Genomic DNA, 53,856 nt, shown 5'->3' on the forward strand with positions numbered 1-53,856 from the left:
CGCGGGCCGCCCCGCTTGGTCCCCTGCCCCCACGACCAACCACCGCCCGGGGGGGGGGGGGGGGGGGGGGGGGCGGGCCCCCCCCCCCCCCACGCTGCTCGGGGCTGCTACGGCTTGCGTGAGGCGGCCGCGGTCTCCAGCTCGCTGCCGACCTTCACCTTCACGCTCCACCGGGCCTCCCGCTGGACCTCGTCGCCCGTTTTGGGGTTGCGGAAGGTGCGCGCAGGCAGCAGGTGCGGCTTAATGCTGAGAAGCCCGGTGATCCGCACCTCCCGGCCGGCGGCGGCCTGCTGGGTGATGACGCCGACGAGGGCGGCGACCGCGTCGGCGGCCATCTCCCGGTTGCCGATCAGCTCGCCGATGGCGGCGATCAGCTCGGTCTTGCCCATGGGCTTGTTCGTGGTGGTGGCCATGTGTGATCCCTTCACGTTGTTGATCGGAATGTACGCTAGCGATTTCGCTAGCAACTAGCGCCAGACCTCAGCCCAGCGTTCGGCTGAGTCGAGCGCGGCGCGATGCCTGGCGGGTACGGGGGCGACGGGGTGGCCAAGGTGGTCGGCGCCCATCGCGGCGCGGTTCAGGGCCGCGGCCTGGCCGCTGGTCAGCCTGCGCTCTTGGCCGTAGCGGTCGGTCAGCCGCGCCAAGACGGTGTCCTCGAAGGGCAGCTGGTCTGTGGCCCGGTTGACGCCGGTGGCGTACGTGAACGCCGTGTCGTCGTCGATCACCGAGATCGGCCGCATGTCACCGACCAGGTCCTTGACGACGTGCCACCACAGGCCGTGGCTGTCCCACCGATTGCTGCCGTCCTGCTCGTCGGGCTGGTTGACCACGACGAGGACGGGGTTGAACTGGGCAACGGTGAGCCCGATGTCGCGCGCCATCCAGGAGTGGCGGCGGATCAGCTCAGGCGTCGACGGGCCGTAGCCCGCCGAGGGGGTGCAGCGGTGGACGGTGATGCCGTAGTCGGTGGTGATGGCGACGTGGGAGGTCGGCAGACCGAGGTGCATGCCGATCACGTGGCCTCTCACGGCCGCTCCTGAGCGGCGAACAGGCGCTCGGCGAAGTCGGGCAGGTCACCCCACGGCGTGCCGCGGTGGTTGGCCTGGTGCAGGCGTTTGAGCAGCCAGCGCGCGCCGGGCGTGAACATGTGCCTGACACGGTTGGGTGCGTTCTGGATGTCGCAGCCGGACGGCAGGTCCTCGACGGTGAGGCCCCGCGTCTGCAGCAGGGCGACCGCGATGCAGGCGTGCGGCTCCTGCTGCCTGCGGTGGGGGGAGGCGCCGGTGCGGCCGGGATGCTCGGCGGCGATCCCGACGAGGGCCCGGATCAGCATGCCGTGGCTGATGGGGTTGTTCCTGCGTCGCCGGCGTCGCGCCGGTGGAGGGCTGTCAGGCGGCGTGGAGTCGGGCATGAGGGGTTCTTCCTTCGAGGGCGGGGATGAGGGGCGAGGCTGTGGGTGAGGGGGCGGGGGTGGCGGGCACGGACGCGTGCGCGGGAGGGAGAGCGGGCAGGTCGTATCCGCGGCCGCCGGGCGCCCTGTGGGGCAGCGGCATGCGGTCGGCGCGGTCAGCGCGGATGGTCAGGATCGGACCGCCGCGGGCGAACCAGCCTGCCGGGTAGGCGGCTGTGACCTGTCTGATCCACTGCTTGGCAGGCCCTGACTTCGGGCGGGGGTGCACGGCGGGCAGCGCCCGCCACCCGGGGTGGGTGTGATCGTGGGCGGCCTCGACGGCCAGGAGCACGTGCCCGAATTCCCGCTCGCTCTCCCAAGTGCAGCCCAGGCACGCTCCGAGGAAGCGGCGCGGGGAGACGCCGGACTGGAACAGCACGGTCGGCAGGTGCTCCTCGGCGCGGATCAGCGGCGCGTGGGCTTGGCCGAGCACGTTGCCGGGATGGGTGATGTAGATGGCCCACACCCCGGTGGGCCGGTGGGTGAGGGAGCGGTAGTGCAGGTGGCGGGCGACTGCGCCGCGCGGCTCGTGGTCGTGGTCGGTCATGCCGGGCCGTCCGGCACGCTGTGCTGGCGGTCCTGCGTGGCGGTCGCCCATGGGTCGTCGGGGAAGGGCGGCTCGTCGGCGAACAGGCCGCCGTGGTCGGCGTTCTCCTCGGCCGGTGGCGGCGTGTACCGGTCGTCAGGGAAGGACTGACAGGCCGGGATGCAGGCGACCCCGGCCGGGTTGCCGCAGTCCATCAGGCACTCGTACGGGTACAGCGTCTGCGAGCAGATCCAGGAGACGGCCTCATCCGCGTGGTGGGTGACGCGGGACGGGCCGGCGTCGCGTCCGGGCAACGGCGGCGGCGCGATCACGTACGCGGGCCCCAGCGGCGTGGTCTCGATGGTGACGTGCGTGATGGGCCCCGAGTGGAACTCTCTCGCACGGCCTGACCGCACGTCGACCGTGCCGTCGGTGTGGAGACGGGTGAACAGCTCCTGCTGGTCCAGGAGGAGGCGGAGGGCGGTGGCTGCCTCCAGCGGAGTCTTGGTCATCGAGGTCCTTCCGAGGGGCTGGTCAAGAGGTGGCTGTTGGCGTCCAGCCAGTCCGTGGCGCGGAAGCGCTGCGCGGTGCTGGGGATGATGGCGACGAGGTAGGCCAGGACGCCTCCGGAGATCGCGCCGAGGAGGGGCGGCAGCATGTGGCGGACGAGTGTCCGGTCAGGGTTCACGCCGAGGATGCGGTCTTCCATGAGGGTGTAGCGGTCCATGACCACGAGCCCGGCCCGGCCGCCCGCATGCGCGAGTCTTGGGCAGGCCAGCAGGGAGAAGACCGCGCAGTCGAGGTGCAGGCCCGGTTCGACGCTGTAGGGCATGTCGCGCGTGCCGACCATGGCCATGGCGCCGGTGATCGCTGTGCCGCAGGTTCCGCACAGGCGGTCACGCATGGCTTCGCGCTGCCGGACGACACAGTTGACGCCGAGGGTGGCTCGTCCCTGGCCGGCGGCGCAGTCGCAGGCCAGCATCCGGCCGAACTGCTCGTCAACGGCGACGGTCTCGGTGCGGCTGTTCCACTCGGCGACCCACGGGACAGGGAATCCGCGATCTTGGGGCAGTGCCGCGATCTGCGGCGGCATGGGAGGCAGGTTGCGCTCCATTGGTCTCCTCGAAGGGTGAGGGGGCATGCGGCGGCGGGTCGGCCGCCGCACGCCGGTGGTTGGTCAGAGGGGTGAGGGCAGCCCGAGCCGGGCGATGATCTTCAGGTTGTCGGGGTCGGGCCTGCCGGGGGTGACGAGCCGGATGTGCGGGCTGCGCGGGTAGGTGAGCGACACGCCGGTCATGACAGACCCGCCGGGGAGCGCGATGGTGTCCATGCGGTAGTCCGCCATCGGGAACCGCACTGCATACCAGGGGTCGGCCGGTTGGCCAGCTCGCAGCGCCATCGGGAGCGGATCCCAGGTGGCGCAGTGGCAGCGCGGGTCACCGCACCGATCCCGATCGGAGCGTGCCACGGTCCGGTACTGGTCCAGGCGGCCCGACAGCATCGGGCACACCTGGACGCTGTAGTCGGCGCACCATCGGTGCTGGGCGGGCTCGTTGACCAGGCCGCGGTCGAAGTCCGCCGGGCGGGCCATCACCACGGCGGTGCCGCGTGGACTGCTGATTTCCTTGCCGCAGAGCTGGCACTGCTGGCCCGCGAGGAAGTCGCCCACGATGCTGTGGTCGACCTCGCCGAGGATCGGTGTGCCGTCGAGGTGGCGCAGGGTGATCTTCGGGACGATGACGCCTCGCCACAGCGGTTCGTCGGCGAGCTGCGGGGGACGGGCCACGTTCACGCCTCCTCCCCCGCGGCCTTGACGAGCGCGGCCTGGGCGGCGGCGGCTTCCTCCTGCTCGGCCAGCTCGGCGGCGAGCTGGCCGACCTGCTCACGCAGCCGCTCCGCGCGCCGGTCGTGGCCGGCCTTGCGGGAAGGGGCGTGGTGGCGGTCGTGCGCGGCGCGCAGCTCGTCCAGGCCGGGCTGCCCCAGCCAGTGCTGGGTGAGCTTGAAGATGATGCGGCGGGTGGCCTGCTCGGTCTTCTCGGGCACCCTGTTGGAGGAGTAGCGTCCGGGGCGGCCGACCCACGGGCCCGACTTGCCGTCCTTGGTGATGTCGTCGGCGTTGTAAGTGCCGTCACCCGCCAGGGTGATGCCGTTGATGGTGGGGGCGCCGGGTCTTGTCAGGCTGCCGTCGCGGTAGTGGTAGTCCTCGCCGTCGCGGGCGTCGCCGTATTGGACGCGCAGGGCGTTGCGGCGGCGGCCTCCCCCGTGGGCGGCGCGGTCGTATTCGAGGCTGTCGGGGCCGATCCAGAACACGCCGACGCGGATGACGGCGTACCGGGTGCGGCCGTGGTCGTCGTGGGAGACGTGGACCCGCAGCGCCTTCGTCCCCTTGCCGCCGGGGCGGGGGACGCTGATAACGAAGCTGTTGGTGCCCTCGACGTGGTCGCCATCGCGGTAGGGGTCGGCGCCGAGCTGGCTGAGGACTTCCTCGATGTCGAGGCCGCCGGCCTCCTTCAGCTGGGTGGCCGCCTCGATGAGGACGTCGCTGCGCGAGGGGATGCGGCCGGACTCGGGCAGGTAGACGGGGCAGGTGGGCGGGCAGTCCTTCGGTCCTTCGGTGCGGCACAGGATGCAGGTGACGCCGTCCTTGGGGACGGTCTGGGAGACGTCGTAGACGGCCGTGCCGACCATCGCGCCACGGCGGCGGCGGGTCACCTCCTCGGTCTCGCCGGTGTCCGGGTTCTCCCGCTGCTCGCGGCGGGTGCCCTTGTAGAGGGATTCGACCCAGAGCGGGACGGCGCCCTCGCGGAGCTGGCGGCCTTCGCCGCCCCACCACTTCTCGCCCTGCACGCGGGTCGCGCCCGGGTCCTGCGCCCACAGCCGCATGCTGTTTGCGAAGGTGTGCCGGTTGTAGTGCGGGAATTGGGCGGCGTACAGCCGGAACTCGTCCAGGACGGCCGGGTTGTCGCGGATCTCGGCGGCGGTCACCTGGCAGGAGGCGGCGGCCCAGGAGTTGCCCATGAGCTGCTGGGCGCGCCAGGCCGCCCACTCCTCGTCGGTCATCTCGGCGGAGCGGCCGGTCTTGGGCCGTTCGATCGGAGGAAGGATCATGCGTGGTGCCTTTCGTGCTGTGTTTCGGGGCGGGGCGAGCCGGCCCAGTGACGCTGGTCCAGCTCGCCCCATGGCGTGCTAGCGGTGTCGCTAGCGGAAAAGAGCGATCACGTCGGGGTGGCGTGTGATCACCCGGTGGTCCAGGCAGCACTCGTCGTGCCGCTGGATGCGCTCGCGCGTCCGTACTGCGCTGCGCCAGGTGGTGCACGGCAGCTCCACGTGGCTGCCGTCGCAGACGACGTGCCACCAGTTGGGGAGCGGCCGTCCAGCGGGGTCGGCGCTGGACAGCCCGCCACGGCGCAGCTCGACCACGACGACGTCGCTGCCCATGACCGCGGCGAGAGTCTCGGGGCGACTGTCGAACAGGCCGGGCAGAGGGGTGACCTCCAGATCGTCGCCGGTCGGCCCGTATGGGCGGACGTCGGCGAGGCGGTAGCCGGTGATCTTCGACCCGGTGCTCACGGCGTCGCCTGTCCGAGCAGGGTCTCGGGGCAGCCGCTCTCGCGTGCGCTGGCCTCGCACAGCCCGTACCGCCAGTCGGGGTTGTGGCTGATGAGCGCCACGACGGACATGTCGGGGCAATTCGGGGAGCAGCCGCACGCCCAGTCCTTCTCACGGGGCAGGATGAGCGGCCCCCATGACCACGACTGATCAGCCGCGGGCGGGTGTCTCTCGGGCGAGGATTCGAGGAGGCTCATGCGGCAGTCGCCTTCCTGAGGTTCTTCTTGCAGACGGGCCCGATCGCCTCGGCGATCGAGTTCGCGGCGGTGAGCTTTCTGCCGCACATGCAGCAGAAGTGGTGCCTCTCGCCGAAGGCGACGGCGTCCTCCAGGGTGATGTGGAGGTCGGGCGTTAGCCGGTCGATCGTGGTGGGGGTGACCGGGCGGCGGTGCAGCTTGCCGTTGCGGACTTCGAGCCGCTTGACGTCCTGCTTGCCGCTGTAGCGGCGGCTGTCCTTGACCGCGTATAGGCGGCCGTCGAGCTTGTAGACGCCCGGGGGGAGCGTCGTGGACGCGATGGTCACAGAAGGTGCCCTTTTCGTGGAGGGCGCGGACCGTTGTGCGGGCCGCGCGGTGCCAGGTGTCAGGCCGCCGGGGCGGCGGCGAGGTGGGTCTTGTAGGTGTCGAGCGCGTCGACGATGGGCCAGGGGGCGTCGATGCCGCGCCAGTTCGGGTGCCGTCGGAAGGTGGTCACCCACCGCTCGAACGGCTCGGGCGCGTAGTGGCCGTCCGTCATCGACAGCCCGTAGGCGATATGGCCCCGGTAGGCGTGCCGCTCGAACGCGTCCGGGTCGAACGTGATGGCCAGGCGCTCGTGGGTGCCGTCGAGCCGGATCAGCGTGACGGGCCGGTGCTGGGCGGCGGCCAGGTCGAGCGCCGCGGCCTCGGTGTAGTAGAGGTGCGCGCCGCGCGGGTCGGTGCGTATCTCCTCGATGACGAACTGGCCGGCGCCTGCGGCGATGGTGCGGACGATCGTGGACATGCTGGTCTCCCTGTTCTCTGCGTTGGTGTCGGGCGACCGGGGTCAGCGGGGCTGGAGGGAGAGCGTGCAGGCGTTGACGGCCTCGACGCTGACGCCGGGCGGGAGCTCGCACGCCGGGATCTCCCAGCCCGATTCAGGAAAGGTGCCGCCTTCGGGCACGTAGAAAGCCCACTCGTGCGGGCCGTCCCAGAAGATCGACCACTGGCGGCCGTCCCACCATTCCTCCATCAGCTTCGGCTCGTCGGCGGCCACTCCGAACTGTCGGGCGATCGCGGCCACCACCTGCTCGGCCTGGGCGCGAGAGACGGTCGTCGGTCCCGCTGTGCCCTCCTGGCGGTCGAGTAGCGCGCGGCCGAGAGTGCAGTCGCGGATGCGGGCGTCAGCGATTGCCTCCGCCGCTTGTGCGGGCCCCCAGCCCTGGGTGCCCAGGAGCGCGATCAGCGCGGCGTGCAGATGGTCGGCCACGGTGTCGCCGCCGCCACTGATGCGAGGGTCGGAATGTGTGTCGGCGCGCCGCAGGAGGGTGAGAAGCCCCTCGCCGAGTTCGACGGGGGTGGCGGTCGTTGTCATGACGGCTCCGTTCGGGCTGCTTCGGTTTCGGATGGCGAGGGCCCGCCTCCTCGGGGTGAAGGAGGCGAGCGGTGTGGTCAGGGGTTGGTCAGGGAGCGACGGGCCATGCCGGAGACATGGCTAGCTCTTCAGCTAGCGCCTAATGGCTGGTGTTCGCGCACGTCGGCAGGCCGTCCGCGGTGCGGCAGACCGCACGGTCGTCGCAGGTACGGCACGTGGCCCGCTGGCGGAGGAGGTCGAGCGCGGTGCCGATCGCGTCGCACGCCAGAGCGAACAGCCGCTGTTTGCAGGCGATGTCGGCGGCGCCGAGCTCGGTCCGCTCGAACGCCAGCCTCTCGTCCACGGCGGCCCGGGCGGCACCGACCAGCAGCAGTTCGATCGTCAGGTGGTCGATGCCGCACACGTTGGGATTCTCGGCGTGGGCGGCAGTGAACGTGGCGATGAGGAGCGCATCGCGGATCGACCCGGTCGTATTCAGGCGCTCGCGGCCGGCGAGGTAGTACGACAGCGGGTTCCCGTCCCGGTAGGTGACGGCGGGCGGCACAGCGTCGGCGTCGGAGGGGACGACCTCGTGTACGTCTTCACCGGCGCTGTCGTCGCCGGTGACCTTCCAACCGTGGCGGTCCAGCAGCTCGTCCAGGTTCGGGGCGTCGTCGTCGAGCTGCACGCCGGTGTCGATGACGGCGACGATGCGCGGGAGCGCCACGAGCATGGTCGTCCCGTCCTCCTCGATGTGCTCCTGGGCTTCGGCCACGACGACCAGGTGGTTCGCGGGCAGGGGGGCGCCGTCGAGGTCCCGCTCGAAGGTGGAGTCGTCGATGGCGATCGCCTGGTAGCAGGTGCTCATGTGGTCCTCTTTTCGGGATGCGGTATCGCTAGTGGGTAGGGGGCGTAGCCAGCTCGTAGGAGCGGGCGATGATGCAGGCTGCGGTTTGCGAGATGCCGAAGTCGTGCGGCAGCAAGACCCAGCCGTCTTCGATCAGATACTGATGCTCGGCCTCCAAGAAGTCCTCGAAGCTCTGATCCGAGGCCGGGCCGTCGTCGCCTTCGTGCAGCTCGTTCTCGCCGTAGTGGTCGAGGGCGTCAGGGGCGAAGAAGTCCTTGTCGGCCTGGTCGCCGCTGAAGTGCAGCATCCAGACATCGCCTCTGGGAGTGATGTCGCCCATGTAGTTCGTCTGGCCGGGCAGGTGGATGGTGAGGTGGTAGACCTCGATGCCGACCGCGAGCTGGGGTGCGTTGCGGGTGTAGAGCCGAGTGATCATTGCCGCTCCCTGGGAGGCGTTTTCCCTGGTCAGTGTGGGTTTTGGTTGGTGCGGGTGATCAGATTTGCAGACTCAGCGCGAGAGTGCAATGAGTCTGAGAGACATTACGGAACTTCACCGCAGAAACGCGTCTAACGCACGCGGAGCGCGTGCGACGCACCCCCCGATATCGGGGGTCGATCTTGGGGACATGCGCTCAGCGACGCACACAGGAGCGCGGAGGGGGTATCGGGAGGGGATCGGTCGGAGTCTCCCCCCGGTGATGGAGAGGGTGTTTCTGGCGCCCGCTCAGGCGGCGCGCTCGCGCGCCCTCTGTCGCTGCCCGGAAATGAGGGCGACCAGTTCCTCCACACTCGGGCCGCCGGGCGCAAATGCAGCCCGTGCGGCCTCCTCAGAGGACAGGGAATCTCGGCGCGCCCTCGCTTCGGCCAGGACGCGGCCAGCAGCGGCGAGCGCTTCGGCGCGGGTTCTCATGATCATTACCGTTCTGTGTGAGCCACACGATCGACACAAAACTACACAAGACCGTGTGGTGCAGGGCTGCCGGGGGCGCGTGCGGCTCCCCCGGTCCTTGTCTGCCTGCTGCTCTACCCTTGCCTTCAAAACAGGCGTGAGAGGGGTTTGCGTGAAGCCTGACGGCGATGGTTCACTCGTTTCATCCCTCGATGCGGTCCTGGAGCGCATCACCTTCGCCAGTGAGGAGACGGGGTACACGATCGCGCGGGTGGCCACCGAGCGGTCGGGGGCGGAGTTGCTGACGGTGGTGGGGCCGTTGCTGGGGGCGCAGGTCGGGGAGTCGTTGCGGTTGCGGGGGCGGTGGACGTCGCATCCGCGCTACGGCAGGCAGTTCGAGGTGTGGTCCTACACCACGGTGTTGCCGGCCACGGTTCAGGGCATCCGGCGTTATCTGGGGTCGGGGCTGATCAAGGGGATCGGTCCGAAGATGGCCGAGCGGATCGTCGATCATTTCGGTACGGGGACGCTGGAGGTGATCGAGCAGGAGCCGCAGCGGCTGGTGGAGGTTCCGGGGCTGGGGCCCAAGCGGACGAAGATGATCGCGGCGGCGTGGGAGGAGCAGAAGATCATCAAGGAGGTGATGATCTTTCTGCAGGGGGTCGGGGTGTCCACGTCGATCGCGGTGCGGATCTTCAAGCAGTACGGGGAGTCGTCGATCTCGGTGGTGCGCGGGCAGCCGTACCGGCTGGCCGATGAGGTGTGGGGCATCGGGTTCAAGACGGCCGACACCATCGCCCAGGCGGTGGGGATCCCCCATGACAGTCCGGAGCGGGTGAAGGCGGGGCTGCGGTACACGTTGTCGCAGGCGGCCGACGACGGCCACTGTTATCTGCCGGCGCCGAACCTGGTGGCCGACGCGGTCAAGATCCTCGACGTGCCGGCCGAGCTGGCCACGCGGTGCATGGAGGAGCTGGCGGCCGAGGAGGGGGTGGTGCGTGAGCAGGTGCCCGCCGGGGACAACAGCGTGCCGGCGGTGTATCTGCCGCCCTTCCACCGGGCCGAGCTGTCGCTGGCCGGCGGGTTGTTGTCGTTGCTGAACAGCGGTCATGACCGGTTGCGGTCTTTCGCCGACGTCGACTGGGAGCGGGCCGAGTCGTGGCTGGCGGCCCAGACGGGCGCCGAGCTGGCGCCGGAGCAGCGTCAGGCGGTACGGCTGGCGCTGACGTGCAAGGTGGCGGTGCTGACGGGCGGGCCGGGGTGCGGCAAGAGTTTCACCGTGCGGTCGATCGTGACGCTGGCCAGGGCCAAGCGGGCCAAGGTGATCCTGGCCGCGCCGACCGGGCGGGCGGCCAAGAGGTTGTCGGAGCTGACCGGGCACGAGGCCACCACGGTGCACCGGTTGTTGCAGCTGAGGCCGGGCGGGGAGGCCACCTTCGACCGTGACAACCCGCTGGACGCCGATCTGGTGGTGGTGGACGAGGCGTCGATGCTGGATCTGCTGCTGGCCAACAAGCTGTTGAAGGCGGTGGCGCCGGGCACGCATCTGCTGCTGGTGGGCGACGTGGACCAGCTTCCCTCGGTGGGGGCCGGGGAGGTGCTGAAGGATCTGCTGGCCGCCGTGGACGTGCCGCGGGTGCGGCTGACGCAGATCTTCCGTCAGGCGCAGGAGTCGGGGGTGGTGACCAACGCGCACCGGGTCAACACGGGCCACCATCCGGTGCTGGCCGGCATGTCGGACTTCTTTCTGTTCCCGTGCGAGGAGCCGGAGGAGATCGCGGCGATGACGGTGGACGTCGTCGCGCGGCGTATCCCGGCCAGGTTCGGGCTGGACGCCCGGCGTGAGGTGCAGGTGCTGGCGCCGATGCACCGCGGCGCGGCCGGGGCCGGGGCGCTCAACATCGCGTTGCAGGAGGCGCTGACGCCGGCCCGGGAGGGCATGCCCGAACGCCGTTACGGCGGGCGGGTGTTCCGGGTGGGCGACAAGGTCACCCAGTTGCGCAACAACTACGACAAGGGTGCGGCGGGGGTGTTCAACGGCACGGTGGGGATCGTCACCGGGATCCGTCCCGACGACCACAGCCTGACCGTGCGCACCGACGAGGACGAGGAGGTCGACTACGCCTTCGACGAGCTGGACGAGCTGGCCCACGCCTATGCCGTCTCCATCCACCGCAGTCAGGGCAGTGAGTATCCGGCGGTGGTGATCCCGCTGGCCACCAGCGCGTGGATGATGCTGCAGCGCAATCTGCTCTACACCGCGATCACGCGGGCCAAGAGGCTGGTGGTGATCGTGGGGTCGCGGCGGGCGCTGGCCCAGGCCGTACGGACCAAGGGCGCCGGTCGGCGGCACACGAGCCTGACCCACCGCCTGGAGCGGCGCTGAACCCTCGCGGGGCAGGAGCGTTGATCGTCGCGTTGACGCAGGTTGACCTGGGGTTGACAGCAATTAGTGATGCAAATGTGACCGAACTCTCCTAAATGCTTCTGCGTCATACATGCAGGAGCATTAAAGTCTTTGGGGTGGGTTTGCCGCCCTGGGGGAGAGGACAGTCTTGAACGTTGCGCCCGCATGGACGAAGTCTGCCGCCGGCCTCGCGCTGCTGGCGGTGGCGGCCCTGACGGCATCCTGCTCGAGCGGGAACGCCGCCTCGCGCGGGCCGGAGGCGCCCGACGCCACCACGGTGGCCACCCCGCAGGCGCCCACCGTCACCATCAGCCCCGCCGAAGGCAGCGCCAAGGTCAGCCCCGACAAGAAGGTCGTGGTCACCGCCGCCGGCGGCGCGCTGGAGGAGGTGACCGTCGACGGCGGCGGCCACACGGTCGAGGGCAGGTTCAACGCCGACAAGACCAAATGGGTCTCCCGGACGCCGCTGAGGCCCTCCACCAACTACAACGTCTCGGCCAAGGCCGGGACCACCGCCGCCACCAGCACCTTCACCACGGTCAAGCCCGAGCGGGAGCTGCAGGTCGCCGACGTCACGCCCAACGCCAAGGGCGAGACCGTCGGCGTCGGCGCCCCGATCATCGTCACCTTCAACCAGCCCGTCACCGGTAAGGCGGCCGTCGAGCGCGCCCTGGAGGTGGAGGCCGAGAAGCCCGTCACCGGCGCCTGGCGGTGGATCAACGACACCACCGTCATCTACCGCACCGCCAAGTACTGGCCCGCCCACCAGAAGGTCACCTTCAACGCCCGCATCACCGGCGTCAAGGCCGGCAAGGGCCTGTACGGCGTGAAGGACTACTCCGCCAGCCTCAAGATCGGCGCCAAGGTCATCAGCAAGGTCAACACCAAGACCCACATGATGTACGTCTACAAGGACAACAAGCGCGTGCAGACCATGCGCATCAGCGCCGGCATGGCCACCACCCGCGAGTACACCACGACCTCCGGCGTGCACTTGACGATGGAACGCGGCAACCCCGTGCGCATGATCTCCCCCGGCCGCAAGAAGGGCGACCCCGGCTACTACGACGTGATGATCGACCACGCCGTGCGCATCTCCAACTCCGGCGAGTACGTCCACGCCAAGGACAACGTCTGGGCCCAGGGCGTGCGCAACGTCAGCCACGGCTGCATCAACTCCCGCCCCGACCAGGCCAAGTGGTTCTACGACAACTTCCAGCGCGGCGACGTCGTGGAGATCACCGGCACCAACCGTGAGCTGGAGTGGAACAACGGCTGGGGCTACTGGCAGCTGCCCTTCTCGCAGTGGAAGAAGGGCAGCGCCCTGCACGCCAAGTCCTGACCGCTCCCCCGCTCCCCCGCTCCCCCTTCCTTTTTCGGGCCGGCTTCCAGCCGCTCACCGCCGCCGGCAGGCGCTGCGGTGAGCGGCCTTTTTTGACGGCCCCGACCGCTGTCGCCAACCGTCCTCGACGGCCCCTCGCCCTCGCCATCAGCGAAAACGCCTCGACGTGTACGAAGGGTTGCCATACGATTACCCAACGTGGGCATTCGTCAGGAACCCTCGAAGGAGAACACGTTGAAGAAGATCCTTCTCGTCCCCGCGATCACCGCCGGGTTCGTCCTCGCCTCGGCCGGCGCCGCTTACGCCTCCCAGTACGTCGCCTACGAAGGCCCCGGCTTCACCGGCCGCTCGGTCGTCCTGGACGCCTGCGGCGTGTCCAACATCCCCTACCACGGCTCCTACAAGTGGTACGGCGACGGCCAGAGCGGCCGCATGTACAACCAGCCCAACGCCTCCGGCGTGATGCACTTCGAACTGGCCTCCAACCGCAACGCCGAGCAGCGCACCCCCGTCGGCTGGAAGAGCATCTTCATCGTGTGCTGACCCGCCGCCCCTGACCGGCCGTCCCCGGGGCACAGGGGGCGGCCGGTTTCGGCATGCGCGCGTACGGGCGGCCCTGGGAGGCACACTTGCCAGTACGACCATCGGCACGCGCGGGGGGCGAGATGGGCAGGAGCGCGAGCACCACGGTCTTGGCGCTGATGTCGCTCTTGGTTTTGGCGGTGTTGTCCGGCTGCGCGGTGCCTCTTTGCCGGGCGCAGGCGAACGGTCGCCTTCTGCCGGCCGTCAGGCATCCTCACCGCCCTCCGCAGCCGCGCCCCCGCCGGGATCGTCCCAGGGGGCGACTCCCCCGCGGACGCAAGGCCCGGCGCAGGACCCCGCGCAGAACCCCGCGCTGGGCCGGGCTCAGGGCCGGACTCCCGGACAGGCGCAGGGAGACGGGCAGCGGCAGGACCTTGGGCAGGACCTTGGGCAGGACCTTGGGCAGGACCTTGGGCACGGCCTCGGGCGGGACCAGGGACAGGGGCGGATGCGCGGGCAGGGGCGGGGTGCGGCGAGCAGTGGATGTGCCGCCACGGCTCGTCGGCTCGCCTCCGGTCCCCACCAGCTGACCGTCGCCGGCCTGACCCGCCGCTACCTGCTGGCCGTCCCCGACGGCCCCGGCCCGCACCCCGTGCTGCTCAACCTGCACGGCCTCGGCTCCAACGCCGCCGAACAGGCCGCCTACAGCCGCCTGTCCCAGGTCGGCCCGAGCCGCGGCTACATCGTCATCACCCCCCAATCGGCGCCCGGACGGCTGGCCTGGACCCTGCCGCACACCGCCGGCCCCGACGACACCGCCTACCTGGCCGCCCTGCTCGACGAGGTCGAACGCCACCAGTGCGCCCAGCCCGGACGCGAGTTCGCCGCCGGCCTGTCCTACGGCGCCGGCCTGGCCGCCTCGCTCGTCTGCGCCCTGGACGGACGCCTGAGCGGCGTGGCCGCCGTGGCCGGCATCCCCATCGCCCAGCCCTGCGCCCACCCCGTCCCGACCACGATCGTCGCCTTCCACGGCACCGCCGACCGCCTGGTCCCCTACGACGGCGGCCACCCCGAGCCCGGCGGCGACCTGCGGCATCTGGCCGCGCTCATCGTGCTGCCCCCGGTCGAGCAGACCATGGACGCCTGGGCCGCCGCCCAGCGCTGCTCCTCCCCCGCCACCAGCCATCCCCTGCGCCGCGTCCGGCTGCGCCTGTGGACGTCCTGCCCGCGGGGAGCCACGCTGCGCCTGTACACGGTGGACGGTGGCGGCCACACCTGGCCCGGCCCCATCGAGGTGCCCCGGCTCGGCGACACCGCCCGCGACCTGGACGCCAGCCGCCTCATCCTCGACGCCTTCGACCGCGCCCCCACCCGCTGACGGGCCCCGGGCGTGATGGGGGGAAGGGCGGCGGACGCGGAAAGGCGGCGGTGAGCCTCCCGGTGCGGGGTCACGGGTTGTGGAAGGCGACTTCGGGGTTGTCCGGGGTGGGCCCGTCGAGCAGGGGTCGTCTGATCTTCTTGAGGTGCTGGTCGAAGAAGGCGGCGACGTAGGCGGGGGTGAGCGTCAGGCCGCGTTCGGCGGCGATGATGCCGGGAGCCGGCGGGGCGATCCTGCTCTGCGGTATGGCCAGGTCGGTGAAGCTGCTGTGCTGGGCCTGGGCGACGGTGAGCCAGCGCTTCCAGCCGCGCAGGGTCGGCCAGGCGCTGTCCCAGGTGTCGTCCTTGCCGGGGCTGTGGTCGCTCTGGCTGCCCATCAGCAGGAAGGGGCGATCGCCCAGGCCGGTGGCGGGGAGGGTGGCGCTGATGGTGCCGTCGAGGTTGATCCCGGCCTTGATCCGCTTGTCGGTCGCCATGGTGGCGGAGGCGGCCTCGCCGCCGAGTGAGTGGCCGGCCATGCCGACGCGTTCGGCGTCGATCAGGTCGGCGCGTTTCCAGGCCGGGTGGCGGCCGGTCAGCCGGTCCAGGACGAAGGAGACGTCCCCGGCGCGGTTCCTGGCGATGGCGGCCTTGCCGCCCTCGGGGGGTTTGGGCTGGTCGCACAGGGGTGCGCAGGTGAGCAGGCCGACGCCGGGGAAGACGGTCCCCGACGATTCGTAGGCGTGGTCGAGCGAGGCGACGACGTAGCCGCGGCTGGCCAGGTCCTCGGCCAGGGAGGTGAGGCTGGCCCGCGGCAGGCCGAGGCCGGGTGAGAGGACCACCAGCGGGCGGCGGCCGTGCCTGGGGGGCGTGCCGGTGCGGGCGTAGGTGCGGATGCCGCTGACGATCTCGGCGGGCAGCTCGGCGCCGGGGGCCTTGCGCCGCAGCAAGGACGCGGCCTCCTCCACCGTCATGAAGGGGGCCGGGGCGCCGGTGGCCGAGCGGGCGGGGTAGTACATCGAGACCATCAGCCGGCGCGGGCCCGATTGCGGCACCCACGGGTCCTTACGGCTGGTGTCGATGAGGTACAGGACGTCGCGGCCGACCGGATCGGGGCCGGTGGGGCGCGGCAGTTCCAGCCGGGCAACGGCCGGGGACGCGGCGGCGACGGGCGTGGCCGTGACGGTCGGCGGGGTGGTCGGCGCGGTGGTCGGCGCGGTGGTCGGCGCGGCGCAGGCCGTGACGGCCAGGGCCAGGCTGGCTGCCAGCGGCCGGAACATCAGGGAGTTCATCGGATTCCTCTCAAAAGCGGTCAGACGTCGCGCCGGTGCACGACGAACATGGCCAGGACGGCGGCGGCCAGCGGCCAGGCCGCGAACACGGCCCAGGAGCCGGCCACCGTGGGCAGGGCGGGATCGTCGCGGAGCTGGGGCAGCCCCAGGCAGGTCCGCCAGACGTAGAAGGGGACGAGGGCGTAGAGGTCGTTGAGCCACTGGTGGACGGTCGGCCGGAAGAACGTCGGCACGATGACCAGCACCGCGCAGACGCACACGACGGCGGCCGCGGTGTGCCGCAGCAGCGCGCCGATTCCCATGCCGACCAGCCCTGACACCGGGGCCAGGAGCGCGTTGGCGGCCAGCACGCGCAGCACGCCGGGATCGCCGGGCCAGGCGGCGACGCCGCGGCCGGACAGGATGGCCTGGCTGACGCCGAAGGTGGCGGCCGAGACGAGCACGCCGGTGGCCAGCAGCACGCCGCCGACGACGGCGAGCTTGGCGGCCACGACGCGGTGACGGGCCGGGACGGCGGTCAGGGTGGTGCGGATGAGGCCGGTGGCGTACTCGCCGACGATCGTCAGCGCGCCCAGGCCGCCCGCCCCGATCATGAGCATGGTGGCCGACAGTCCGCTGAACGCCTCGTTCAAGGGGCTGAACGTGGCCTTCTGCATCGGCGGGAAGGTCGGCCACTCGCGGTAGGCGTTCAGGCTGCTCTGGACGGCGAAGGCGACGATGGCCAGCGGGCCGAGGCCGAGCAGCCAGCGGGTGGAGCGCAACGACCAGAGTTTGATCCACTCGGCGGCCAGCAGGTCACGCATGCGGGCGGCCGTCATCGCCGGTCACCTTCCAAGGCGCGGTAGTCGGCGCGGTAGTCGGCGCGGTCGGCGGTCAGCTCCATGAACGCCTGCTCCAGCGAGGCCCGGCGCGGGGCGAGTTCCCGCAGCACGATGCGCCGCTCGAAGGCGAGCTCGCCGATGCGGGCGGCGCTCAGCCCGGTGACGGTCAGGGCGCCGTCGTCGTCCTGATGCACGCGGGCGCCTGCCTGGGTCAGGACGGCGGCCAGTTCGGCGGGGTCGCCGCAGCGTACGGTCACCGACGAGCCGGTGCCGCGGGCGGCGAACTCGGCCAAGCTCTCCTCGGCGATCAACTCGCCCCGGCCGATGACGACGAGCCGGTCGGCGGTGTGCTCCATCTCGCTCATCAGGTGGCTGGAGACCAGCACGGTGCGTCCTTCGGCGGCCAGGCGGCGGAACAGGCCGCGCACCCAGCGCACGCCCTCGGGGTCCAGGCCGTTGACCGGCTCGTCGAACAGCAGCACCGGCGGGTCGCCCAGCAAGGCGGCGGCGATGCCGAGCCGCTGGCGCATGCCCAGGGAGAAACCGCCCACCCGGCGGCGGGCCACGCCCTCCAGACCCACCTCCCGCAGCACCTCGCCCACCCGGCGGCGCGGCAGGCCGTTGCCGCGGGCCAGCGCCGCAAGGTGCGCCGCCGCGGTGCGCCCGCCGTGCACGTCGCCGGCGTCCAGGAGCGCGCCGGCGTGCCGCAGGCCGGCGCGGTGACGGGCGAAGGGGCGGCCGTCGATGGTGGCGGTGCCGCTGGTGGGCCTGTTGAGCCCGAGGATCATCCGCATCGTGGTGCTCTTGCCGGCGCCGTTCGGGCCGAGGAACCCGGTGACGCAGCCCGGCCGCACGGTGAAGGTCAGCGCGTTGACGGCCGTCACCGCGCCGTAACGCTTGGTCAGTCGGTTGACTTCGATCACGTGGTCAACGGTGTCGCAGGCCGGGCGGGCGGGACATCTGGCCGCGGGCCGGTTCGCGTACCGGCGGGGTGGCCCGCGGGCATAGGCCGGCAGGCCGATGCCCGCGGCGGGGACCGGTGACTACGATCGGCCGGGTGCGCGAACCAACGCCCAGGCCACCCTTGACGCAGCGGCTGCCGCACGGCGTGCGGACGGCGCTGTCGTGGTGCGCCGTGGTGGCCTGCCTGCCGCTGCTGTACGTCGTGACGCTGGCCGACGGCGAGAGCCCGCTGCCGGTGGGCGGGGCGCACCTTGGGTTCGCCACCGCGATGGCGGTCCCGATGGTGTGGGCCCGGCGGCGGCCGTGCGCGGTGCTGGCGGTGCTGCTGGCCGAACTGGTCGTGGCGGTGGCCTGGGCGCAGCCCGCCGAGCGGATCTGGCCGCTGCTGGCGGCGGCCGACCTGCTGGTGTGTCTTGTCACGGCCACGCGTACGCGCCGGACCGGGCTGGTGGCGGCGGCCGCCACGCTGCTCGTTCAGCAGGCGGTCTGGCACGGGACGCTGCTGGCGCAGGGGCTGCGCGTCGCCGCGCCGGGCTTCCTCGCGCTGGCGCTGCTGCTCGTGCTGGGGGTCGTGGTCGCCTGGACGGCGGGCACGACGCTTCGGCAACGACGCGAGTACGGGCAGGCGCTGCGTGCGCAGGCCGAGCTTCAGGCGGTCACGGCCGACCGGCTGCGCATCGCGCGCGAACTGCACGACATGGTCGCCCACAGCATCGGCGTCATCGCCATCCAGGCCGGCGCGGGCGCCCGGGTGATCGACAGCCGGCCGGAGCAGGCGCGCCAGGCGCTCGGCGCGATCGAGGCCGCCGGCCGGCAGACGCTGCAAGGGCTGCGGCACATGCTCGGCGTGCTCCGCGAGCCCCCGGCCGCCGGAGAGCCGGAAACGGGGTCGGGGTCGCCGGTGGGGCTGGCGGGGCTGGCGGACCTCGACCGGCTCGCCGCGACGACCACGGCCGCCGGCCTGCACGTGGACGTGCGCCGCCGGGGCACGCCACGCGAGCTGCCCCCGGCCGTCGACCGGTGCGCCTTCCGCATCGTCCAGGAGTCGCTGACCAACGTCGTCCGCCACGCCGGCGCCCGCCACTGCCAGGTCGTCCTCGACTACGCGCCCGGCGAGCTGCGGGTCGACATCACCGACGACGGGCACGGCACCGCAACCGGCCCCGCCGCGACCGGCCCCGCCACCGTCACGGGATCGCCCGGCAGCGGGTACGGGATCGCCGGCATGCGCGAGCGAGCCGCCCTGCTCGACGGCCGTCTCAGCGCCGGGCCGCGCCCGCAGGGCGGCTTCCGCGTCACCGCCGCCCTGCCGCTGCCACCCCCCGCCCCGGTGGGCGAGAGCGGCCGCGGCACGCACGGGGAGGCACGGTGACCGTCCGCGTCCTGCTCGCCGACGACCAGCCGCTGATCCGCGCCGGGCTGCGCATGGTCATCGACGGCACCGCCGGCGTCGTCGTCGCCGGGAGGCCGGGACGGGAGCCCAAGCCGTCCAGCTCACCCGGCAGCTGCGCCCCGACGTCGTCGTGATGGACATCCGCATGCCCGGCATGGACGGCATCGAGGCCACCCAGACCATCACCGCCGAATCCCCCGGCACCCGCGTGATCATGCTCACCACGTTCGACGACGACGCCAACGTCCACGCCGCGCTGCGGGCCGGAGCCAGCGGGTTCCTGGTCAAGGACATGGCGCTGGAGGACATCCTGTCCGCCGTCCACGTGGTCGCGGCCGGCGACGCGCTGATCGCGCCCAGCGTCACCCGCCGCCTCATCGCCGAGTTCGCCGGCCGCCCCGAACCCCGCCCGCTGCCGCGCGAGCCGCTGGGCGTCACCGCGCGCGAACGCGAGGTGCTGACCCTGGCCGGGCGCGGCCTGTCCAACGCCGAGATCGCCGCCCGGCTGCACATCAGCCCCGGCACCGCCAAGGCCCACATCGCCAGCCTGCTCACCAAACTCGGCGCCCGCGACCGGGTCCAGCTCGTCATCGCCGCCTACGACGCCGGCCTGGTCTCCCCGCAGCACCACGATCGATGAGGGCCCGGCCACCCGGCGCCGCTAGTCTTGTCGCCCATGAGTCAGGTGGGACAGGTGACGGCCCGCGCGCTGCTGCGCAGGCTGGCCGTCGAACAGGCCGAGTGCAGGGTGCCGTCGCTGACGGCGGCGATCGTCCGCGACGGGCGGACGGTGTGGTTCGGCGGCCGCGGCCGCGTCGGCGACGGCCCGCCGACCCCGGCCACCCAGTACCGGCTGGGGTCGATCACCAAGTCGATCGTGGCCGTGGCCGTCATGCGGCTGCGCGACGAGGGCAGGATCGCGCTGACCGACCCGCTGGAGCGCCACCTGCCCGGCACCGCCGCCGGGCAGGCCACCATCGCCCAGCTGCTGTCCCACACCTCCGGCCTGACCGCCGAACCGCCGACCGACTGGTGGGAGCGCACCCCCGGCCTGGAGCTGCCCGACCTGCTCAAGCGGGTGGGCCCCGGCCAGGTCAGGCACCGGCCCGGCCGCCTCTACCACTACTCCAACGTCGGGTTCGCGCTGCTGGGCGAGCTGGTGGCCCGGCTGCGCGGCACCGGCTGGCAGCAGGCCGTGCGGCAGGAGGTGCTGGCGCCGCTGGAGATGAACGCCACCACCGCCCGTCCCCGCGCCCCGCACGCCACCGGCTACGCCGTCCACCCGTGGGCCGACACGGTGCTGACCGAGCCCGAGCACGACGCCGTGGCCATGGGGCCGGCCGGGCAGCTGTGGTCCACCCCGCACGACCTGGCCCGCTGGGCCGCCTTCGTCGGCGGCGACACCGGCGGCGTGCTGTCGCCCGACACCCTGGCCGAGATGCGCGAACCGGCCGGCGTCGCCGACGGCGACTCCTGGACCGCCGGCTACGGGCTCGGCCTGCAACTGGCCCGCGTCGGCGGGCGCCGCCTGGCCGGGCACACCGGGTCCATGCCCGGCTTCCTGGCCACCGTGTGGGCCGACCCGGCCGAACGCGTCGGCGTGCTGTTCATGGCCAACACCACCAGCGGCATGACCGGCTCCCTGCCCACCGACCTGCTCGACATCCTCGACGAGCACGAGCCGCGCCTGCCCGAGGAATGGCAGCCCGCCCCCGCCGACCCCGACCTGCTGGCGCTGACCGGGCTGTGGCACTGGGGGCCCAAGCCGTACGCGCTGCGGCTGCTGCCCGACCGCGGGCTGTCGCTGGCGCCCGTCGACGGCAGCGGGCGCGCCTCCCGGTTCGTGCCCCAGGACGACGGCACCTGGCTCGGGCTGGACGGCTACTACGCCGGCGAGACGCTGCGCGTGGCCGCCGACCACCTCGACCTCAACACGTTCGTCTTCACCCGCGAGCCCTACGACCCGGCCGCGCCGGTGCCGGGCGGGGTGACCGGCTGGCACTGACCCGTCCCCTGCCGGGCCCCACCGGCCCGCATCCGGAGCGTCAGGCAGGAGGGCCGGTCAGGGCCCTTGCCAAGGTGGCGGCCGGGCCGGGCGGCAGCGCGCCGTGCACCAGCTCCACGCGGTGCACCAGGCGCGGCGCCACCAGCGGCACCCCCCGCCCGGCCGAGGCCGGCAGCAGCGTCAGCCCGTGCCCGGCGGCCACCAGGTTGAGCACGGTGTGCACGTCGTCGCCCTGGTAGACCAGCGCGGCGGCGAACCCGTCACCGGCCAGGTCACGCAGGCGCGGCAACGGGCACAGCGGCGTCTGCAGCCAGCGGGCGTCGACGAGGTCGGCCAGCCGCAACGCCCGGCGTCCCGCCAGCGGATGCCCCGGCGGCAACGCCACCACCAGGTCCTCCTCGCTGACGCCCACCGTGGTCATCGGGCCCGACTCCGGCAGGCGCAGCGGGTCGCTGGGCGCGGCGATGCCGTCGGCCAGCCCCAGCTCGGCCTCGCCCTCGGCCAGCAGCTCGGCCAGCCGGTCCCGGTCGCAGGTGCGTACCTCGACCCGTAGCCGCGGCTGGGCGGCGCGCGCCTCGGCCAGCCGTCCGGCCAGCACGGCGTTGACCGCCAGCGGGGTCGCGGCCAGCCGCAGCCGGTGGGCCGGCTGGGCCGCCGCGCGCAGCACGTCGGCGCGCGCCGCCCGCAGGCGCAGCAGCAGCGGCCCCGCGTGCTCCAGCAGCCGTTCCCCGGCCGGGGTCGGCTCCACCGGGCGGCGGCCGAGCAGCGGCAGCCCCAGGTCGGCCTCCAACGCCGCGACCTGCTGGGAGATCGCCGACTGGGTGTAGCCGAGCTCGTGGGCGGCGGCCGAGAAGGAGCGCAGGCGGGCCACCGTCACGAACGTGCGCAACAGATTCGGGTCCATCAGTAATGCTTATAGCAGGTGCAGACATCATCGTTGGCGCTTAAGTGCGGGTGGAGGTCACGATGGAGGCATGAGAATCGCCCTGGTCGCGGACCGTTCACCCAGCGTCCGGTCCCACGCCCGAGTCCCCCGCCTGATCGAGGCGCTGCGCGAACGCGACGGCATCGCCCTGGACCCCTACTGGATCCCCACCACCGAGGCCGACGACCTCGACGGCTTCGACGGCATCTGGATCATGCCCGGCAGCCCGTACGCCAGCGAGGCCGGCGCCGTCAACGCCGCCCGCACCGCCCGCGAGCGGCGCATCCCGTTCCTGGGCACCTGCGGCGGCTTCCAGCACATGCTGCTGGAGTACGGCCGCAACGTGTGCGGGCTGGACGTCGACCACGCCGAGAACACCCCCGGCGCCGAGGCGTTCCTGCTGGAGCCGCTGTCGTGCTCGCTGGCCGGGCACGAGGGGCTGGTGCGCCTGACCCCCGGCTCGCGGATCGAGCAGATCATGGGGACCACGTCCATCGTCGAGGCCTACAGCTGCTCCTACGGCCTCAACGACGCCTACCGCGGGACGCTGGCCGCACACGGGCTCGTCTTCTCCGGCCACGCCGAGGACGGCATGGTGCGGGTGGCCGAGCTGCCCGGCCACCCGTTCTTCGTCGGCACGCTGTTCCAGCCGGAGCTGGCCGGCGACGGGCGGCGTCCGCACCCGCTGATCGCCGCGTTCGCCGCCGCCGTGCAGCGCCACGCCCAGCCCGCCGCCGCGGCGCGCTGAAGGCCGGCACGTACGGGCACGTACGGGCACGTACGGGCGCTGTGGGTCAGCGCGTACCGGCCGGTGCCGGCAGCCGGCCCGTGCGGCGGGCCAGCAGCGCCAGGAGGGCGGCCATCACCAGGCCGAGCACGGTGAGCGAGATCCGGTCGGCGGGCGTCTGGCCGTTGGCGAGCACGCCGAAGGCGGTGTGCCCGACCAGCGCGCCGCCCGCCAGCGCCAGGCTGTGCCGGTCGCCCCAGCCGCCGCGCGCCGCCCACCGCCGTACCAGCAGCGCGGCCACCACGGCCAGCAGCGCCGCGGCCGCCATCGGCGCCGCCACCCAGCCGCCCTGGGTGAAGGCCGGATGCCGGGCCCCGCCGAAGGGGAACAGCAGCGCCAGATACCCGAACGCGACGCCCCCGGCCCCCACCGCCACCAGCGCCGCAGCGGGCACGCCCGCCGACCCGCCCGCCGACCCGCCCGCCGGGGTGCCCGACGGCGGCGGGACGACCCGCAACGCCAGGACGGCCAGCGCCGCCACCGCCAGCAGCAACCCCGCCTGCACCGGCCACGGCGCCAGGTAGCCGGGGTCCATGAAGGCCGCCGTCCAGCGCAGCAGCAGCACGCCCAGCACGAACACCACGCCCGCCACCACCAGCCCGGCCCGCCCCAGGTAGGGGCGGTGACGCAGCGCCGGGAACAGCAGGTCGGCCAGCAGGATCGGCAGCGCCACGCTGAACACCGCGTGGTAGGGGAGGTTCAGCTCGGTGTAGGCGCTGTTGAGGCCCAGGACGCGCGGCGCCCACCCCGCCGCGCCGTACAGGGTGGGGCTGGTCAGCGCCTGCAGCGCCAGCCCCTCCTCCACGATCCCGTACGCCGCCCCCAGCAGCAGCACCGACCCCCACCCGCGACCGGCACGGCGTACCAGCTCGCGGATCAGGACGGTGCCCGCGCCGTAGATCGGCGTCCACACCAGCAGCAGCCACGCCTGGCGCAGCGGCGGATTGCCCAGAGTCAGCTCGGCGACGACCGGGGTGAGCCCGGCCAGGACGAGCGCGGCCCACCGGCCGCGTGCCTGAAGGGAGACCATGCCCCCACGTTCCCCTCCCGCGCGGGGGCGGCGCTGCTGCCTTGCGGCCGGTCCGTGGCCACCGCGGTCGTGCCCCGGTCACGACTTTGGTTGCCACGGCCGTTGACCACGGTTGCCGCCCGGCACAGCGCACGCGGGCTACGATCGGCCATGGTGTTCGGGGCGAACAGCCCGCAGACGGGCGACGAGAAACAGCGTGGGCGGTCGCGGCGGGGGCGGGCCGCGGTTGCCGGAGGGGTCGTGCTCGCCCTGGCCGGCGCCGTCTCGGTGGTGTGGGGAGACCTGGCGCCCGGCACACCCCGCTGGTACCTGTGGGCCGACGTGATCGGCGGCGCGGGGGCGTGCGCGGCGCTGTGGTGGTGCCGACGCCGTCCGGTGGCCGCCGGGCTGGCCGCCGTCGCGCTGGCGATCCCGGCCGCCGCCGCCTCGGTCGCCGCCGGGATCGCCACGCTGGTCGTCGCGCTCTACCGGCGTCCGCCCGCGGCCGTGGCCGTCGGGGCGGCGTGGGTGGCCGCCTCGCTGGCCAGGTTCGCCCTGCGGCCGCCGGGGCTGGCGCCGTACCCGGTGTGGGCGCTGGTCGCGGTGCTGTTCGGCGGGGCGGTCACCGGCTGGGGCATCCTGGCCAGGACCCGCCGTCAACTGCTGGCCTCGCTGGCCGAACGCGCCCGCCGCGCCGAGGCCGACCAGCGACAACGCGCCGAGGAAGCCCGCCGCGCCGAACGCCTGGACATCGCCCGCGAGATGCACGACGTGCTGGCCCACCGGCTGTCGCTGCTGGCCGTGCACGCCGGCGCGCTGCGCTTCAACGCCGCCGCCACGCCCGCCGAGGTCGCCGAGGCGGCCGAGGTCATCCGCGCCAGCGCCCACCAGGCGCTGCAGGAGCTGCGCGGCGTCATCGGCGTGCTGCGCCGGCACCCCGGCGACCAGCCCGCCTCGGCCGAGCGGCCCTCCGCCGAGCCGCCGCCGGCCGGGCTGGAGCCGCTGGTGACGGAGTCGCGGCGGGCCGGGATGCGCATCGACCTGCGTGAACACGGCATCCGCTTCGCCGACCTGCCCGAGCCGACCCGGCGCACCGCCTACCGCGTCGTCCAGGAGGGCCTGACCAACGCCCGCAAGCACGCCCCCGGCCGGACCGTCACCGTCGAGGTGCGCGGCACGGCCGGCCGGGAGCTGACCGTCGAGGTGCGCAACCCGCCGCCCGCCGGGCCGCGGGCGGACCTGGCCGCCACCGGCGCCGGAGCCGGGCTGGCCGGCCTGGAGGAACGCGTCACCCTGGCGGGCGGCCGGCTGGACCGCGGACCGGCCGGCGACGGCGGGTTCCGGCTGGCCGCACGGCTACCATGGCCCCGTGGATGAGTCGCGGAGTGAGCCCGGCCCGATCCGGGTGCTGATCGTCGACGACGACGCGCTCGTCCGCACCGGCCTGACCCTGATGCTCAAAGGCGCACCCGACCTGCGCGTGGTCGGAGCCGTGGCCGACGGCGGGCAGGTCCAGGCCGCGGTCGCCGAGCACTCCCCCGACGTGGTGCTGATGGACATCCGCATGGCCGGCCTCGACGGCATCGAGGCCACCCGGCGGCTGCGCGCCCGCACCGGCGCCCCGCAGGTCATCATCCTGACCACCTTCGACGCCGACGAGCACGTCTTCCGGGCGCTGCGCGCCGGAGCCGGCGGGTTCCTGCTCAAGGACACCCCGCCCGAAGGCATCGTCGAGGCCGTCAAACGGGTGGCGGCCGGCGAGCCCAGCCTGTCGCCCAGCGTCACCCGCCGCCTGATCGCCCACCTGATGCCCGAGGAGGACGACCGGCGGCGCGCCGAGGCCCGCCGCGTGCTGTCGGCCCTCAGCCGGCGGGAACGCGAGGTGGCGCTCGCCGTCGGGCAGGGCAAGCCCAACGCGGTCATCGCCGGCGAGCTGCACATGAGCGTGGGCACCGTCAAGGGCTACATCTCGCGCATCCTGACCAAGGCGGGCCTGGACAACCGGGTGCAACTGGCCCTGGTCGTCCACGACGCCACCTAACGGGCCGGCGCCTCCAGCAGGCGCGCCAGCCTGCGCAGCGAATACCGGGCCAGAGCCGTCACCACCGGACGTGCCACCGGCCACAACGCCCGGCCCGCCGCGCCCAGCGGCAGCAGCAGCTCCTCGGCCCAGATCACCCGGCTGCCGCCCCGCCACGGCCGCACCCGGATCGCGCCCCGCCCGCGCACCAGCCGCCCGGTGTGCTCCATCAGCACGTACGACGGCGGCTCGAAGGCCACGATCGTCATCGTGTCCAGGAACCCCACCGGCCGCACCCCGGTGTAGGCCTCCACCCGGCGCTCGCCCACCTGCCGCGCCGACGTCATGAACATCCATTCGCGGTGCCGCGGCCAGTCGGTGACCAGCGCGAACACCTCCTCCGGCCGCGCGGCCACCTCCACCGCCGCGCCCGCGTACACCGGTCTCATCCCTGGCCTCCTCGTGTGCCGGCTCATCCTTCAGGACATGTGCTCATGATCCTGCTCGACGAACCCGGCACGGGCCCCGGGGTGGGCATGAGAAGGTCCCGCCGCCGGGCTGAGGACTGGGGAAGTCAGACCCGGCGGCGGGACCGGCATCGGGATCACGACCCCGGCGAGGAGCTCCCGCCGGGACCGGCCGGGCCGTACGCGGTGAGGTACGACCGTGCGCGGCCGGCCGGGCGGTACGCGGTTGCGCTGCGGACAACGGCCGGCCCCGCGTCATGGGGGTGACCGTCGGGGTGACCGTGGTGATCGCAGCGGCTCGCGGCCCTGACCGGGGACGTGCCCGTGCCCGTCGCGGCCCGAGCCGCGACTCCGCCGCCGGCGAGCGTGACCGTCGGCACCTCGACGACGGCCCCCGGCCCGCTGACGGCTGTGCCTGTCATGCGTTCCTCCTCCCTGCCCGAGCGGGCGACTCTGCACCGTGACTACCCCATGTCACTCTCCGTGAAGCTCGATGGCCGGGTAAAATCCCCGGTCAGCAGCCCAAAGGCAGGGCTGCGATCACGTTGGGTGAGGGAAACGGCGGTGCGGGAGGCGGGTCCGCCGGAACTGTCGGTGCCCGGTGGCACACTCGGCGGGCATGAGCGATGACGTGCGGCTGCGGCCCGTCCAGCAGGCCGATCTGGAGGTGTTCCTGGAGCAGGAGCACGACGAGGAGGCCGTCCGGCGGTCCAGGTTCGCCCCTCGCGAGCGGGCGGCCTTCATGACCCACTGGACCACCCGGGTGCTCGGCGATCCCACCGTCCTGGTGCGCACGGTCACGGTCGGGGGCGAGGTGGCCGGGAACGTGGTGTCCTGGTGGGAGGGCGAGCGGCGGTTCGTCGGCTACTGGCTGGGCCGCCCCTTCTGGGGGCGCGGCGTCGGCACCGCGGCGCTGGGGCTGTTCCTGGCGGAGGAGAAGACCAGGCCCCTATACGCCGACCCGTTCGCGGGCAACACCGGCTCGGTGCGGCTGCTGGAACGCCACGGCTTCCGGCGCGCCGGCACGGTCCGGCACGGCGAGGACGAGCATCTGCTGCTGGTGCTGGGCGGCGACCTGTCCGCCTGACCGGTCAGGCGGGTGGTGGCAGCGTGGTGGGCGGGGTGGCGGGCGGGGTCAGCTGCGGCCGCCCGTGAAGGGGGGCTCGCCGTCCTTCAGTGCGCGAAAGCGCAGCGCCGACCATGTCTCGTCCACCGCGACCTGGCCGTTGGGACGCAGCCCGTACTCGCCGACGATGGGCCACAGTGTGTCGCGGTTGATGTCGGACTTGTTGCCCTTGGGGTAGGCAACCCAGACCACGGGCGGCGCGGTGATCTCGTCGCGGTGCTCGTCCAGGATCCGGCGGGCCGCGGCGGCGTCGGAGGCGAAGATCAGCGCGACGTCCGCCTCCTCGACGGACCCGGCCTCGCGGGCGCCCTCGGGCAGTGGCCCCAGGAGCGGCCGCTGGGCGGGGTCGGAGACCCACACGGTGGTCGCCGGCTTGATGAGCAGCTTGTCGGCGACGGTCTTGGCGGCCATGTCATGCCCTCGTGTAGATCAGGTTCAGCACGCCGGTGCTGAAGGTGGTGGAGGTGGTCAGGGTGAGCGGGATCTGCTCGCGGACGTCGTCGAACAGGCGCTTGCCCGAGCCGACGACGATCGGGTGGAGCAGCAGGTTGAGCTCGTCGAGCAGGCCCTCGCGCAGCAGCGAGACGACCAGGGTGGCGCTGCCGACGACCGAGATGTTCCCGCCGGGGCCCTCCCGCAACGCCGCCAGGTCGGCCAGGCTCACGAGCTCGGTGTTCTGCCAGGACGGCGAGGTCAGCGTGGTGGAGACGACGTACTTGGTCGAGTTGTTCATCGCCTCGGCCATCGGCTCCTTCTCGGGGTCCTGGTGCGGCCAGTATCCGGCGAACTCCTCGTAGGTGTGCCGGCCCAGCAGCATGGCGTCGGCGGCCTGCATCTGCGCGCCGACCGACTGGCCCATCTCGTCGTTGAAGTACGGGAAGTGCCAGGTGTCGGGGGCCTCGACGACGCCGTCGAGGGAGATGAACAGGCCGGCGGTGATCTTACGCATGATTGTCGCTCCTTGAGTTCCTGAGGTGCCTCAACCTTCCCACCGACAAATGAAGTTGTCAAGACGACTTCCGTTGTCCGACGTGCGCGTTCTCGTGCCTGGTGGCGGGGTGCGGACGAAGGGCGGAGCGGGAGAACCAGCAAGGCTCTGGCGCGGGCCGACTCCTTCGGGAGGGGGCGGGGTTTCGCCCCCTCCCCCGGGCGGCTCTCAGGCGGAGGCTGTTGTGGGCGGCCTTTCGATTGCGATGGGCGGGAATCTGGCCATATGTCACGGAGGGTGCCTCTCGGCCTGGAGTGCCGAGGACGCCCCACAGGCGGGCCTGATGTCGGCTCGGCCCCCATGCCGCAAGCCGCCATGGCTGTTGGTGGGACAGGCTGGAGCGGGCTTCTCGACGCGGCGAACGGCCTTCTGGCCGCGCCGACCACGCCGACCGCGGGCGGCGGTTCGGTCGCGGGTTACTGAGGATGCCTCCCGGCCATGAACCGCCGAGGATGCCTCTCCCCCGCAAACGGCCCCTGAGGGCGGACCTGTCGCAAGACGCTTCCGCCACGGATGAGGTTCCTGTGGGGCCTACGGGAAGAGACCTTCGGGCCGGTGGACGGGTCTCCGGTCGCGGGCCACCCGCGGAACGGCTCTGCATCAGTCGCGCGCAACGGCTTTGGAGCCGGTCGCGGTGAACGGCTTCGACCCTAGGTGCGGGGCTTCACGGTTCCGACCCTGAATGGAGGGCTTTCAGGGGTGGGGCGTGGGCTGGGGGCGACGGAGGGCGTTCGGGGGGTGGTAGTGGACAGGAGGGTCAGGGCGGCCTGGAGGGCGTGGTCGGCGGCGGCCGCGCTGTCATGATGGGCCGCGACGACGGTCGCCCCCTCGACCAGCATCAGCAGCTGCCGCCCCACCAGCCCGGGATCGTCGGCCCCGGCGCGTTCGGCGATGCCGGTCAGCAGCTCGAGGTAGCGGTCCAGGTGGCGGGCGGTGATGGCCCGTACGGGGTCGGCGTGGTGCTGGGCGGCGGCGTTCAGCAGGGCGCAGCCGCGGAAGCCCGGGGCGGCATACCAGTGCCGCAGGGCGTCGAACACCGCGGTCAGCTGGGCGCGCGGATCGTCGCCCGCGGCCTGGGCGCGGCCGGCCAGCCAGCGGGCGACCCGGTCGCTGCGCTCCCGGAGCACGGCCTCGACCAGGCCCTCCTTGGTGCCGAAGTGGCGGTAGAGGGTCTCCTTGGAGATGCCGATCCCGGCGCACAGCCCGGCGACGCCGATGCCGTCGAGGCCGCGCTCGTACAGCAGGTCGGTGGCGGCGCTCAGGATGGCGGCGCGGGTGCGGGCGGGGTCGATCGTGGAGCCTTTGGCCACGGGCATGGCTTGGATAGTACCGGTCGGTTCGATCGGCTGCTAACGTCTCGGGTCGTACCGATCGGTTCGAGCTCGGGGAGTTCACCCATGTTTGACCCGCTTGCCGCCGACCCGCCGCGCGACCCCGACTTCCCGGCCACCACGCCGCAGGTGACGTTCGACAGCGGCGGCGAGCGCCTGCTCGGCGTGCTGCACCTGCCCGCCGGACGCGGCCCGCACCCCGTCGTCGTGCTGCTGCACGGATTCCCCGGCAACGAGCGCAACTTCGACCTCGCCCAGACGCTGCGCCGCGCCGGCTACGCCGCCCTGGTGTTCCACTACCGCGGATCATGGGGCGTCGGCGGCACCTGGTCCTGGGGGCACGTGCTGGAGGACGCCGCCGCCGTCGTCGCCGCGCTGCCTGGCCTGGCCGCCGCCCACCGGCTCCACCCGGAGCGCCTGGCGCTGGTCGGCCACAGCATGGGCGGGTTCGCGGCGCTGATGACGGCCGCGGCGGACCCGTCCGTGACCGCCGTCGCCTCCGTCGCCGCGTTCGACCTGGGCGTGGCCGCCGCGCTGTCCCGCGCCGACGCCGAGGTACGGGCCGGGTACGTCAAGGCGTTCGACGGCGAGCTGGCCCCCCTGCGCGGCACCAGCGGGCAGGCGCTGGTCGACGAGATGGAGGCGGGCGGCGACGCCTGGCGGCTGGCCCGGCTCGCGCCCCGGCTGGCGGGCCGCCCCGTGCTCCTCGTCGGCACCGGCCACGACGTCGTCACGCCGCACGAAGTGCACCACGATCCCCTGGTCGCCGCCTACCGGGCACACCCCGTCGAACGTCTCGAAGACCACCTCTTGCCCACCGACCACGCCCTGTCGGACGACCGCGTCACCCTGGCCCGCACGATCCTCGGCTTCCTCGAACGCTCCCTGTGACGGCCCCCCGGGCGGCGGGCCGTCAGGAGGGACGGGCGACGTACGCGTGCCTGGCGTCGCCGGAGAAGCCGCAGACGCGGTAGTGTCCTGAGTCAGGAGTTCTGTCCATATATGTAGGCTGGGTTCATGACGTGTGATATTCGCGCATACCGAGGCCCAGATGACGCCACAGCGACCTTCGATGTCTTCCAAGCCGCGATTCGCCAAACGGCCTCGTTGGTTTACGGACCGCGCCAGGTGGACGCATGGGCTGGCCCCGCTCGCACCGACCTGAGCGATTGGGACAGGCGGCGGCAAGAAGCGTCGACCCTGGTGGCAGAAGTTGATGACACTGTCGTGGGGTTCACGGACCTGCTGCCGGACGGCTTGGTTGACATGCTGTTCGTTCATCCACGATCAGGGGGCAGGGGTGTTGCACGCGCCCTGCTCACTGCCATCATGCGCGAGGCGCGTGCCCGTGGGCTCACCGAACTGCGGACCTTGGCCAGTCGGAGTGCTCAGCCTGCGTTCGAACGCCTCGGATTCACTGTGGTCGCCCATCGCCCGGACAACACGGTCCGTGGGGTCGTCGTCCCCAACGTAGAAATGCGTCGCCGCCTCTAGCATCCTGAGTCAGGAATTCTGTTCATAACTCTATGCTGGTGTCATGGCGAGTACGGGGCGGCCGAAGGCCGAGCTGGTGTTGTCCGAGGACGAGCGGGCGGCGCTGGAGGGTTGGGTGCGGCGCAGGTCGACGCCGCAGTCGTGGGCGTTGCGATGCCGGATCATCCTGGAGTGCGCGACGGGCGCGACCAACAAGGACGTCGCGCAGCGGCTCGGGTCGACGCCTCACGCGGTCGGGCGGTGGCGGGCCCGATTCGTCGAGCATCGGATCGCGGGCCTGGGTGACATGCCACGCTCGGGCGGGCCCCGATCGGTGACCGACGAGCAGGTCGCGGCACTGGTGACCAAGACCTTGGAGAGCACACCGAAGAACGCGACGCACTGGTCGACCCGGTCGATGGCCAAGGAGATCGGCATGTCGCAGTCGACGGTCTCGCGGGTCTGGCGGGCGTTCGGCCTGCAACCCCACCGGGTCGAGGAGTTCAAGCTGTCCACCGACCCGTACTTCGTGGACAAGGTCCACGACGTCGTCGGGCTCTACCTGGATCCGCCCGAGCGGGCGCTGGTGTTCTGCGTGGAGGAGAAGTCGCAGATCCAGGCGTTGGACCGCGCCCAGCCCGTGCTGCCGATGATGCCCGGAATCCCGCAGCGCGTGACCCACGACTACGTCAGGGCCGGCACCACGACCCTGTTCGCCGCCCTGGAGATCGCATCCGGCAAGGTCATCGGGTCCCTGCACCGCCGTCACCGCGCCGAGGAGTTCAAGAAGTTCCTGATCACCTTGGACAAGCAGACCCCCGCGGACCTGGACATCCACCTCGTGCTCGACAACTACGCCACGCACAAGACGCCCGCGATCCGCACCTGGCTGGTCGCCCACCCGCGGTTCCATCTGCACCTCACCCCGACCGGGTCGTCCTGGCTCAACCTCGTGGAGCGGTGGTTCGCCGAGCTGACGAACAAGCAGATCCGTCGCGGCGTGCACAAGTCCGTCCAGGCCCTGGAGAAGGACATCTGCGACTGGATCTCGACCTGGAACACCGAGCCGCGGCCCTACGTCTGGACCAAGACCGCCGACGAGATCCTCGAACGCCTCGCCGGATATCTGAACAGAATTCCCGACTCAGGACAGTAGAAGGCGTGGGGCCGAGCTTGTCATCGGCATCGCCTTGTAACAGCCGGCCTCCCCTGCGGCCTGCAGGGTGGCGGCCATGATCCGCTTGCCCAGCCGGCGCCCCGCCGAGACGACGGCCCCGTCCAGTTCCAGCACGAAGAGACGCAGCGCGGGGATGCGAGGATCTGCCGGAAGACCGCCGCGTCGGGCCCGTTCACGACATCCGGGTCATCCGGCTGCAACTGCCGGTAGAGGCGGACGATGTGCTCGAAGTCGTCAAGCCGGGCCTCGCGGAACATGCGGGGAGCATGACGACGTCCCGGTGCCGCGGCCGACGCCAGGTCAGCGGGTCAGCGGGGCAGCGGGGCAGAGCGGCACGGATCAGCGCTGCGTCCTGGTCGAGCCGGGCGCGCGAGCGGCTGCGCCACTCGGCGCTGACCACCACGCCGTCGCCCGCGAAGCGCGGCACCACGTGCAGGTGGAGGTGGAAGACGTCCTGACCGGCGGCCTCGCCGTCCGCCAGCGACAGCCGCACCCCCTCGCAACGCAGCCCCGAGGCCCGCAGCGCGGCCGCCACCCGCCGGGCCGCCCGCCAGATCGGCCCGCCGATCGCGTCACCGGCCTCGGCCAGGCCGCGGACGTGTGCGCGCGGGATCACCAGGACGTGACCGGGCGTGGCCGGATGAAGGTCGAGGATCGCCAGGACGTCGTCGTCGCCGTGGACCACGCTTGCCGCGGCCCGCCCGGCGACGATCTCGCAGAACACACACGCTTCCATACCGGTCATGATCAGCGACGACAGACGGCGGCCGCACCCGGATTTCCCCGCGGCCGGTCAGCGGCTCACGACGGTCTCGTGCCCGATCCGGGACAGCTTGCCGGGGTTGCGCACGGCGTACAGGCCGCTGATGAGGCCGCCGTCCAGGCGGATCGCCACGACGCTGTCGATCTCGCCGTCGAGCTCGACGAGCAGCGCCGGATGGCCGTTGACGTGGGCCGGGCGCAGGCGGGCCGTCCCGGCGATCCTGGACAGCACCCCGGCCACCGTGGCCGCGCCCTCGATCGGCGCGAGCGCCGCCCGCACCACGCCGCCGCCGTCGGTGAGCAGGACGACGTCAGGGGCCAGCAGGTCGAGCAGACGCTGCAGGTCGCCGGTCTCGATCGCGCGCTGGAAGGCCGCCAGCGCCTGACGCGCCTGCTCGGCCGACACGCTCGCCCGGGGACGGCGTGCGGCCACATGCCCCCGGGCGCGGTGGGCGATCTGCCGCACCGTCGCCGGGGTCTTGCCGACGGCCTCGCCGATCTCGTCGTACTCCAGGCCGAACACCTCGCGCAGCACGAACACCGCGCGCTCGGTGGGATGGAGCGTCTCCAGCACCAGCAGCATGGCCATCGAGACGCTCTCGGCCAGCTCGACGTCCTCGGCCACGTCCGGCGAGGTCAGCAGCGGCTCGGGCAGCCACGGCCCGACGTAGGACTCCTTGCGCCGGCGCATCGTGCGCAGCCGCGTCAGCGCCTTCCTGGTGACCATGCGGACCAGGAAGGCGCGCCGGTCACGCACCGACTCCAGTTCGACCGACGCCCACCGCAACCAGGTCTCCTGCAGGATGTCCTCGGCGTCGGCGGCCGAGCCCAGCATCTCGTAGGCGACGGTGAACAGCAGGTTGCGATGCTCGACGAACGTCCGGGTCGCGCTGTCGGCCTGGTCGGCCTGGTCGGCCTGGTCCGCTGGTTCGACGCTGGTGTCCATCGTGTGCTCCCGCCTGTCGGTTCTCGACCTTGCCACACGCACCAGACGCCGGTCGCCGCCGCCGCGTGACATCCGGGGACAGTGGCGCCCGTCACATCGCGCCCGTCACATCGCGCCCGTGGTCAGCGGGACTCCGCGGCGGCCTTCAGGTCGCGCAGCCATGCCTCCAGCCCCGCGCCGAGGAGCTTGGTGGCGGTGGCCACGTCGGCCTCGACCTGGTCGCCGGTCCAGGTCTCCTCGGTGTGCACGCGCACACCGCCCTTGACCTTGGTGAACGTCCACAGGTGCACGCCCCGGTCGATGCGCACGCCCTTACCGACCGCCGGGCCGGTCCACAGCAGGCAGGCGTCGCGCTTGACGCGCCGGAGGGTGGAGGTGATGTGCATGGTGGTGGCCGGGGTGGTGGCGGTGGCCGGAGCGGGCGTGGTCCACCGCCACGACGAGCCGGGACGCAGCGGGCCGTGGTCGAGGCGCTTGCTGGACAGGACGGGCCGCTGCCAGTCGGGCCACTGCTCCACACGCGTCTGCAGGCCGAAGATCCTGCTCAGCGGAGCGTTGATGACGATGTCGGCCCGGTAGCGGATGCGGGCGGAGGCGTCGACCCCCTCCCCCCGGCACTGGGCCGCGCCGGCGGTGGCGTGGGCGGCCGGGACGTTGCCCGCCAGGACGCCGGCCACGGCGAGCGGGATCAGGATCGAGGCGACGCGGACGTTGCTGAACATGGTGTTCCTCTCGTTGAGGGATCGAAGAAGGGGGATGGCGGGGACGCCGTCAGCGCCGTCCGTCCCGCACGATGGCCGCGACGAGCGCGGCGCAGGCGGCGACGATCAGCACGGCGAAGGCGGGGTGCATGTCCTTCGACAGGCTCGGCGCCCCGCCGGGCCGGGCCACCCACACGGCGAGCGGCGCCGCGTAGGCGAGGGCGACCAGCACGACCGCCCACCGGACCAGCCGGTCCCGGGCGTGGCGCAGCGCGCCGACCAGCACGACCGCGACCGGAACGATCGCCAGCAGCGCGAACTGGCCGACGATCATGACGGCGACCGCCCAGGCGGCGACGCTCACCGCCACCGGCGTACGACGACCGGGGCGGGTGGACGGCTGGTACGTGGTCATGACGTTCCCTTCACCTGGACGGATGCGAACGGCTAGAAGCTCATGCGTTCGTTAGAAGTTATAACTGCACAGGGAAAGAAGTGTCAACAACGTTCGTGATAGCCTCTAACTAAATCTCCTGGGTGTAGCGGCGGAAGGCGGCACGGCATGGCGGACACCGGCACGGCGACCCCGCGCGAGCGCTACCGCGCCCAGATCCGGGCCGAGATCAAGGAACACGCCTGGCAGCAGATCGCCACGACGGGAGCCTCCGCGCTGTCCCTCAACGCGATCGCCAAACAGATGGGCATGAGCGGCCCCGCGCTCTACCGCTACTACGCCAACCGCGACGAGCTCATCACCGAACTCATCCGCGACGCCTACCGCAGCCTCGCCGACACCCTCCGCTCAACCGCCGCAGAGGCCGCCGAAGGGAGTGGCGAAGAGGGGGGCGCCGGGCTGGCCGGGCTGGCTCATGCCGTGCGTGACTGGGCCCTGCGCGACCCCCAGCGCTACCTGCTCATCTACGGCACCCCCGTCCCCGGCTACCACGCCCCCGACGACATCACCGCCATCTCCTCCCAGATCATGACCCTCCTGCTCGACGCCGCCTCGGCCGCTCCGCCCCGGCACCCCGAGAGCCCGCTCGACCACCACCTGGCCGCCCGCCGCGCCTGGGCCGGCGACCACCCCGCCCCGCCCGCCGTCCTGCACCGGGCGCTCAGCTTCTGGACCCGGATCCACGGCGTGCTGTCCCTGGAGCTGGCCGGCCACTTCGCCGGCATGGGCTTCGACCCCGCCCTCCTCTTCGCCGCCGAGCTGGACGACCTGCTGACCTGCTGACCCGCTGACCCGCCGACCCTCGCGCGCACACGAAAGGCCCGGCCCGCCGCGGAAGGCGAGGCCGGGCTTGTCGCAACAGGCAGGGTGCGTTACCGGACGTCCTGGGGCAGGTGGGTCTTGGCGTCGTCGTAGGAGCCCTCACCGGCCGCCCCGGCCGGCCGGTAGACCAGGTACAGCACGCCGGTGGTGAACGTCTGCGAGCTGACCAGCTCCAGCGGGATCGGGCTGTCGCCCTCGTCGAACAGCCGCTCGCCCTTGCGTACCGCGATCGGGTGCACCAGCAGGTGCAGCTCGTCCAGCAGCCCGGCGGCCAGGAGCTGCCGCACCACCGAGACCGAGCCGCTCATCGCGATCGGACCGCCCGGCTCGGCCTTCAGCGCCGTCACGCCCTTGACCAGGTCCTCCTGCAGCAGCTCGGAGTTGCGCCAGGTGAACTCCAGCGGCTGCCGGGAGACCACGATCTTGCGCGCGTCGCCGATCGTCCTGGCGAAGTCGGCGTCCTCGCCGCCCGCCGCCTCGCGCTCGGGCCAGGCCCCGGCGAAGCTGTCGTACGTCTCGCGCCCCAGCAGCAGCGTGTCGGCCATCTGCGCCGTCACCGCCGCGCCCATCTCGTCGTTGAAGTACGGGAAGTGCCAGTCAGCCGGGTCCTGGACGACGCCGTCGAGCGAGATGAACAGGTTCGCGCTGATCTTCCTCATGATGTTCTCCATGCGTCTCGGGATGTGCCTGCAGTCTCGCCGGACCGGCTTACGGATCTCTTAAGGTCTTCCTTCCCGGCCGAGTCCGGCGACCAGGAGCCCGACCAGGCGGCGGGCGTCGTAACGGGGATCGGCCTCGGCCCCGATGCACAGGTTGCCCACGCCGCGCATGAGCTCGAAGGCGTCCAGATCGGACCGGATCTCGCCGGCGGCCGCCGCGGCCTCCAGCAGCTGCGCGCACACCGGCACCAGGCGGTCGAGGAAGTAGGCGTGCAGCGCCTGGAAACCGGTGTTGTCCGGCTGCAGCACCGCGGCCAGCCCGTGCTTGGTGACCAGGAAGTCGACGAACAGGCCGATCCACTCCCGCAGCGCCGCGTACGGGCTCGGGCCGGCGGCCAGCAGGGCCGGACCGGCCGCGGCGCAGGACTCGACCTGGTGGCGGTAGACGGCGATGACGAGGTCGGCCCGCGTGGGGAAATGGCGGTAGATCGTGGCGGTGCCGACGCCGGCCTCGGCCGCGATGTCGCGGATCGGCGCCTCCACGCCCGAGGCGACGAACACCGCGGCGGCCGCGCGCAGCAGGTTCTCCTCGTTGCGCCGCGCATCGGCGCGTTTCGGACGCGACTCCTCCACGCCGTTCCTCCCAGGGTCGGATTGCTAAACGGGACACGGTCCCGTATCGTCGGAAACGGGACACGGTCCCGCTTGCACATCATGCCAGAGCGAAGGCCCGACGGCCAAGCCCTGCCCTCTCCCACGCCCACCTGCGGCAACTCCACCCGGAAGGCAGCACCATGCCCGCATCGCCCACCGCCCCCGTCGTGTCGGTCCGGCCGGTCGTCCTGGACGCCCCCGGACGGGGCCAGGACCTCCAGGTCCGCGTCTCGGCCCCGGCCACCGGCGACCGCCTGCCCGTCGTCGTCCTGTCCCACGGCCACGGCTGGTCCATGGACGGCTACGCCCCCCTGGCCGACCACTGGGCCGCCCACGGCTTCGCCGTCCTGCAACCCACCCACCTCGACTCCCGCACCCTCGCCCTCCCCGCCGACGACCCCCGCACCCCCCACGTCTGGCGCATCAGGGTCGAGGACCTCAGGCGCGTCATCGACGGCCTCGACGTCCTGGAGAAAGCCCTGCCGGGCCTGGCCGGACGCCTGGACCGCGGCCGCGTCGCCGTCGCCGGCCACTCCTGGGGAGCCCACAGCGCCAGCATGCTCCTCGGCGCCCGCATCCTGGACGCCGACGGACGGCCAGGGCAGGACCTGTCCGACCCGCGCGTCACGGCCGGCGTGCTGCTCGCCCTGCCCGGCACCGGCGGACAGGACCTGTCGCCGTTCGCCGCCGAGCACTTCCCCTTCATGAACCCCGCCTTCGCGTTCATGAAGGCCCCGGCCCTGCTGGTCGCCGGCGACAAGGACGACTCGCCCCTGTCGACGCGCGGACCCGACTGGTTCACCGACGGCTACCACCACAGCCCCGGCGACAAGAGCCTGCTGACGCTGTTCGGCGCCGAGCACACCCTCGGCGGCGTCGCCGGGCACCACGTCGCCGAGACCACCGACGAGAGCCCCGAACGCCTGGCCCTGCTGCAGCGGCTCACCACCGCCTACCTGCGCACCGCCCTGAACCCCGGCGACCCCGCCTGGCCCGCCGCCCGCGCCGCCCTGGAAGCGGCCCCCCACCCCCTGGGCCGGATCGACGGCAAGCAGGCCGGTCAGCCGGCCGGACGCCGGTAGCCGTAGGTCTCGTGCCGGCGGACGAAACCCAGCGAACGGTACAGCTCGCGGGCGGCCACGTTGTCGGCGTCGTGGTTCACCGTCACCGCCGTCATGCCCAGCGCCCGCATGCGGCGCATCGCGTGCAGCATCGCCGCCCGCGCCAGGCCCCGCCGCCGGAACGCCGGATGGGTGCCGACCGGCTCGAAGTGGCCGATCGCGTTGCGCCCGTCGAGCCAGCCGACCGCGAAGGCCGCGATCCGGCCGTCCGGCGCCTGGACCACGATCTCGTCGGCCGGGTCGTAGCCGGGCCGCTCCATCACCGCAGAACGGTAGAGCGGCCCGGTCCAGTCGTCGCCGAACGCCCCGTTACGCGCCTCGGCCAGGCCCGGGGCGTCGTCCGGCACGGCGTGCCGCACCTCGAACCCGGCCGGCGCGCCCGGTTCGGGCAGCGGGCCGCGCAGGTCGCGCTCGTTGACGTGGTCCCACACCCGGAACCGCGCGAAACCGGCCCGTCCCAGCAGGCCGATCCGGGCGGCGTCGCAGTCCAGGACGTCGGTCAGCACGTACGGCTCGGCCGGGTCCATCAGGCGCGCGGTGGCGCCGGCCGCCTGCTCCAGCATGTCCAGCTCCGCCGGCCCGCCGCGCAGCCGGGGCGCGGCGAAGACGTCGAAGGCGCAGCCGAACCGCAGCAGGAGCGCGATCCCGGCCAGGCCGCCGGCGTCCTCCCACAGCCGGACCGACTCGGCGGCCGGACGGCGGTCGCGCAGGTTGTCATAGACGCGGTGCGGCAGCTCACCGGCGTGGTCGTAGCCGCACCGCCCGGCCTCGGCGATCCACTCCGACAGGACCGACCGCAGCCGCGGCAGGTCCTCGTGACGAAAGACGCGCGGACGCACCAAGATCCCCCTTCAGGACTTCAGGAAGTGCAGGACGGCCAGCACCCGGCGGCTGTACCCGCTGGCCTGCGACAGGCCCAGCTTGTCGAACAGTGAGTTGACGTGCTTCTCCACCGCGCTCTGCGACACGTGCAGCTGCCCGGCGATCGAGGCGTTGGTCATGCCCTGGGCCATGCGCTCCAGCACCTCCCGCTCGCGCGCGGTCAGCCGGGCCAGCGGATCGACCTGCGTGGTACGGGCCAGCAACTGCCGCACCACCTCCGGGTCGAAGGCCGCCCCGCCCGCCGCCACCCGCTCCAGCGCGTCCAGGAAGTCGCCGACCTGCGCCACCCGGTCCTTCAGCAGATAGCCCACGCCCTCGACGTCGGCGCTCATCAGCTCGGTGGCGTACCGCTTCTCCACGTACTGCGACAACACCAGCACCTTGACCCGCGGCCAGCGCCGCCGGATCTCCAGCGCCGCCCGCAGCCCCTCGTCGGTGTGGGTGGGCGGCATGCGCACGTCGACCACCACGACGTCGGGGGCGTGCTCGGCCACCGCCGCCACCAGGGCCTCGCCGTCGCTCACGGCGGCCGGCACCTCGTGGCCCTCCTCGCCCAGCAGGCGTACCAGACCCTCGCGCAGCAGCGTGGAGTCCTCGGCCAGGATCACCCGCACGGCAGCCCCGCCGCCACCGTCGTCGGGCCGCCGGGCGGGCTGACCACCTCGAAGGCGCCGTCCAGCGCCGCCACCCGCCGGGCCAGCCCCGACAGGCCGCCTCCCGAGGGGCGCGCGCCGCCCGTGCCGTCGTCGCTCACCCGTACGAGCACCCTGTCGTCCTCCTGTCTGACCTCGACCGTCACCGTCGTGGCGGCCGCGTGCTTGGCGGCGTTGGTCACCGCCTCGCTCACCACGAAGTACGCCGCCGTCTCCACCGCCATCGGCGGCCGGGTCGGCAGGTCGCACGTCACCTTGACCGGCACGCCCGCGCGTTCGGCCACCCCGGCCAGCGCCTCGCCCAGCCCGAGGGAGTCCAGCCCGCTCGGGTACACCCGCCAGGCCACCTCGCGCAGCTCGGCCAGCGCCTGCTGGGCCTGCTCGTGCGCCTGCTCCAGCAGCTCGGGACGCCCCCGCCGGGACCGCCCGATGAGCATCGACAGCGCCACCAGGCGCTGCTGCAGCCCGTCGTGCAGGTCACGCTCGATCCGGCGGCGCTCGGAGTCGACCGCGGCCACGATCCCGGCCCGGCTCTCGGCCAGCTCGGCGATCCGGCGCTCCAGCGCCTCGGTACGGTCGGGCCCCAGCAGCCGTCCGGCCAGCCGCCGCTCCAGCGCGTGCACCCCCACCAGCCCCGACACGGCGATGAACAGCAACACGCAGCCGCCGACCAGGAAGTACAGCACCAGCGGCGGCGTCGGCGTCATCCCGTCGTACGGCTCGCCGCGGGCCCAGGCCCCCAGCAGCAGGATGGCGGCGCGCGCGCCGAGGATCAGCAGCGCCACCACCAGCCCGCCCAGCACCCCGGCCGGGATCCTGGCGGCCAGGTAGCGCGCCGGTCGGGTGTCCCAGCCGGACAGCGCGTCCAGCGCGGCGGTGTCCAGGCGCAGGCGGCGCGCCTCGAAGGCGGCCAGCCCCGCCGCCAGCGCCCGCACCCGCGGCCGCCCCAGGAAGGGCAGCGTGAGCAGCAGGAACAGCGCGCCGGCCAGGGCGGTCAGCCCGCCCAGGACCACCGCGCCCAGCACCCTCAGCCCCTCAGCGGCGGTTCGCATGCCTTCCCTTACGCCGTTCCGTCAGCCGTACCGCGACGAAGACCGCGATCGCCAGCGCCACCAGGCCGATCACCACGTAGGTGCCGATCCCCACGTACGCCTCGACCAGCGACCAGTTCTCGCCGAGAAAGTATCCCGCAAGCACGAAGATGGTGTTCCAGATGGCGCTGCCGGCCGTCGTGAGCAGGGTGAACGTCACCAGCGGCATGCGCTCCACACCCGCCGGCACGGAGATCAGGCTGCGGAAGATGGGGATCATCCGGCCGAAGAACACGGTCTTGCGGCCGTGCCGCAGGAACCACGCCTCGGTCTTCTCGATGTCGCTCACCTTGACCAGCGGCAGCTTGGCGGCGATGGCCAGCGTGCGTTCGCGGCCGAGCAGCGCGCCCACCCCGTACAGGGCCAGCGCCCCGACGACCGAGCCGAGCGTCGTGCACACCAGCACGTCGAGCAGGTCCAGCTCGCCCCTGCTGGCGGTGAAGCCGGACAGGGGCAGGATCACCTCGCTGGGCAGCGGCGGGAACAGGTTCTCCAGCATGATCGCCAGCCCGGCCCCGAAGGCGCCGAGGTTCTCCGTCAACGCAATCAACCAATCCGTCATGTCACCCAGGCTACGAATGATCCGTTATGGCGGTAATGAGGCGGGCGGCCGATGTGCTCTGTGGTAAACCACACCCCGATGTACCGTACACTGTACGGCCTATGAGTGCTCTTCCGGATCTGGCGCGACACCCAGCGATCTTCCGTCCCGGCGATCCCCCCAGGTCCGGCCACCTGGTCTTCCTCGACGACCAGGGCGACGGCACGGCCACGGTGATCGAACCAGGCGACGACGGCCGGCCCCGCGCGCGCGAGCGCGCCGTCACCGAGATCCCCGTCGCCGACGCCGTCGCCGTGCTGGCCAGGGCCCGCGCCGACGCCGCCGCCCACCCGGCCACCCGCTTCTGGGGCGCCGTCGCGCTGGTCGCCCTCCAGCTCGTCACCCGCGGCCGCATCCTGCCCGCCGTCTCGCCCGACGGCCACGACTCCTGGCGCGCCGGCCCCCTCGACGCCGCCGACGCCCGCCGCGTGCGCGAGCTGGCCGCGGCCATGCCCGCCGCCGCCCGCGCCATCCCCGTGGGCGACCTGCTGCTGCCCGACGCCGAGCCCCTGGTGCGCGCCTTCCTCGACGCCGTGGCCGACGCCATGCCGCGCTCGCCCGGAGCCGTACGCGCCACCGGCACCACCGCCTTCGCCGCCGTCAAGCCCGTCAAGGTGCCCCACCTGCGCCCCTGGGCCGAGGAGGTCTCGGCCGGGCTCGACTCCGGCGTACGGCTCTCGCTCCGGCTGGAGGCCGACGACCTGGCCCAGGCCGAGTTCCGGGCCGTCGTCCAGGTGCACGGCCTGGCCGACCCCTCGCTCGTCGTGGACGCCGCCGACCTGTGGCAGGGCCGCGACCCCGGGTTCGGCCTGCGCGCCAGGATCGAGGTCACCCTCGCCCTGCGCCGCGCCGCCCGCTCCTGGCCCCGCCTGGAACGGCTGCTGGAGCACGCCGTCCCCGACGAGCTCGCCCTCACCGACGGCGACGTGGCGGACCTGCTGACCGGCGCGGCCGACCGGCTGGCCGCCGCCGGCGTCGAGGTCCACTGGCCGCGCTCCCTGGTCCGCGGCCTGAGCGCCCAGGCCGTCGTCGGCGAACGCGACAGCGCGCCCTCCGACCTGCCCTCCTTCCTCGGCGGCCACCACCTGACCAGCTTCAACTGGCGGCTCGCGCTCGGCGGCTCCCCGCTGACCGCCGCCGAGATGGACCTGCTGGCCGAGTCCCACCGGCCCGTCGTACGGCTGCGCGACCAATGGGTGCTCATCGACCCCGCGCTGGCCCGCAAGGCCCGCCAGCGCGACCTCAAGCCCCTGACCGGCCTGCAGGCGCTCGGCGCGGCCCTGACCGGCACGGTCGAGATCGACGGCGGGGACGAACCCGAACAGATCACCGTCGAACCCACCGCCTGGCTCGCCGACCTGCGCGACCGGCTCACCGACCCCGAACCCGTGCCGCCGCCGCCCGGCCTGGCCGCCACCCTGCGCGACTACCAGCTCCAAGGACTGCGCTGGCTGGCCAGGATGACCTCGCTCGGCCTCGGCGGCTGCCTGGCCGACGACATGGGCCTGGGCAAGACCATCACCCTGATCGCGCTCCACCTGCACCGCGCCGGCACCGGCCCCACCCTCGTGGTCTGCCCCGCCTCGCTGCTGGGCAACTGGGAACGCGAGATCACCAAGTTCGCGCCCGGCGTCCCGGTCCGCCGCTACCACGGCAACGCCCGCACCCTGGCCGACGACGGGTTCGTGCTCACCACGTACGGCACCATGCGCCTGGACGCGGCCACCCTGGGCGCCCACCCCTGGGGGCTGCTGGTCGCCGACGAGGCCCAGCACGTCAAGAACCCCGCCTCCAGCACCGCCAAGGCGCTGCGCGAGATCCCCGCAGGCGCCCGCGTCGCCCTCACCGGCACCCCCGTGGAGAACAACCTGTCCGAACTGTGGGCCATCCTCGACTGGACCACCCCCGGCCTGCTCGGCCCCCTGACCCGCTTCAGGACCCGCTGGGCCAAACCGGTCGAGTCCGGCGACGCCGACACCGCCGCCCGGCTGGCCCGGCTCGTCGGGCCGTTCCTGCTGCGCCGCCGCAAGAGCGACCCCGGCATCGCCCCCGAACTGCCGCCCAAGACCGAGACCGACCGGCCCGTCCCCCTCACCACCGAACAGGCCGCCCTGTACGAGGCCGTCGTCCGCGAGAGCATGACCCAGATCGAGAACGCCAAGGGCATGGCCCGGCGCGGCCTGATCGTCAAACTGCTGACCGGGCTCAAACAGATCTGCAACCACCCCGCCCACTACCTGCACGAATCGTCCCCCCGCCTGACCGGCCGCTCGGGCAAGCTGGAACTGCTCGACGAGCTCGTCGACACGATCGTCGCCGAGGACGGCGCCGTGCTGGTGTTCACCCAGTACGTCGCCATGGCCAGGCTCCTGGAACGCCACCTGTCCGGTCGCGGCGTCGCCAACCAGCTCCTGCACGGCGGCACCCCGGTCGCCCGCCGCGAGGAGATGGTCGCCCGCTTCCAGGACGGCCACGTCCCCGTCTTCCTGCTCTCCCTCAAGGCCGCCGGCACCGGCCTGAACCTCACCCGCGCCGACCACGTCATCCACTACGACCGCTGGTGGAACCCCGCCGTGGAGGACCAGGCCACCGACCGCGCCTACCGCATCGGCCAGACCAGGCCCGTCCAGGTGCACCGGCTCATCGCCGAAGGCACGATCGAGGACCGCATCGCCGCCATGCTCGGCGCCAAGCGCTCGCTCGCCGACGCCGTCCTGGCCTCCGGCGAGGCCGCCCTCACCGAGCTGACCGACGCCGAACTCGCCGCACTCGTGGAGCTCAGATGACCGCCGTACGCGGATTCGCCGCCTTCCCCCCGCAACGCGCCGGCGCCCGCTTCGCCACCACCTGGTGGGGCCAGGCGTGGATCAAGGCCCTGGAGGACACCTCGCTCGACCAGACCCTGCTGCGCAAGGGCCGCGCCTACGCCAAGACCGGCCAGGTCGGCCCGATCACCGTCAGCCCCGGCCGGCTGGCCGCCGTCACCGAGCACGAGTACGACACCGTCGTCCGCGTCGAACAGCTCACCGACGCCGCCTGGGAACGGTTCCTCGACCAGGTCGCCGCCCAGGCCGGGCACATCGCCGCCCTGCTCGACCGCGACGTCCCGCACGACCTGGTCGAGGCCGCCGAGGACGCCGCCGTGCCGCTGCTGCCCACCGTCGGCGACCTGGAGCCCGAATGCTCCTGCCCCGACTGGGGACACCCGTGCAAGCACGCCGCCGCCCTGTGCTACCAGGCGTCCTGGCTGCTGGACGGCGACCCGTTCGTCCTGCTGCTGCTGCGCGGACGCGGCGAACAGGAGCTGATCGAGGCCCTGCAGAACCGCGACCTGCCCGTCCCGGCCCCCGCCCGCGCGCCCGGCGGCGCGACCACCGGGCCGGACGCCTCCGGCGGGGTGCCCGCCGCGCAGGCGTTCGCGCTCGGCGAGCCGCCGCTGCCCGAACCGCCCCCGCGCGAGGCCGCCTTCACCCCCCTCGCCCTCGACCCCGCACCCGGCGTGGACGTCGCCGCCCTGGCCGTGCTGGCCGCCTCCGCCGCCGGCCGCGCCCGCCAGCTCCTGCTGCACGGCCACCTGGAACCGCTGACCGAGTACCAGGACCGCGTCCGCCTGGCCGCCGAGCACGACCTCGACCTCGGCCTGGACGCCGCCGTCCAGGCCTGGCGGTACGGCGGCGCCCCCGGGCTCGACGTGCTCGAAACCCCCTGGACCCCGGCCCGCCAGGACCTGGCCAGAGCCCAGGCGCTGCTGCAGTCCGGCTGGGACGGCGACCCGCCGCCCCAGCTGGAGACCTGGCGCAACCGCTGGACCCTCGGCCCCCGCCAGATCCGCTACGGCCGCGACGGCCGCTGGTACCCCTTCACCGAGCACGACGGCCACTGGTGGCCCGCCGGCCCGCCGGAACGCGACCCGTCCACCCTGCTCACCTGATCCCGGCAGGCGCGAACGGCGTCAGGGGGCCGACTCCTCGGCCTCGCCCGCCGCGGCGACCACGGCCAGCAGCCGGTCGAGGTCGCCCGGCCGGGCGTGCGGGTTGAGCAGGGTGAGCTTGAGCCGGACCCGGCCCGGGCCCGTCCCCGGCAGCTCGGTCCGGCCCACCACCGCCCTGCCCTCCCGCAGCAGCCTGCGCCGCAGCCCCGCGTTCACCTCGTCCGAACGCGCCGGATCGGCCGGCACGTACCGGAACAGCAACGCGGTCAGCACCGGATCGGCGTGCAGCTCCAGCCGCCGATGGGCGCGCACCGCCGCCGCGCCGTGCCGGGCCAGGTCGTGGCAGGCGTCCACCAGGCGGCCCAGCCCCGACCGGCCCAGCGTGCGCAGCGTCACCAGGATCTTGAACGCGTCGGCCCGGCGCGTGGTGCGCAACGACAACCCCAGCAGGCTCGGGTAACCGGCCTCCTCGTCGTCGGCCGGGTTGAGGTAGGCCGCCCGCCGGGCCAGCGAGGCGTACGTCTCGGCCCGGCGCACCAGGAACACCCCGGCCGCGGCCGGCTGCCAGCCGAGCTTGTGCCAGTCCAGCGACACCGAGTCGGCCAGCGCGAGACCGTCCAGGAGCGGGGCCAGCCGGTCCGACAGCAGCGCGCCACCGCCGTAGGCGGCATCGACGTGCAGCCAGGCGCCGTGCTCGGCGGCCAGCGACGCGCACGCGCGCAACGGGTCGATCGCCCCGGTGTCCGTGGTGCCCGCCGTGGCCACCACCGCCACCGGCAACTCACCGCGCCCGGCGCTCGCCCGCAACACCCCGGCCAGCGCGGCGGCCTCCATCCGCAGCTCCCGGTCGACCGGGACGGCGAGGACCGCGTCCTCACCCAGCCCGAGCAGCGCCGCGGCCCGCCGCGTGGAGAAGTGCGCGGCCTCGGAGGCGAAGATCCGCAGCCGCGGGCCCCCGCCCGGCAGGCCCGACAGCTCCGCCCGGACGCCCGCCGACCGGCCCACCGCCAGATCCCTGGCCAGCATCAGGCCCATCAGGTTGGACTCGGTGCCGCCCGAGGTCAGCACGCCGGCCGCGGCCGCCCCGAACCCCACCAGCCCGGCCAGCTCGGCCAGCAGCGCCGTCTCCAGCGCGGTCGCGGCCGGCGCCTGGTCCCAGGAGTCCAGCGACGGGTTGAGCGCCGAGACCGCCAGATCGGCCGCCACCGCCACCGCCAGCGGCGGACAGTGCAGGTGCGCCGCGCAGAACGGATCGGCCGGATCAGCGCTCCCGTAGGCCAGCAGCTCGGTCAGCGCCCCCAGCCGCTCCCCCTCCGGCGCGAACGCCCGCGCCACCTCGGCGGCCAGCTCCTGGGGCGTGCGGGCGGGCAGCGGGCCGCCGCGCCGCCGCGCGCCCTCGGCCAGGGCGGCCAGCACGTCCCGCAGCAGCGGCTCCAGCGCGGCCGCCCCGCCCACGCCGCCGGACAGGGCCGGGTCCTTCGTCGCATCATTCATCCGGCCACTGTGCGGCACCGACGGCGCCGCGGCCGGCGGACACCGCGATGGAACGCCATGGAACGCCCCTGAGGACAGGAACCCCGCCGACCACAAGGAGACCCGCATGCGACACCCGCTCCGGATCGTGTCCGCCCTGGGCGTGGCACTGGCCCTCGGCCTCGTCCCCGCCGCCGCGCAAGCCGCCACCCCGGTCCACGTCAAGGAGGCCGAACAGAGCAAATGCCTCGACATCCGGACCGAGGACGACATCTTCGTCCCCGGCGCCCGGCTGCAGCGCTTCACCTGCCACGACGTCAACGAGCAGCGGTGGGAGATCGTCCCGCTGGCCGGCGACTCGTTCGTGCTGCGCAACCCGCTGACCAGGCTCTGCGTGGCGGCCGACGCGGCCGGCTTCGGCGCGCAGGTGGTGGAACGGGCCTGCGGCGACGCCGACCCCGCCGTCCGCTGGTTCACGCTGGGCGGGGTGCCGTTCGTCAAGGGGTCGGGGTTCAACCAGATCCGCTCGTCCCTGGCGCCGGGAAGCTGCCTGGACACCCTGGACACCTTCGTCAAGATCTTCCCCTGCTCGCCGGGGCTGACCAACAAGGCACAGCTGTGGGCCGCGGTCTGACCCCGCGCTCTGACCGGGCGCTCAGGCCGGCGGCCAGTTCCTGAGCACCGCGTCCAGGGCGTCCAGGGCCCTGGACCAGGAGGCGTCCACCTCGCGGGGATGGCGGCGGAACCCGCCGGCCATCTCCAGCGTCACGTAACCGTGCAGCGTGCTGCTCAGCATGCGCAGCGCGTCGGTCTGGTCGGGCTCGGCCAGGTCGTAGCCGCGCAGGACGGCCCGCGTCAGCTCCGCGTGCCGGCGGCCCGCGGAGACGTCCAGCGACTCGGAGTCCAGCTCCAGCTGGGTGGCGGCGTACCGGCCCGGATGCTCCTTGGCGTAGGTGCGGTAGGCCGCGGCGAAGGGCACCAGCGCCTCCTTGCCCGACCGGCCGGCCAGCGCGGCGGCGGCCCGGTCGGCCATCTCGCCCAGGGCCAGCTCGGCCACCCTGACCCGCAGCTCCCGGATGTCCTTGACGTGCGCGTACAGGGCCGCGGGCTTGACGCCGAAACCGCGGGCGAGCGCGGAGACGGTCACGTTCTGGAAGCCGACCTCGTCGGCCAGGTCCGCGGCCGCCCTGGTCAGGCGGTCGACGGTCACTCCCGCGCGGGCCACGGCAGCACCCCTTCTTACAGCCTTTAAGTATTTGCATACTACCGTTAAGAAAAGCTAGCCTCCACACTCATGAGACCCCTGACCGAACACGACATCCGCACGTCGTTCATCAACTGCTCCAAAGGCGAGGCCAAACGCGCCGGCCTGCCCCGCGACCTGGCCGACCTGCCCTGGGACGACCTCGACTTCCTCGGCTGGCGGGATCCCGGCGCCCCCGAGCGCGCCTACCTGGTGGCCGAGGCCGACGGCTCCCTGGTCGGCGTCGCCCTGCGGGTCACCTCCGGCGCCTCGCGCTCCTTCACCGCGCGCAGCATGTGCTCCTTCTGCCTGACCACGCACACCGGCGGCGGCGTCGCCCTGATGACCGCCCGCCGCACCGGCGAGCCCGGCCGCCAGGGCAACACCGTCGGGCAGTACCTGTGCGCCGACCTGGCCTGCCCCCTCTACCTGCGCGGCAAGAAGGAGGCCGCGGGCGCCGGCGTCGTGGACGAGTCGCTGACGCCGGCCGAGAAGGTCGCCCGCGCGAACGGCAACGTGCGCGCCTTCCTGGACAAGGTGGCCGCCTGACCCGCCCGCTACTCGTCGTCCCAGGCCATCGAGCTCATCCGCCACCCGGCGGGCGTCCGGACGAACTGGGTGGTCTTGCGGCCCCCGCCCGCGAACCGCACGCCGTCCCGGACGCCGGACTTGCGGTAGTCGCTGAACCGCTGGGCGACCGACCCGAAGATCTCGGTGCGCTCGGCCACCTCCCACTCGCGGAACTCCGTCAGCGTCCCGTCGGTCAGCATGCGCTGCCGGGGCTCGACGAAACCGTCCAGGTCGTGCACCACGGGCTCGGGCCCGGTGTTGTTGACGATCACCGCCTGCGGGACGAACAGCTCCCGGACCGCGCCGACGTCCGCGCGGCGCCCGTCGGTGTTGGTGAAGGCGTCCAGGAAGGCAGCCATCAGCCGGTCGAGCTCGGCCTTGACGCCGCCGGCGGGCGCGTCGCCGGCCAGCAGCGACCAGACCTCGCTGTCGTGCCGTTCGCCCCGGTGGGGGAAACGGCTGCGCAGCACGCCGTCGCGGGTCATGCCGAGCCGGCGCGCGACCGCGATGCTGCGCGTGTTGCCCGGTGAGACCCACCACTCCACGCGCGCCATGCCGCGCTCGGCGAACGCCCAGTCGATCAGCAGCCGGCAGGCCCGGGTCACCAGCCCCCGGCCCTCGCCGGCCGGCTCCAGCCAGCAGCCGATCTCGCACACCCCCGAGACCGCCTCGAACCGGGTGAACATCACGCCGCCGACCAGCGTGCCGGCCAGCCAGATCCCGTAGATGCGGGCGCCGTCGGCGGCCTGGTCGTCGGCGTAGCGCTGCAGGACGGCCGTCGCCGAGGCCAGGTCGGTGCTGCGCTCGGCCCACGGGATCCACGGGTCCACCGACGGGCGGGCCCGGTCGATGTGATCGAGGAACTCCTGGGCCCGCCAGGGCTCCAGCGGGCGGAGCTCGGCCTCGTCGCCGAGCGGAAGTGCGAACACGGACACCGTCCCAAGGTACGTAACGAGCGTTCGGTATGTAAGGTAGCAGCATGCCGCCCGCCGCAGGAGACCGTGAAGCCCGCCGTGAGGACGTCTCGCAGGCGGTCTGGCAGGTGCTGGCCGACAAGGGGTTCGGCGGGCTGACGCTGCGCGCCGTCGCCGCCGCCATGGGCGTGTCGACCGGCCTGCTCATGCACTACTTCCCCACCAAGCGGGCCCTGGTCGGGCACGCGCTCGACCTGCTGGAGCGGCGCACGGCCGCCCGCCCCCGCCGCGAGCCCCCCGCCGCCGGCCTGGCGGCGCTCAGGGCCGCGCTGCTCGACATCCTGCCGCTGGGCCCGGCCGACGTCGCCCGCAACCGCATCTGGGTCAGCTCATGGGACCTGGCCCTGGCCGACGACGACCTCGGCGCCGGTCAGGCCGCCCGCTACACCCGGCTGCGCTCGGCGCTGCGCGCGCACCTGGAGACCGCCCGCGACCTCGGCGAACTGCCCCAGGATGCCGACCCCGAACGGCTGGCGGCCGGCGCGGTGGCCTTCACCCATGGGCTCGTCGTCCAGGCACTGTTCGACCCCGGCCGCTTCCCCGAGGACGCCCAGGTCGCGTTGCTCGACGGCTTCCTCTCCTCGATCGCGGCCCGCCCTTAGCCCGTGGCGTTCAGGTCATCCCGGCGGTCGGAGGGACCTGCGACCCGGCGGGCGTCATGCCCGCGATCAGCGTCTGCGGGTCACGGATGCCGGCGAGGTGGCCGAAGCCCTCCGCGTACGCGGAGATGGCGGACTGGAGCAGGCGCAGATGGGCGCGGCACTCCTGGTCGCCGGGCCAGGACGACTCCGGTTCGCCGGGATGCGCCCGTTCCCAGGCGGTCAGCAGCGGGTGCCACTTGGACAGGAACGGGCGCAGTTCCTTGTTCAGCATCGAGATCGCGAAGTACTCCACGGTCTGCCCGCCTGGCACGGGGGCTGAGGGGCGGCTGGTCTTGAGGGCGTCGCGGGTGGTGGCGAACAGGCCGTACAGAGAGTTCATGGCCTCCCTGACCAGGCCCTCCTCGTCGTCGAGCGACTGGACGGAGACCCGGGTGACGGTCTCGACGAACAGGTGCCAGGCCACCTGGCGGCTCTCGTTGTTCACCAGGAAGGTGAGCTCGCTGAGCTGCGGCACGGTGACCTTCACCTCGGTCAGCCTGGCCGTCCTGGCATAGAACTGGACCATGATCACGGCGGCCATGCCGGCGACCGCACCGGTGACGACGAAGATCCACCGGCCGCCCGCCTCGGTCATCTCGAAGATCGCCAGGCCCACGACGGCGCCGACGAGCGCCGCCGCGAACAGCCGCACCCACCGCACCTGCATGATCGCGACGACACGTGCCTTCATCCGGGGGGTTCCATTCCTCGGCCGACTGCGACGATCAGACTTTACGGGTGATCCTCCTCCGGCTGTAGGGGGTCGGCCGTGGTTTCAGCAGACCTTCTCGTAGGGCGTGCCGGACGGCAGGTAGCGGCCCCACTCCTGCTCGGTGAGCGAGCGACCGGCCGCCGCGCAGAGCGCGGGGAACGGATCCGCCGGGACGTCCACCTTCCACTGCAGGATCGTTCCCGTGTCGTAGGAGCCGGCCAGGGTCCGGCCGTCCGGGCTGAAGGCCAGCGACGAGACGGCGCCCTCGCCGCTCTTGAACGGGTTCCCGATCGGCTTCGTCGTGGCCGCGTCCCAGAGCTGGACGCCCGCGGCGGCGTCGGTGGCCAGCGTCCGGCCGTCCGGGCTGAACTCGACGGTGGAGATGGTGCCCGTGCGGTCCTTGAAGGCGCCCCGGGGGCGGCGGCCTGCCGGGTCCCAGATCCTGACCGTTCCCTGTTCTCCCACGGTGGCCAGGAGCCTGGTGTCCGGGCTCAACGCCAGCCAGGTGACGCTGGAGCCCCCGATCGGGGCGCCGATCGGCCGCCGGGTGGCGGTGTCCCAGAGCCTGGCCGTGCCGCCTCCCACGGTGGCCATGATCCTGCCGTCCCGGCTGAAGACGATCCGGTGGAGGACGTCGCTGTGGGCCCTGGTCGGAGCGGTGACCGGACGGCGGGTGGCGAGGTCCCATAACTGGAGGATTCCCTGGCCGGAGGCGATGGCCAGGGTCCGGCCGTCCGGGCTGAACGACAGCACGGAGATGGTGCCGGCCGCCGCCTTGACGGGGGTGCCGATCCGCTGCCGGGTGGCCAGGTCCCACAGGTGCAGACCGCCGTCGTCGTCACCGACGGCCAGCGTCCTGTCGTCCGGGCTGATCGCCACCGGCCATGTGTACGGGTGCCTGGCGCGGATCGGCGGGCCGAGTTGCCTGCCGGTCAGGCGGTCCCAGACGCGGATGGTTGCGTCAGCTCCGCTGCTGACCAGGAGGTCGCCGTTGTTGCTGTACGCCAGCTGCGAGACCTCGCCCGTGTGGCCGGTGAGCGGGCCGGTGACCGGCCGCCCGGCGGCGGCGCGCCAGAGCCGGGTGGTCCCGTCCCCGCTGACGGTGGCCAGGGTTCCGCCGTCCGGGCTGAGGGCCACGCCGAAGACGTAGCCGCTGTGGCCGGTGAACGCGTCGCCCGCCGGGCGCCGGGTCGCCAGGTTCCACAGCCGGGCGGTCTGGTCCCAGCTGCCGGAGGCCAGGGTCCTGCCGTCCTTGCTGAACGCCAGGCCGGTGACGGCGCCGGTGTGACCTGCGAGAGGTCGTCCGACGGGTTTCCCGGTGGCGGGGTTCCACAGCCGGATGTCTCCGTCGTAGCCGCCGGTGGCCAGGGTCCGGCCGTCCGGGCTGAACGCGACGGCTCGGATCTCGTCGGTGTGGCCCTTGAGGGGCTTTCCGACGGGTCTTCCCGTGGCGGCATTCCACAAGCGGGCGATCTTGTCACGGCCGGCGGTGGCGAGGATCTTGCCGTCCGGGCTGAACGCCACCCCGCTGACCTCGCCGGTGTGGCCTTCGAGAGGTGGTGCGACGGGTTTCCCGGTGGCGGGGTCCCACAGCCGGGCAGTGTGATCCTGGCCCGCGCTGGCCAGGGTCCGGCCGTCCGGGCTGAAGGCCAGAGCCCACACGACGGACCGATGACCCGTGAGCGGGACCGCTGTCCTGGTGGACAGGTCCCACAGCCTGATCGTCCCGTCGAAGCCGGCGACGGCGAGGGTCCGGCCGTCCGGGCTGAAGGCCAGGGCGAGACCGCCGTCCTTGATCGGAGGCCCGGCGGGCCGGCCGGTCGCCGGATCCCACAGGCGGGTGGTGCCGTCCGTGCCGCCGGTGGCCAGGGTCCGGCCGTCCGGGCTGAAGGCCACCGCGCCGCCGTGGTAGGAGCCACTGTCCAAGGTGGCGCGCACCGGGGAGGCCAGGGCGGCCACCATGCCGTAGCGGGCCTCGGGGGTCCTGGCGAAGTGCCAGGCGGTGGCCGACAACAGGCCGGAGACGACCGGATCGCTCTCGCCGACCTGGATGCCGCGATCACTGGCCAGGTACGACAGGGCCTGGTCACGCTCGGCGTCGGCTCTGACGCGTTGGGCGTCGGCGACGTCGGCCGCGTGGACGGCCACGGCGGCCGCGACGACCGCCGCCGCGGTGAGGACGGACAACCCGGTCCACGACAGCCGCCGGAAGCGCCGGGCCAGCCGGTGCTGCCGGACGTCGTCGCCGACCAGCTCGTCCTTGGCCCGGCCGTGCAGGGTGGCGGCGAGCGTCGCCACGGCGTCGAGGAAGGCCGGGTTGCTGAGCGAGAGGTCGCTCTGGCTGCGGATCGAGCGCAGGTCCGCCCACAGGGGGACCTCGGTGAACGACGTGAGCAGCGACTCGGGCAGCGCCGTGGTCAGGGTCTCGTCGAAGTGCCCGGCCGCGTGGTCCCAGACGAGGTCGCCGCCGGTGAGCATGAGGAAGATGGGCCGTCCCGGTCCGAGCGAGCGCCAGTGCTCGATCTCCCGCCGCACCCACACCGAACGCGCCGACTCGGGAGAGGCCAGCAGGACGAAACAGCGCGAGGCGTCGAGCGCGGCCTCGATCGTCGTCCACAGTCCCGGTGACGCCGACAGGCTGCGGGTGTCGCAGAAGACCCGCAACGCCCGCAGTTTGTACCAGGGGCGGGCGAACTGGTGCAGCCCATCAC

At 73.0% G+C, this 53,856-nt stretch carries 62 protein-coding genes (1 of these 62 only partly in view); 22 read left to right on the forward strand and 40 right to left on the reverse strand.

Features of this window, described 5'->3' with window-relative positions:
• Window positions 1–107: 107 nt before the first annotated feature.
• From ABT158_RS22635 to ABT158_RS22705, 15 genes are all read right to left on the reverse strand, one after another.
• Entirely contained in the window at window positions 108–413 is a 306-nt protein-coding gene (locus ABT158_RS22635; RefSeq protein WP_352356290.1) for an HU family DNA-binding protein, read from the reverse strand.
• 54 nt (window positions 414–467) lie between these two features.
• Window positions 468–1,028 (reverse strand): hypothetical protein, encoded by a 561-nt coding sequence (locus ABT158_RS22640; RefSeq protein WP_352356292.1) that lies wholly within the window; start codon window positions 1,026–1,028, stop codon window positions 468–470.
• Window positions 1,025–1,333, reverse strand: a complete 309-nt coding sequence (locus tag ABT158_RS22645; protein WP_352356294.1) for a hypothetical protein — start codon at window positions 1,331–1,333, stop codon at window positions 1,025–1,027. The genes ABT158_RS22640 and ABT158_RS22645 overlap by 4 nt, the downstream gene beginning before the upstream one ends.
• Before the next feature lie 55 nt (window positions 1,334–1,388).
• A complete protein-coding gene (locus ABT158_RS22650; RefSeq protein WP_352356296.1) occupies window positions 1,389–1,997 on the reverse strand; it encodes a DUF6349 family protein in 609 nt (202 codons plus the stop codon).
• Window positions 1,994–2,488 (reverse strand): hypothetical protein, encoded by a 495-nt coding sequence (locus tag ABT158_RS22655; protein ID WP_352356298.1) that lies wholly within the window; start codon window positions 2,486–2,488, stop codon window positions 1,994–1,996. The genes ABT158_RS22650 and ABT158_RS22655 overlap by 4 nt, the downstream gene beginning before the upstream one ends.
• Window positions 2,485–3,090, reverse strand: coding sequence for a hypothetical protein (locus ABT158_RS22660; protein WP_352356300.1), 606 nt, complete (start codon window positions 3,088–3,090; stop codon window positions 2,485–2,487). The genes ABT158_RS22655 and ABT158_RS22660 overlap by 4 nt, the downstream gene beginning before the upstream one ends.
• A gap of 63 nt (window positions 3,091–3,153) precedes the next feature.
• On the reverse strand, window positions 3,154–3,768 hold the full coding sequence (locus ABT158_RS22665) for a hypothetical protein (RefSeq protein WP_352356302.1): 615 nt from the start codon (window positions 3,766–3,768) through the stop codon (window positions 3,154–3,156).
• Window positions 3,765–5,084, reverse strand: coding sequence for a hypothetical protein (locus ABT158_RS22670; RefSeq protein WP_352356304.1), 1,320 nt, complete (start codon window positions 5,082–5,084; stop codon window positions 3,765–3,767). The genes ABT158_RS22665 and ABT158_RS22670 overlap by 4 nt, the downstream gene beginning before the upstream one ends.
• A 90-nt stretch (window positions 5,085–5,174) precedes the next feature.
• Window positions 5,175–5,546: a hypothetical protein gene (locus tag ABT158_RS22675; protein WP_352356306.1), complete on the reverse strand. Its 372-nt coding sequence runs from the start codon at window positions 5,544–5,546 to the stop codon at window positions 5,175–5,177.
• Entirely contained in the window at window positions 5,543–5,782 is a 240-nt protein-coding gene (locus tag ABT158_RS22680; protein ID WP_352356308.1) for a hypothetical protein, read from the reverse strand. Before ABT158_RS22680 ends, ABT158_RS22675 begins: the two co-directional genes overlap by 4 nt.
• The gene (locus tag ABT158_RS22685; protein WP_352356310.1) at window positions 5,779–6,108 is read right to left on the reverse strand and encodes a DUF6011 domain-containing protein; all 330 of its coding nucleotides are present in this window, start codon (window positions 6,106–6,108) and stop codon (window positions 5,779–5,781) included. The genes ABT158_RS22680 and ABT158_RS22685 overlap by 4 nt, the downstream gene beginning before the upstream one ends.
• Before the next feature lie 59 nt (window positions 6,109–6,167).
• A complete protein-coding gene (locus tag ABT158_RS22690; RefSeq protein ID WP_352356312.1) occupies window positions 6,168–6,566 on the reverse strand; it encodes a hypothetical protein in 399 nt (132 codons plus the stop codon).
• A 42-nt stretch (window positions 6,567–6,608) separates the two neighbouring features.
• Window positions 6,609–7,136, reverse strand: coding sequence for a hypothetical protein (locus ABT158_RS22695; protein WP_352356314.1), 528 nt, complete (start codon window positions 7,134–7,136; stop codon window positions 6,609–6,611).
• A gap of 139 nt (window positions 7,137–7,275) precedes the next feature.
• Window positions 7,276–7,983, reverse strand: coding sequence for a hypothetical protein (locus ABT158_RS22700; RefSeq protein WP_352356316.1), 708 nt, complete (start codon window positions 7,981–7,983; stop codon window positions 7,276–7,278).
• A gap of 28 nt (window positions 7,984–8,011) precedes the next feature.
• On the reverse strand, window positions 8,012–8,398 hold the full coding sequence (locus ABT158_RS22705) for a hypothetical protein (RefSeq protein WP_352356318.1): 387 nt from the start codon (window positions 8,396–8,398) through the stop codon (window positions 8,012–8,014).
• A 625-nt stretch (window positions 8,399–9,023) separates the two neighbouring features.
• Between ABT158_RS22705 and recD2 the strand changes: the two genes are divergently transcribed.
• The 4 genes from recD2 (at window position 9,024) to ABT158_RS22725 (ending at window position 14,500) form a co-directional block, all read left to right on the forward strand.
• Window positions 9,024–11,237: an SF1B family DNA helicase RecD2 gene (gene recD2 / locus ABT158_RS22710; protein ID WP_352356320.1), complete on the forward strand. Its 2,214-nt coding sequence runs from the start codon at window positions 9,024–9,026 to the stop codon at window positions 11,235–11,237.
• Between the two features lie 169 nt (window positions 11,238–11,406).
• Window positions 11,407–12,600: a L,D-transpeptidase gene (locus tag ABT158_RS22715; RefSeq protein WP_352356322.1), complete on the forward strand. Its 1,194-nt coding sequence runs from the start codon at window positions 11,407–11,409 to the stop codon at window positions 12,598–12,600.
• Window positions 12,601–12,834: 234 nt separating this feature from the next.
• On the forward strand, window positions 12,835–13,143 hold the full coding sequence (locus tag ABT158_RS22720) for a MiAMP1 family antimicrobial peptide (protein WP_352329610.1): 309 nt from the start codon (window positions 12,835–12,837) through the stop codon (window positions 13,141–13,143).
• A 487-nt stretch (window positions 13,144–13,630) separates the two neighbouring features.
• Window positions 13,631–14,500, forward strand: a complete 870-nt coding sequence (locus ABT158_RS22725) for a CE1 family esterase (protein ID WP_352356324.1) — start codon at window positions 13,631–13,633, stop codon at window positions 14,498–14,500.
• Between the two features lie 70 nt (window positions 14,501–14,570).
• On the opposite strand, the gene ABT158_RS22730 is transcribed toward ABT158_RS22725, so the two are convergent.
• From ABT158_RS22730 to ABT158_RS22740, 3 genes are read right to left on the reverse strand one after another with little or no spacing between them, the layout of a single operon-like run.
• The gene (locus ABT158_RS22730; protein WP_352356326.1) at window positions 14,571–15,770 is read right to left on the reverse strand and encodes an alpha/beta hydrolase family protein; all 1,200 of its coding nucleotides are present in this window, start codon (window positions 15,768–15,770) and stop codon (window positions 14,571–14,573) included.
• Between the two features lie 20 nt (window positions 15,771–15,790).
• A complete protein-coding gene (locus ABT158_RS22735) occupies window positions 15,791–16,588 on the reverse strand; it encodes an ABC-2 transporter permease family protein (RefSeq protein ID WP_352356328.1) in 798 nt (265 codons plus the stop codon).
• On the reverse strand, window positions 16,585–17,514 hold the full coding sequence (locus ABT158_RS22740) for an ABC transporter ATP-binding protein (protein ID WP_352356330.1): 930 nt from the start codon (window positions 17,512–17,514) through the stop codon (window positions 16,585–16,587). The genes ABT158_RS22735 and ABT158_RS22740 overlap by 4 nt, the downstream gene beginning before the upstream one ends.
• 134 nt (window positions 17,515–17,648) lie before the next feature.
• Between ABT158_RS22740 and ABT158_RS22745 the strand changes: the two genes are divergently transcribed.
• From ABT158_RS22745 to ABT158_RS22760, 4 genes are read left to right on the forward strand one after another with little or no spacing between them, the layout of a single operon-like run.
• Window positions 17,649–18,926: a sensor histidine kinase gene (locus ABT158_RS22745; RefSeq protein WP_352356332.1), complete on the forward strand. Its 1,278-nt coding sequence runs from the start codon at window positions 17,649–17,651 to the stop codon at window positions 18,924–18,926.
• A complete protein-coding gene (locus ABT158_RS22750) occupies window positions 18,923–19,081 on the forward strand; it encodes a helix-turn-helix domain-containing protein (protein WP_352356334.1) in 159 nt (52 codons plus the stop codon). Before ABT158_RS22745 ends, ABT158_RS22750 begins: the two co-directional genes overlap by 4 nt.
• Window positions 19,060–19,587, forward strand: a complete 528-nt coding sequence (locus tag ABT158_RS22755; RefSeq protein WP_352356792.1) for a response regulator — start codon at window positions 19,060–19,062, stop codon at window positions 19,585–19,587. The genes ABT158_RS22750 and ABT158_RS22755 overlap by 22 nt, the downstream gene beginning before the upstream one ends.
• A 36-nt stretch (window positions 19,588–19,623) precedes the next feature.
• On the forward strand, window positions 19,624–20,952 hold the full coding sequence (locus ABT158_RS22760; protein WP_352356336.1) for a serine hydrolase domain-containing protein: 1,329 nt from the start codon (window positions 19,624–19,626) through the stop codon (window positions 20,950–20,952).
• Between the two features lie 40 nt (window positions 20,953–20,992).
• On the opposite strand, the gene ABT158_RS22765 is transcribed toward ABT158_RS22760, so the two are convergent.
• Entirely contained in the window at window positions 20,993–21,856 is an 864-nt protein-coding gene (locus tag ABT158_RS22765) for a LysR family transcriptional regulator (RefSeq protein WP_352356338.1), read from the reverse strand.
• 70 nt (window positions 21,857–21,926) lie between these two features.
• On the opposite strand from ABT158_RS22765, the gene ABT158_RS22770 reads away from it, so the two are divergent.
• Window positions 21,927–22,625 carry a CTP synthase C-terminal region-related (seleno)protein gene (locus ABT158_RS22770; protein ID WP_352356340.1) on the forward strand — a complete coding sequence of 233 codons (699 nt, stop codon included), beginning with the start codon at window positions 21,927–21,929 and terminating at the stop codon, window positions 22,623–22,625.
• 46 nt (window positions 22,626–22,671) lie between these two features.
• Here the strand turns inward: ABT158_RS22770 and ABT158_RS22775 are convergent, their stop codons facing one another.
• On the reverse strand, window positions 22,672–23,694 hold the full coding sequence (locus tag ABT158_RS22775) for an AF_0692 family protein (RefSeq protein ID WP_352356342.1): 1,023 nt from the start codon (window positions 23,692–23,694) through the stop codon (window positions 22,672–22,674).
• A 240-nt stretch (window positions 23,695–23,934) separates the two neighbouring features.
• Between ABT158_RS22775 and ABT158_RS22780 the strand changes: the two genes are divergently transcribed.
• A complete protein-coding gene (locus tag ABT158_RS22780; RefSeq protein ID WP_352356344.1) occupies window positions 23,935–25,050 on the forward strand; it encodes a sensor histidine kinase in 1,116 nt (371 codons plus the stop codon).
• On the forward strand, window positions 25,043–25,714 hold the full coding sequence (locus tag ABT158_RS22785; RefSeq protein WP_352356346.1) for a response regulator: 672 nt from the start codon (window positions 25,043–25,045) through the stop codon (window positions 25,712–25,714). The genes ABT158_RS22780 and ABT158_RS22785 overlap by 8 nt, the downstream gene beginning before the upstream one ends.
• Here ABT158_RS22785 and ABT158_RS22790 read toward each other — a convergent pair.
• Both ABT158_RS22790 and ABT158_RS22795 read right to left on the reverse strand, forming a co-directional pair.
• Window positions 25,711–26,142, reverse strand: a complete 432-nt coding sequence (locus tag ABT158_RS22790) for an SRPBCC family protein (RefSeq protein WP_352356348.1) — start codon at window positions 26,140–26,142, stop codon at window positions 25,711–25,713. The two genes, ABT158_RS22785 and ABT158_RS22790, sit on opposite strands and share 4 nt — an antisense overlap.
• Window positions 26,143–26,297: 155 nt before the next feature.
• Window positions 26,298–26,582, reverse strand: coding sequence for a hypothetical protein (locus ABT158_RS22795; protein ID WP_352356350.1), 285 nt, complete (start codon window positions 26,580–26,582; stop codon window positions 26,298–26,300).
• A gap of 197 nt (window positions 26,583–26,779) precedes the next feature.
• Between ABT158_RS22795 and ABT158_RS22800 the strand changes: the two genes are divergently transcribed.
• Window positions 26,780–27,247: a GNAT family N-acetyltransferase gene (locus tag ABT158_RS22800; protein WP_352356352.1), complete on the forward strand. Its 468-nt coding sequence runs from the start codon at window positions 26,780–26,782 to the stop codon at window positions 27,245–27,247.
• A 48-nt stretch (window positions 27,248–27,295) separates the two neighbouring features.
• Here the strand turns inward: ABT158_RS22800 and ABT158_RS22805 are convergent, their stop codons facing one another.
• From ABT158_RS22805 to ABT158_RS22815, 3 genes are all read right to left on the reverse strand, one after another.
• On the reverse strand, window positions 27,296–27,697 hold the full coding sequence (locus tag ABT158_RS22805; RefSeq protein ID WP_352356354.1) for a hypothetical protein: 402 nt from the start codon (window positions 27,695–27,697) through the stop codon (window positions 27,296–27,298).
• Window position 27,698: 1 nt separating this feature from the next.
• Window positions 27,699–28,235: a dihydrofolate reductase family protein gene (locus ABT158_RS22810; protein ID WP_352356356.1), complete on the reverse strand. Its 537-nt coding sequence runs from the start codon at window positions 28,233–28,235 to the stop codon at window positions 27,699–27,701.
• Between the two features lie 689 nt (window positions 28,236–28,924).
• Window positions 28,925–29,590, reverse strand: a complete 666-nt coding sequence (locus ABT158_RS22815) for a TetR/AcrR family transcriptional regulator (RefSeq protein ID WP_352356358.1) — start codon at window positions 29,588–29,590, stop codon at window positions 28,925–28,927.
• Window positions 29,591–29,671: 81 nt separating this feature from the next.
• On the opposite strand from ABT158_RS22815, the gene ABT158_RS22820 reads away from it, so the two are divergent.
• The 3 genes from ABT158_RS22820 to ABT158_RS22830 all read left to right on the forward strand — a co-directional run bounded on the left by ABT158_RS22820 (window position 29,672) and on the right by ABT158_RS22830 (window position 32,234).
• A complete protein-coding gene (locus ABT158_RS22820; protein WP_352356360.1) occupies window positions 29,672–30,496 on the forward strand; it encodes an alpha/beta hydrolase family protein in 825 nt (274 codons plus the stop codon).
• 126 nt (window positions 30,497–30,622) lie between these two features.
• A complete protein-coding gene (locus tag ABT158_RS22825) occupies window positions 30,623–31,099 on the forward strand; it encodes a GNAT family N-acetyltransferase (protein ID WP_352356362.1) in 477 nt (158 codons plus the stop codon).
• A gap of 43 nt (window positions 31,100–31,142) precedes the next feature.
• A complete protein-coding gene (locus tag ABT158_RS22830) occupies window positions 31,143–32,234 on the forward strand; it encodes an IS630 family transposase (RefSeq protein WP_352356364.1) in 1,092 nt (363 codons plus the stop codon).
• Between the two features lie 193 nt (window positions 32,235–32,427).
• Here the strand turns inward: ABT158_RS22830 and ABT158_RS22835 are convergent, their stop codons facing one another.
• The 4 genes from ABT158_RS22835 to ABT158_RS22850 form a co-directional block, all read right to left on the reverse strand.
• Window positions 32,428–32,991, reverse strand: a complete 564-nt coding sequence (locus ABT158_RS22835; RefSeq protein ID WP_352356366.1) for an HIT family protein — start codon at window positions 32,989–32,991, stop codon at window positions 32,428–32,430.
• Window positions 32,992–33,048: 57 nt separating this feature from the next.
• A complete protein-coding gene (locus ABT158_RS22840) occupies window positions 33,049–33,963 on the reverse strand; it encodes an RNA polymerase sigma-70 factor (RefSeq protein ID WP_352356368.1) in 915 nt (304 codons plus the stop codon).
• A gap of 122 nt (window positions 33,964–34,085) precedes the next feature.
• Entirely contained in the window at window positions 34,086–34,685 is a 600-nt protein-coding gene (locus ABT158_RS22845; RefSeq protein WP_352356371.1) for an SRPBCC family protein, read from the reverse strand.
• A 49-nt stretch (window positions 34,686–34,734) separates the two neighbouring features.
• Window positions 34,735–35,079 carry a hypothetical protein gene (locus tag ABT158_RS22850; protein WP_352356373.1) on the reverse strand — a complete coding sequence of 115 codons (345 nt, stop codon included), beginning with the start codon at window positions 35,077–35,079 and terminating at the stop codon, window positions 34,735–34,737.
• Window positions 35,080–35,226: 147 nt separating this feature from the next.
• On the opposite strand from ABT158_RS22850, the gene ABT158_RS22855 reads away from it, so the two are divergent.
• Entirely contained in the window at window positions 35,227–35,901 is a 675-nt protein-coding gene (locus tag ABT158_RS22855; protein ID WP_352356375.1) for a TetR/AcrR family transcriptional regulator, read from the forward strand.
• 89 nt (window positions 35,902–35,990) lie between these two features.
• Here ABT158_RS22855 and ABT158_RS22860 read toward each other — a convergent pair whose 3' ends face one another.
• Entirely contained in the window at window positions 35,991–36,599 is a 609-nt protein-coding gene (locus ABT158_RS22860; protein WP_352356377.1) for a dihydrofolate reductase family protein, read from the reverse strand.
• Between the two features lie 60 nt (window positions 36,600–36,659).
• The gene (locus ABT158_RS22865) at window positions 36,660–37,232 is read right to left on the reverse strand and encodes a TetR/AcrR family transcriptional regulator (protein WP_352356379.1); all 573 of its coding nucleotides are present in this window, start codon (window positions 37,230–37,232) and stop codon (window positions 36,660–36,662) included.
• A gap of 161 nt (window positions 37,233–37,393) precedes the next feature.
• Between ABT158_RS22865 and ABT158_RS22870 the strand changes: the two genes are divergently transcribed.
• The gene (locus ABT158_RS22870; RefSeq protein ID WP_352356381.1) at window positions 37,394–38,335 is read left to right on the forward strand and encodes an alpha/beta hydrolase family protein; all 942 of its coding nucleotides are present in this window, start codon (window positions 37,394–37,396) and stop codon (window positions 38,333–38,335) included.
• On the opposite strand, the gene ABT158_RS22875 is transcribed toward ABT158_RS22870, so the two are convergent.
• Genes ABT158_RS22875 through ABT158_RS22890 form a run of 4 tightly spaced genes read right to left on the reverse strand, consistent with a single transcriptional unit; the run spans window position 38,314 to window position 41,562 of the window.
• Window positions 38,314–39,213, reverse strand: coding sequence for a GNAT family N-acetyltransferase (locus ABT158_RS22875; RefSeq protein WP_352356383.1), 900 nt, complete (start codon window positions 39,211–39,213; stop codon window positions 38,314–38,316). The two genes, ABT158_RS22870 and ABT158_RS22875, sit on opposite strands and share 22 nt — an antisense overlap.
• Window positions 39,214–39,225: 12 nt before the next feature.
• On the reverse strand, window positions 39,226–39,870 hold the full coding sequence (locus ABT158_RS22880; RefSeq protein ID WP_352356384.1) for a response regulator: 645 nt from the start codon (window positions 39,868–39,870) through the stop codon (window positions 39,226–39,228).
• A complete protein-coding gene (locus ABT158_RS22885; RefSeq protein ID WP_352356385.1) occupies window positions 39,861–40,961 on the reverse strand; it encodes a sensor histidine kinase in 1,101 nt (366 codons plus the stop codon). The genes ABT158_RS22880 and ABT158_RS22885 overlap by 10 nt, the downstream gene beginning before the upstream one ends.
• A complete protein-coding gene (locus tag ABT158_RS22890; RefSeq protein ID WP_352356387.1) occupies window positions 40,945–41,562 on the reverse strand; it encodes a DedA family protein in 618 nt (205 codons plus the stop codon). Before ABT158_RS22890 ends, ABT158_RS22885 begins: the two co-directional genes overlap by 17 nt.
• Before the next feature lie 101 nt (window positions 41,563–41,663).
• On the opposite strand from ABT158_RS22890, the gene ABT158_RS22895 reads away from it, so the two are divergent.
• Together ABT158_RS22895 and ABT158_RS22900 are read left to right on the forward strand one after the other, a co-directional pair.
• On the forward strand, window positions 41,664–44,387 hold the full coding sequence (locus ABT158_RS22895; RefSeq protein WP_352356389.1) for an SCO1167/SCO6262 family helicase: 2,724 nt from the start codon (window positions 41,664–41,666) through the stop codon (window positions 44,385–44,387).
• Window positions 44,384–45,532, forward strand: a complete 1,149-nt coding sequence (locus tag ABT158_RS22900; protein WP_352356391.1) for an SWIM zinc finger family protein — start codon at window positions 44,384–44,386, stop codon at window positions 45,530–45,532. The genes ABT158_RS22895 and ABT158_RS22900 overlap by 4 nt, the downstream gene beginning before the upstream one ends.
• Window positions 45,533–45,553: 21 nt before the next feature.
• On the opposite strand, the gene ABT158_RS22905 is transcribed toward ABT158_RS22900, so the two are convergent.
• Complete coding sequence (locus ABT158_RS22905; RefSeq protein WP_352356393.1) at window positions 45,554–47,026, reverse strand: pyridoxal phosphate-dependent decarboxylase family protein; 1,473 nt, start codon at window positions 47,024–47,026, stop codon at window positions 45,554–45,556.
• A gap of 106 nt (window positions 47,027–47,132) precedes the next feature.
• Here ABT158_RS22905 and ABT158_RS22910 point away from each other — a divergent pair, with 106 nt between their 5' ends.
• Window positions 47,133–47,639, forward strand: coding sequence for an RICIN domain-containing protein (locus tag ABT158_RS22910; RefSeq protein WP_352356395.1), 507 nt, complete (start codon window positions 47,133–47,135; stop codon window positions 47,637–47,639).
• Between the two features lie 21 nt (window positions 47,640–47,660).
• On the opposite strand, the gene ABT158_RS22915 is transcribed toward ABT158_RS22910, so the two are convergent.
• The gene (locus tag ABT158_RS22915; protein ID WP_352356398.1) at window positions 47,661–48,230 is read right to left on the reverse strand and encodes a TetR/AcrR family transcriptional regulator; all 570 of its coding nucleotides are present in this window, start codon (window positions 48,228–48,230) and stop codon (window positions 47,661–47,663) included.
• Window positions 48,231–48,299: 69 nt separating this feature from the next.
• Here ABT158_RS22915 and ABT158_RS22920 point away from each other — a divergent pair, with 69 nt between their 5' ends.
• Window positions 48,300–48,797, forward strand: coding sequence for an FBP domain-containing protein (locus ABT158_RS22920; RefSeq protein WP_352356400.1), 498 nt, complete (start codon window positions 48,300–48,302; stop codon window positions 48,795–48,797).
• Between the two features lie 8 nt (window positions 48,798–48,805).
• On the opposite strand, the gene ABT158_RS22925 is transcribed toward ABT158_RS22920, so the two are convergent.
• On the reverse strand, window positions 48,806–49,753 hold the full coding sequence (locus tag ABT158_RS22925) for a GNAT family N-acetyltransferase (RefSeq protein ID WP_352356402.1): 948 nt from the start codon (window positions 49,751–49,753) through the stop codon (window positions 48,806–48,808).
• Window positions 49,754–49,797: 44 nt separating this feature from the next.
• On the opposite strand from ABT158_RS22925, the gene ABT158_RS22930 reads away from it, so the two are divergent.
• On the forward strand, window positions 49,798–50,394 hold the full coding sequence (locus ABT158_RS22930; protein ID WP_352356404.1) for a TetR/AcrR family transcriptional regulator: 597 nt from the start codon (window positions 49,798–49,800) through the stop codon (window positions 50,392–50,394).
• A 10-nt stretch (window positions 50,395–50,404) separates the two neighbouring features.
• Here ABT158_RS22930 and ABT158_RS22935 read toward each other — a convergent pair whose 3' ends face one another.
• Together ABT158_RS22935 and ABT158_RS22940 are read right to left on the reverse strand one after the other, a co-directional pair.
• Entirely contained in the window at window positions 50,405–51,124 is a 720-nt protein-coding gene (locus ABT158_RS22935) for a hypothetical protein (protein ID WP_352356406.1), read from the reverse strand.
• Window positions 51,125–51,208: 84 nt separating this feature from the next.
• A protein-coding gene (locus tag ABT158_RS22940; protein ID WP_352356408.1) for a toll/interleukin-1 receptor domain-containing protein crosses the window boundary here: on the reverse strand, window positions 51,209–53,856 show its 3' portion. It continues 94 nt past the right edge of the window; the window shows 2,648 of its 2,742 coding nt (coding positions 95–2,742); its start codon lies off the right edge, out of view — the gene reads right to left on this strand; the stop codon is at window positions 51,209–51,211.

This window comes from Nonomuraea sp. NPDC001636 (genome assembly GCF_040298265.1).
Lineage (GTDB): Bacteria > Actinomycetota > Actinomycetes > Streptosporangiales > Streptosporangiaceae > Nonomuraea.

Excerpts from the sequence above, each read along its gene's own strand:
- ABT158_RS22635 (WP_352356290.1), bottom strand. The coding sequence starts at position 413 with ATGGCCACCACCACGAACAAGCCCATGGGCAAGACCGAGCTGATCGCC.
- ABT158_RS22645 (WP_352356294.1), bottom strand. The coding sequence starts at position 1,333 with ATGCTGATCCGGGCCCTCGTCGGGATCGCCGCCGAGCATCCCGGCCGC.
- ABT158_RS22650 (WP_352356296.1), bottom strand. The coding sequence starts at position 1,997 with ATGACCGACCACGACCACGAGCCGCGCGGCGCAGTCGCCCGCCACCTG.
- ABT158_RS22655 (WP_352356298.1), bottom strand. The coding sequence starts at position 2,488 with ATGACCAAGACTCCGCTGGAGGCAGCCACCGCCCTCCGCCTCCTCCTG.
- ABT158_RS22660 (WP_352356300.1), bottom strand. The coding sequence starts at position 3,090 with ATGGAGCGCAACCTGCCTCCCATGCCGCCGCAGATCGCGGCACTGCCC.
- ABT158_RS22670 (WP_352356304.1), bottom strand. The coding sequence starts at position 5,084 with ATGATCCTTCCTCCGATCGAACGGCCCAAGACCGGCCGCTCCGCCGAG.
- ABT158_RS22680 (WP_352356308.1), bottom strand. The coding sequence starts at position 5,782 with ATGAGCCTCCTCGAATCCTCGCCCGAGAGACACCCGCCCGCGGCTGAT.
- ABT158_RS22690 (WP_352356312.1), bottom strand. The coding sequence starts at position 6,566 with ATGTCCACGATCGTCCGCACCATCGCCGCAGGCGCCGGCCAGTTCGTC.
- ABT158_RS22695 (WP_352356314.1), bottom strand. The coding sequence starts at position 7,136 with ATGACAACGACCGCCACCCCCGTCGAACTCGGCGAGGGGCTTCTCACC.
- ABT158_RS22700 (WP_352356316.1), bottom strand. The coding sequence starts at position 7,983 with ATGAGCACCTGCTACCAGGCGATCGCCATCGACGACTCCACCTTCGAG.
- ABT158_RS22705 (WP_352356318.1), bottom strand. The coding sequence starts at position 8,398 with ATGATCACTCGGCTCTACACCCGCAACGCACCCCAGCTCGCGGTCGGC.
- ABT158_RS22725 (WP_352356324.1), top strand. The coding sequence starts at position 13,631 with ATGCGCGGGCAGGGGCGGGGTGCGGCGAGCAGTGGATGTGCCGCCACG.
- ABT158_RS22730 (WP_352356326.1), bottom strand. The coding sequence starts at position 15,770 with ATGAACTCCCTGATGTTCCGGCCGCTGGCAGCCAGCCTGGCCCTGGCC.
- ABT158_RS22735 (WP_352356328.1), bottom strand. The coding sequence starts at position 16,588 with ATGACGGCCGCCCGCATGCGTGACCTGCTGGCCGCCGAGTGGATCAAA.
- ABT158_RS22760 (WP_352356336.1), top strand. The coding sequence starts at position 19,624 with ATGAGTCAGGTGGGACAGGTGACGGCCCGCGCGCTGCTGCGCAGGCTG.
- ABT158_RS22765 (WP_352356338.1), bottom strand. The coding sequence starts at position 21,856 with ATGGACCCGAATCTGTTGCGCACGTTCGTGACGGTGGCCCGCCTGCGC.
- ABT158_RS22770 (WP_352356340.1), top strand. The coding sequence starts at position 21,927 with ATGAGAATCGCCCTGGTCGCGGACCGTTCACCCAGCGTCCGGTCCCAC.
- ABT158_RS22775 (WP_352356342.1), bottom strand. The coding sequence starts at position 23,694 with ATGGTCTCCCTTCAGGCACGCGGCCGGTGGGCCGCGCTCGTCCTGGCC.
- ABT158_RS22790 (WP_352356348.1), bottom strand. The coding sequence starts at position 26,142 with ATGAGACCGGTGTACGCGGGCGCGGCGGTGGAGGTGGCCGCGCGGCCG.
- ABT158_RS22795 (WP_352356350.1), bottom strand. The coding sequence starts at position 26,582 with ATGACAGGCACAGCCGTCAGCGGGCCGGGGGCCGTCGTCGAGGTGCCG.
- ABT158_RS22800 (WP_352356352.1), top strand. The coding sequence starts at position 26,780 with ATGAGCGATGACGTGCGGCTGCGGCCCGTCCAGCAGGCCGATCTGGAG.
- ABT158_RS22805 (WP_352356354.1), bottom strand. The coding sequence starts at position 27,697 with ATGGCCGCCAAGACCGTCGCCGACAAGCTGCTCATCAAGCCGGCGACC.
- ABT158_RS22810 (WP_352356356.1), bottom strand. The coding sequence starts at position 28,235 with ATGCGTAAGATCACCGCCGGCCTGTTCATCTCCCTCGACGGCGTCGTC.
- ABT158_RS22815 (WP_352356358.1), bottom strand. The coding sequence starts at position 29,590 with ATGCCCGTGGCCAAAGGCTCCACGATCGACCCCGCCCGCACCCGCGCC.
- ABT158_RS22820 (WP_352356360.1), top strand. The coding sequence starts at position 29,672 with ATGTTTGACCCGCTTGCCGCCGACCCGCCGCGCGACCCCGACTTCCCG.
- ABT158_RS22825 (WP_352356362.1), top strand. The coding sequence starts at position 30,623 with ATGACGTGTGATATTCGCGCATACCGAGGCCCAGATGACGCCACAGCG.
- ABT158_RS22830 (WP_352356364.1), top strand. The coding sequence starts at position 31,143 with ATGGCGAGTACGGGGCGGCCGAAGGCCGAGCTGGTGTTGTCCGAGGAC.
- ABT158_RS22835 (WP_352356366.1), bottom strand. The coding sequence starts at position 32,991 with ATGGAAGCGTGTGTGTTCTGCGAGATCGTCGCCGGGCGGGCCGCGGCA.
- ABT158_RS22840 (WP_352356368.1), bottom strand. The coding sequence starts at position 33,963 with ATGGACACCAGCGTCGAACCAGCGGACCAGGCCGACCAGGCCGACCAG.
- ABT158_RS22845 (WP_352356371.1), bottom strand. The coding sequence starts at position 34,685 with ATGTTCAGCAACGTCCGCGTCGCCTCGATCCTGATCCCGCTCGCCGTG.
- ABT158_RS22850 (WP_352356373.1), bottom strand. The coding sequence starts at position 35,079 with ATGACCACGTACCAGCCGTCCACCCGCCCCGGTCGTCGTACGCCGGTG.
- ABT158_RS22855 (WP_352356375.1), top strand. The coding sequence starts at position 35,227 with ATGGCGGACACCGGCACGGCGACCCCGCGCGAGCGCTACCGCGCCCAG.
- ABT158_RS22860 (WP_352356377.1), bottom strand. The coding sequence starts at position 36,599 with ATGAGGAAGATCAGCGCGAACCTGTTCATCTCGCTCGACGGCGTCGTC.
- ABT158_RS22870 (WP_352356381.1), top strand. The coding sequence starts at position 37,394 with ATGCCCGCATCGCCCACCGCCCCCGTCGTGTCGGTCCGGCCGGTCGTC.
- ABT158_RS22885 (WP_352356385.1), bottom strand. The coding sequence starts at position 40,961 with ATGCGAACCGCCGCTGAGGGGCTGAGGGTGCTGGGCGCGGTGGTCCTG.
- ABT158_RS22890 (WP_352356387.1), bottom strand. The coding sequence starts at position 41,562 with ATGACGGATTGGTTGATTGCGTTGACGGAGAACCTCGGCGCCTTCGGG.
- ABT158_RS22895 (WP_352356389.1), top strand. The coding sequence starts at position 41,664 with ATGAGTGCTCTTCCGGATCTGGCGCGACACCCAGCGATCTTCCGTCCC.
- ABT158_RS22900 (WP_352356391.1), top strand. The coding sequence starts at position 44,384 with ATGACCGCCGTACGCGGATTCGCCGCCTTCCCCCCGCAACGCGCCGGC.
- ABT158_RS22905 (WP_352356393.1), bottom strand. The coding sequence starts at position 47,026 with ATGAATGATGCGACGAAGGACCCGGCCCTGTCCGGCGGCGTGGGCGGG.
- ABT158_RS22910 (WP_352356395.1), top strand. The coding sequence starts at position 47,133 with ATGCGACACCCGCTCCGGATCGTGTCCGCCCTGGGCGTGGCACTGGCC.
- ABT158_RS22920 (WP_352356400.1), top strand. The coding sequence starts at position 48,300 with ATGAGACCCCTGACCGAACACGACATCCGCACGTCGTTCATCAACTGC.
- ABT158_RS22930 (WP_352356404.1), top strand. The coding sequence starts at position 49,798 with ATGCCGCCCGCCGCAGGAGACCGTGAAGCCCGCCGTGAGGACGTCTCG.
- ABT158_RS22935 (WP_352356406.1), bottom strand. The coding sequence starts at position 51,124 with ATGAAGGCACGTGTCGTCGCGATCATGCAGGTGCGGTGGGTGCGGCTG.